The sequence below is a fragment of the Kitasatospora sp. NPDC001261 genome (assembly GCF_042896795.1).
In the GTDB taxonomy this organism is placed as follows: domain Bacteria; phylum Actinomycetota; class Actinomycetes; order Streptomycetales; family Streptomycetaceae; genus Kitasatospora.
In genome coordinates this window covers 115,343-165,387 of the sequence record NZ_JBIAXP010000025.1, presented here as the reverse complement: position 1 = coordinate 165,387, position 50,045 = coordinate 115,343, and the positions used below count along the sequence as shown (strand labels likewise).

General features: G+C 72.9%; 41 protein-coding genes, 3 pseudogenes and 1 riboswitch (1 of these 45 cut by a window edge). Of the genes and pseudogenes, 18 read left to right on the top strand and 26 right to left on the bottom strand.

Features of this window, described 5'->3' with window-relative positions; translation table 11 throughout:
* The 5 genes from ACFY4B_RS30400 to ACFY4B_RS30380 form a co-directional block, all read right to left on the bottom strand.
* On the bottom strand, positions 1 to 533 hold a 533-nt coding region (locus tag ACFY4B_RS30400), incomplete at its 3' end, for a thiopeptide-type bacteriocin biosynthesis protein (protein WP_387973343.1).
* Positions 534 to 548: 15 nt separating this feature from the next.
* Positions 549 to 1,808: a lanthionine synthetase C family protein gene (locus tag ACFY4B_RS30395; RefSeq protein WP_387973340.1), complete on the bottom strand. Its 1,260-nt coding sequence runs from the start codon at positions 1,806 to 1,808 to the stop codon at positions 549 to 551.
* The gene (locus tag ACFY4B_RS30390) at positions 1,805 to 4,669 is read right to left on the bottom strand and encodes a lantibiotic dehydratase (protein ID WP_387973337.1); all 2,865 of its coding nucleotides are present in this window, start codon (positions 4,667 to 4,669) and stop codon (positions 1,805 to 1,807) included. Before ACFY4B_RS30390 ends, ACFY4B_RS30395 begins: the two co-directional genes overlap by 4 nt.
* A 243-nt stretch (positions 4,670 to 4,912) precedes the next feature.
* The gene (locus ACFY4B_RS30385) at positions 4,913 to 5,083 is read right to left on the bottom strand and encodes an FxLD family lanthipeptide (RefSeq protein ID WP_387973335.1); all 171 of its coding nucleotides are present in this window, start codon (positions 5,081 to 5,083) and stop codon (positions 4,913 to 4,915) included.
* Positions 5,084 to 5,147: 64 nt separating this feature from the next.
* Entirely contained in the window at positions 5,148 to 5,984 is an 837-nt protein-coding gene (locus ACFY4B_RS30380) for a TauD/TfdA family dioxygenase (protein WP_387973332.1), read from the bottom strand.
* Between the two features lie 204 nt (positions 5,985 to 6,188).
* Between ACFY4B_RS30380 and ACFY4B_RS30375 the strand changes: the two genes are divergently transcribed.
* Together ACFY4B_RS30375 and ACFY4B_RS30370 are read left to right on the top strand one after the other, a co-directional pair.
* Positions 6,189 to 6,593 carry an NUDIX domain-containing protein gene (locus ACFY4B_RS30375; RefSeq protein ID WP_387973329.1) on the top strand — a complete coding sequence of 135 codons (405 nt, stop codon included), beginning with the start codon at positions 6,189 to 6,191 and terminating at the stop codon, positions 6,591 to 6,593.
* Between the two features lie 3 nt (positions 6,594 to 6,596).
* On the top strand, positions 6,597 to 7,745 hold the full coding sequence (locus ACFY4B_RS30370; RefSeq protein WP_387973326.1) for a helix-turn-helix domain-containing protein: 1,149 nt from the start codon (positions 6,597 to 6,599) through the stop codon (positions 7,743 to 7,745).
* Positions 7,746 to 7,936: 191 nt separating this feature from the next.
* Here the strand turns inward: ACFY4B_RS30370 and ACFY4B_RS30365 are convergent, their stop codons facing one another.
* Genes ACFY4B_RS30365 through ACFY4B_RS30355 form a run of 3 tightly spaced genes read right to left on the bottom strand, consistent with a single transcriptional unit; the run spans position 7,937 to position 11,415 of the window.
* Positions 7,937 to 9,418, bottom strand: a complete 1,482-nt coding sequence (locus ACFY4B_RS30365; RefSeq protein ID WP_387973323.1) for a LuxR C-terminal-related transcriptional regulator — start codon at positions 9,416 to 9,418, stop codon at positions 7,937 to 7,939.
* Positions 9,418 to 9,924: a LuxR C-terminal-related transcriptional regulator gene (locus ACFY4B_RS30360; RefSeq protein ID WP_074003427.1), complete on the bottom strand. Its 507-nt coding sequence runs from the start codon at positions 9,922 to 9,924 to the stop codon at positions 9,418 to 9,420. The genes ACFY4B_RS30365 and ACFY4B_RS30360 overlap by 1 nt, the downstream gene beginning before the upstream one ends.
* A gap of 36 nt (positions 9,925 to 9,960) precedes the next feature.
* Complete coding sequence (locus tag ACFY4B_RS30355) at positions 9,961 to 11,415, bottom strand: hypothetical protein (protein WP_387973321.1); 1,455 nt, start codon at positions 11,413 to 11,415, stop codon at positions 9,961 to 9,963.
* Positions 11,416 to 11,704: 289 nt separating this feature from the next.
* Between ACFY4B_RS30355 and ACFY4B_RS30350 the strand changes: the two genes are divergently transcribed.
* The gene (locus ACFY4B_RS30350; protein WP_387973318.1) at positions 11,705 to 12,454 is read left to right on the top strand and encodes an XRE family transcriptional regulator; all 750 of its coding nucleotides are present in this window, start codon (positions 11,705 to 11,707) and stop codon (positions 12,452 to 12,454) included.
* On the top strand, positions 12,451 to 12,921 hold the full coding sequence (locus ACFY4B_RS30345) for an NUDIX domain-containing protein (RefSeq protein ID WP_387973315.1): 471 nt from the start codon (positions 12,451 to 12,453) through the stop codon (positions 12,919 to 12,921). Before ACFY4B_RS30350 ends, ACFY4B_RS30345 begins: the two co-directional genes overlap by 4 nt.
* 1 nt (position 12,922) lies before the next feature.
* On the opposite strand, the gene ACFY4B_RS30340 is transcribed toward ACFY4B_RS30345, so the two are convergent.
* The 3 genes and pseudogenes from ACFY4B_RS30340 to ACFY4B_RS30330 form a co-directional block, all read right to left on the bottom strand.
* Complete coding sequence (locus tag ACFY4B_RS30340) at positions 12,923 to 13,468, bottom strand: HD domain-containing protein (protein WP_387973312.1); 546 nt, start codon at positions 13,466 to 13,468, stop codon at positions 12,923 to 12,925.
* 130 nt (positions 13,469 to 13,598) lie between these two features.
* Positions 13,599 to 13,871 (bottom strand): transposase, encoded by a 273-nt coding sequence (locus tag ACFY4B_RS30335; RefSeq protein WP_387973310.1) that lies wholly within the window; start codon positions 13,869 to 13,871, stop codon positions 13,599 to 13,601.
* Between the two features lie 119 nt (positions 13,872 to 13,990).
* A pseudogene (locus ACFY4B_RS30330) lies at positions 13,991 to 14,482 on the bottom strand (transposase); the annotation flags it as partial.
* 129 nt (positions 14,483 to 14,611) lie between these two features.
* Here ACFY4B_RS30330 and ACFY4B_RS30325 point away from each other — a divergent pair.
* Complete coding sequence (locus ACFY4B_RS30325; protein ID WP_387973307.1) at positions 14,612 to 15,250, top strand: HAD family hydrolase; 639 nt, start codon at positions 14,612 to 14,614, stop codon at positions 15,248 to 15,250.
* Here ACFY4B_RS30325 and ACFY4B_RS30320 read toward each other — a convergent pair.
* Entirely contained in the window at positions 15,230 to 16,537 is a 1,308-nt protein-coding gene (locus tag ACFY4B_RS30320; RefSeq protein WP_387973304.1) for a helix-turn-helix domain-containing protein, read from the bottom strand. The two genes, ACFY4B_RS30325 and ACFY4B_RS30320, sit on opposite strands and share 21 nt — an antisense overlap.
* 460 nt (positions 16,538 to 16,997) lie before the next feature.
* On the opposite strand from ACFY4B_RS30320, the gene ACFY4B_RS30315 reads away from it, so the two are divergent.
* Positions 16,998 to 18,422 (top strand): esterase/lipase family protein, encoded by a 1,425-nt coding sequence (locus ACFY4B_RS30315; RefSeq protein ID WP_387973302.1) that lies wholly within the window; start codon positions 16,998 to 17,000, stop codon positions 18,420 to 18,422.
* A 16-nt stretch (positions 18,423 to 18,438) separates the two neighbouring features.
* Positions 18,439 to 22,155, top strand: a complete 3,717-nt coding sequence (locus ACFY4B_RS30310) for an AAA family ATPase (RefSeq protein WP_387973299.1) — start codon at positions 18,439 to 18,441, stop codon at positions 22,153 to 22,155.
* Between the two features lie 30 nt (positions 22,156 to 22,185).
* Here ACFY4B_RS30310 and ACFY4B_RS30305 read toward each other — a convergent pair whose 3' ends face one another.
* The 4 genes from ACFY4B_RS30305 to ACFY4B_RS30290 form a co-directional block, all read right to left on the bottom strand.
* Entirely contained in the window at positions 22,186 to 22,506 is a 321-nt protein-coding gene (locus ACFY4B_RS30305; protein ID WP_387973360.1) for a hypothetical protein, read from the bottom strand.
* 121 nt (positions 22,507 to 22,627) lie between these two features.
* Positions 22,628 to 23,167 carry an NAD(P)H-dependent flavin oxidoreductase gene (locus tag ACFY4B_RS30300; RefSeq protein WP_387973297.1) on the bottom strand — a complete coding sequence of 180 codons (540 nt, stop codon included), beginning with the start codon at positions 23,165 to 23,167 and terminating at the stop codon, positions 22,628 to 22,630.
* 193 nt (positions 23,168 to 23,360) lie between these two features.
* Entirely contained in the window at positions 23,361 to 24,608 is a 1,248-nt protein-coding gene (locus ACFY4B_RS30295; protein ID WP_387973295.1) for an ATP-grasp domain-containing protein, read from the bottom strand.
* 11 nt (positions 24,609 to 24,619) lie between these two features.
* Positions 24,620 to 25,795 carry a hypothetical protein gene (locus ACFY4B_RS30290; RefSeq protein ID WP_387973292.1) on the bottom strand — a complete coding sequence of 392 codons (1,176 nt, stop codon included), beginning with the start codon at positions 25,793 to 25,795 and terminating at the stop codon, positions 24,620 to 24,622.
* Positions 25,796 to 26,224: 429 nt separating this feature from the next.
* Between ACFY4B_RS30290 and ACFY4B_RS30285 the strand changes: the two genes are divergently transcribed.
* Complete coding sequence (locus tag ACFY4B_RS30285) at positions 26,225 to 26,584, top strand: hypothetical protein (RefSeq protein ID WP_387973289.1); 360 nt, start codon at positions 26,225 to 26,227, stop codon at positions 26,582 to 26,584.
* A gap of 394 nt (positions 26,585 to 26,978) precedes the next feature.
* Positions 26,979 to 29,702, top strand: a complete 2,724-nt coding sequence (locus ACFY4B_RS30280) for an AAA family ATPase (RefSeq protein WP_387973286.1) — start codon at positions 26,979 to 26,981, stop codon at positions 29,700 to 29,702.
* Between the two features lie 93 nt (positions 29,703 to 29,795).
* Here the strand turns inward: ACFY4B_RS30280 and ACFY4B_RS30275 are convergent, their stop codons facing one another.
* Entirely contained in the window at positions 29,796 to 30,863 is a 1,068-nt protein-coding gene (locus ACFY4B_RS30275) for an alpha/beta fold hydrolase (RefSeq protein WP_387973283.1), read from the bottom strand.
* A gap of 232 nt (positions 30,864 to 31,095) precedes the next feature.
* On the opposite strand from ACFY4B_RS30275, the gene ACFY4B_RS30270 reads away from it, so the two are divergent.
* Positions 31,096 to 31,911, top strand: coding sequence for an alpha/beta hydrolase (locus tag ACFY4B_RS30270; protein ID WP_387973280.1), 816 nt, complete (start codon positions 31,096 to 31,098; stop codon positions 31,909 to 31,911).
* 9 nt (positions 31,912 to 31,920) lie between these two features.
* Here ACFY4B_RS30270 and ACFY4B_RS30265 read toward each other — a convergent pair whose 3' ends face one another.
* Positions 31,921 to 34,686 carry an ATP-binding protein gene (locus ACFY4B_RS30265; protein WP_387973357.1) on the bottom strand — a complete coding sequence of 922 codons (2,766 nt, stop codon included), beginning with the start codon at positions 34,684 to 34,686 and terminating at the stop codon, positions 31,921 to 31,923.
* A 617-nt stretch (positions 34,687 to 35,303) separates the two neighbouring features.
* Between ACFY4B_RS30265 and ACFY4B_RS30260 the strand changes: the two genes are divergently transcribed.
* The 3 genes from ACFY4B_RS30260 to ACFY4B_RS30250 all read left to right on the top strand — a co-directional run bounded on the left by ACFY4B_RS30260 (position 35,304) and on the right by ACFY4B_RS30250 (position 37,374).
* Positions 35,304 to 35,906: a DUF1349 domain-containing protein gene (locus ACFY4B_RS30260; RefSeq protein WP_387973278.1), complete on the top strand. Its 603-nt coding sequence runs from the start codon at positions 35,304 to 35,306 to the stop codon at positions 35,904 to 35,906.
* Positions 35,907 to 36,098: 192 nt separating this feature from the next.
* Positions 36,099 to 36,440: a thioredoxin family protein gene (locus ACFY4B_RS30255; RefSeq protein ID WP_387973275.1), complete on the top strand. Its 342-nt coding sequence runs from the start codon at positions 36,099 to 36,101 to the stop codon at positions 36,438 to 36,440.
* A gap of 40 nt (positions 36,441 to 36,480) precedes the next feature.
* Positions 36,481 to 37,374 carry a class I SAM-dependent methyltransferase gene (locus tag ACFY4B_RS30250; RefSeq protein WP_387973272.1) on the top strand — a complete coding sequence of 298 codons (894 nt, stop codon included), beginning with the start codon at positions 36,481 to 36,483 and terminating at the stop codon, positions 37,372 to 37,374.
* Positions 37,375 to 37,496: 122 nt separating this feature from the next.
* Here the strand turns inward: ACFY4B_RS30250 and ACFY4B_RS30245 are convergent, their stop codons facing one another.
* On the bottom strand, positions 37,497 to 38,708 hold the full coding sequence (locus tag ACFY4B_RS30245) for an MFS transporter (protein ID WP_387973269.1): 1,212 nt from the start codon (positions 38,706 to 38,708) through the stop codon (positions 37,497 to 37,499).
* A gap of 384 nt (positions 38,709 to 39,092) precedes the next feature.
* On the opposite strand from ACFY4B_RS30245, the gene ACFY4B_RS30240 reads away from it, so the two are divergent.
* Entirely contained in the window at positions 39,093 to 40,829 is a 1,737-nt protein-coding gene (locus tag ACFY4B_RS30240; protein WP_387973266.1) for an ABC transporter permease, read from the top strand.
* 84 nt (positions 40,830 to 40,913) lie between these two features.
* A complete protein-coding gene (locus ACFY4B_RS30235; RefSeq protein ID WP_049650703.1) occupies positions 40,914 to 42,239 on the top strand; it encodes a nitrate/sulfonate/bicarbonate ABC transporter ATP-binding protein in 1,326 nt (441 codons plus the stop codon).
* A gap of 19 nt (positions 42,240 to 42,258) precedes the next feature.
* Here the strand turns inward: ACFY4B_RS30235 and ACFY4B_RS30230 are convergent, their stop codons facing one another.
* A complete protein-coding gene (locus ACFY4B_RS30230; protein ID WP_387973263.1) occupies positions 42,259 to 42,630 on the bottom strand; it encodes a VOC family protein in 372 nt (123 codons plus the stop codon).
* 63 nt (positions 42,631 to 42,693) lie between these two features.
* Positions 42,694 to 43,458: an MgtC/SapB family protein gene (locus ACFY4B_RS30225; protein ID WP_387973260.1), complete on the bottom strand. Its 765-nt coding sequence runs from the start codon at positions 43,456 to 43,458 to the stop codon at positions 42,694 to 42,696.
* A 426-nt stretch (positions 43,459 to 43,884) separates the two neighbouring features.
* Positions 43,885 to 44,061, bottom strand: a riboswitch (M-box (ykoK) riboswitch).
* 172 nt (positions 44,062 to 44,233) lie between these two features.
* Here ACFY4B_RS30225 and ACFY4B_RS30220 point away from each other — a divergent pair.
* Complete coding sequence (locus tag ACFY4B_RS30220) at positions 44,234 to 44,596, top strand: alkylmercury lyase (RefSeq protein WP_375875149.1); 363 nt, start codon at positions 44,234 to 44,236, stop codon at positions 44,594 to 44,596.
* Between the two features lie 182 nt (positions 44,597 to 44,778).
* The gene (locus ACFY4B_RS30215; RefSeq protein ID WP_387973257.1) at positions 44,779 to 46,038 is read left to right on the top strand and encodes an APC family permease; all 1,260 of its coding nucleotides are present in this window, start codon (positions 44,779 to 44,781) and stop codon (positions 46,036 to 46,038) included.
* 49 nt (positions 46,039 to 46,087) lie between these two features.
* Here ACFY4B_RS30215 and ACFY4B_RS30210 read toward each other — a convergent pair whose 3' ends face one another.
* The 4 genes and pseudogenes from ACFY4B_RS30210 to ACFY4B_RS30195 form a co-directional block, all read right to left on the bottom strand.
* Positions 46,088 to 46,723, bottom strand: coding sequence for a class I SAM-dependent methyltransferase (locus tag ACFY4B_RS30210; RefSeq protein ID WP_387973254.1), 636 nt, complete (start codon positions 46,721 to 46,723; stop codon positions 46,088 to 46,090).
* Positions 46,724 to 46,863: 140 nt separating this feature from the next.
* Positions 46,864 to 47,064 (bottom strand): ferredoxin, encoded by a 201-nt coding sequence (locus ACFY4B_RS30205; RefSeq protein ID WP_049650699.1) that lies wholly within the window; start codon positions 47,062 to 47,064, stop codon positions 46,864 to 46,866.
* A 3-nt stretch (positions 47,065 to 47,067) separates the two neighbouring features.
* Positions 47,068 to 48,273 carry a cytochrome P450 gene (locus ACFY4B_RS30200; protein WP_387973251.1) on the bottom strand — a complete coding sequence of 402 codons (1,206 nt, stop codon included), beginning with the start codon at positions 48,271 to 48,273 and terminating at the stop codon, positions 47,068 to 47,070.
* A 200-nt stretch (positions 48,274 to 48,473) separates the two neighbouring features.
* A pseudogene (locus ACFY4B_RS30195) lies at positions 48,474 to 48,932 on the bottom strand (transcriptional regulator); the annotation flags it as partial.
* Here ACFY4B_RS30195 and ACFY4B_RS30190 point away from each other — a divergent pair.
* A pseudogene (locus ACFY4B_RS30190) lies at positions 48,922 to 49,305 on the top strand (SDR family oxidoreductase); the annotation flags it as partial. The pseudogenes ACFY4B_RS30195 and ACFY4B_RS30190 sit on opposite strands and share 11 nt — an antisense overlap.
* A 126-nt stretch (positions 49,306 to 49,431) precedes the next feature.
* Here the strand turns inward: ACFY4B_RS30190 and ACFY4B_RS30185 are convergent.
* A protein-coding gene (locus ACFY4B_RS30185; RefSeq protein ID WP_387973248.1) for an amidase crosses the window boundary here: on the bottom strand, positions 49,432 to 50,045 show its 3' end. It continues 1,123 nt past the right edge of the window; the window shows 614 of its 1,737 coding nt (coding positions 1,124-1,737); its start codon lies beyond the right edge, outside the window; it ends in the stop codon at positions 49,432 to 49,434.

The window sequence follows — 50,045 nt, the reverse complement described above, 5'->3', positions numbered from 1 at the left end:
GCCTTGCGCACTGGCTCGGGTCCTACACCTTCGACAATGTCGAACCTCCATGGTGATTTCCACTCTCTGCATGCGACTTCGTGTCGCACGCCCTGTTCGTACCAGTCGAGGCCGGCGGCGCGGAGCATGGCGGAGACGAGGATGACGAGGGTCTCGGTCCGGCCGAGTGCGGGCGGGTCGGGCTCGGCGGTACGGGCCATCAGGTGCCGGCTGTCGGTGTGGAAGAGCCGGTGGGCGATCTCCATGGCGTCGGGGCCGCCGAACGCCTCGGTTTCCGGTTCGTAGATCACGGTGGCCCAGCCCGTCAGGAGTCCCTCCTCGGCGAGTACGTCGAGGAGCGCGGTGATGACGAGGGCGGGGTCGGCGGCGCGGTAGCGCAGTCGCAGCCCCATTTTGCGCATGTACCACCAGCCGTTCAGCGCACCGGAGTTCTGGCCGTAGGTGAGGACGGGGGCCAGGCGGTGGGCGGTGATCTGTTCGACGGTGGCGGGGTCGGCGAAGGTGAGGTCGTGCTGGATCCAGCCGGTGGTCATCGAAACGGTCCTTGGTCAGGCGGTCAGGAGACAGGCGTCCCAGCGGGTCGCAGGCGCGGCGCCGGTGGCGGGGGCGAGCAGGGCGAGGGCCGTGCCGGCCGCGCCTTCGAGGAAGGCGGGGCCCGCCGTCGCCAGGAGCCGGCGTGCCTGCGTGTCGGGGTCGGTACGGGGCGGGTGGGCGGTGTCGAGGAGCAGGGCGGCGGCCGAGCGCAGCCGGACTGCGTTGTGTGGGAGGGCGTCGTCGGCAGCGCGGTGCGCGATGTGGGCGAGCCCGGCGTAGCCGTGGCAGACGGACAGGTCGGTGGTCGCGGCGAGCGCCTTCGGGTCCGCGAGCGCGCTGGCGAGGTCGGTTTCGGCCTGGTGGCGCAGGCGTTGGTCGCCGAGGGCGAGGGCGGCGAGCTGCTGGACGCGGGCGAGGCCGGCGGTGCCGTAGCACCAGCTCGGGCGCTGCGGGGGAAACGGGCCGCGGGCGACGGCGTCCAGCTGGCCGCGGGTGATCCAGTACGGCCAGGCGTGGCCGTCGCGCCAGCGCTCCAGCCAGGCGGTGATCGTGCCGATCGCCTGGCGCTGGCCGTCGACCTGCACACCGCGGCGTAGAGCCAGGGCGAGCAGGGCGAGGGGACCCGCGATGCCGTGTGCGAGGCCGTTGTTGGCGTGCCCTCCAGGGAACCGCTCGTCGGGCCTGCCGGAGGGGCCGTGCGGGGCCCACCAGCCGGGCAGCAACCTGCCGTCGTGCTCGACGTCATCGGTCAGGCGGACCAGGCAGCTGAGGACCCGCCGGACGGTCTCGCCGTCGGGGGTACGGCGTAGGAGGACGGCGCCGATGCCGGCCAGTCCGCGGATCGCGTCGAACTCGGCCAGCGCCGGCAAGTCGCCGCGATCGAGCCGGGTGAGGGCTTCGTCGCAGCGCCTGGTGGCATCGGCCGCCACGGCCTGGTCGAGGTGGGCGAGGGCGCGCTGGTAGGAGTCGGGGCGGGCCTGGGCAGCGCAGGCGAGGGTGTGCGCGAGTGCGGGAGCACCGTAGTACAGGTAGCTGTCAGCTCCGCTCGTGACCGGAGCGTCGGCGGCGACCGCGAGCCAGGCGCGTACCGGTTCCCACGGGCCCCGGCCGGTGGCGGCGCGTTCGATGTGGAGCAGGGCGATACCGGGGGCGCCGTGGGCGAGGGACTGGCGCCACTGCGGGCGGGACGACCAGGCGGACGCTACGGCCTCGGGGTCGGCGAGGAGTTCGGCGATCCGGTCGGACAATCGCAGAGAGGGGTGAGGGATGGTCACCGGTCACCGTCCCGCGACAGGCGGGCGAGGGCGGCGGCGCGGGCCAGGTAGAGGACCTGGGCCTCGTCGTCGAAGTCGATGCGGTGCGCGCGGACGAAGCCGCAGTGCAGCAGGGAGCCGAGCACGTCGTCCGCCTGCACGCCTTCGGTGTGCGAGCCGGGGAAGAAGCAGCGGTAGGAGTCGAGCGCCCGGTGGCGTACGGACCAGGCATCCACGATCGCGGCCCCGCCGGGCGCCGTGCGTAGCGCAGCCCAGTCGTGGGCCGGGTCGGCCAGGCGCACGGCTTCACGGAAGACCGGCCTGGGCACGGGGGCCGGCGCCTGGGCGGGGACGTTGTCGACGAGCCAGCGCAGCCCGGCGGCGGCGGAACCGGTGAACCCGGTGGCCACGGCGACCGCGTGGGCGGCGAGCAGCGCCTGCCGACCGGGCCCTGCGGGCTGGGACAGTTGGGTGAGGACGGCGGCGGAGTCGGCGCGGAACACCTCTTCCGCCGCGGCCCATGCCGGGCCCTCGCCCCAGCGTCCGGTCTCCGTGTACGAGGTCGGGTACACGACCTCGGACAGCAGCCCGGCCTGGTGGAGTTCGGCGGTCCAGGTGCTGATCACGCTGGCGCTGGAGCCGAAGTCGCTTGGGTCGGGCAGGGCGACGCGCAACCGCAGGTGCTGGCGCGGGTCACGGAAGCGCACGAACCACCACTCCGGGTGCCCGAGTCGCTTCAGGAGGTCGGGCAGGTGCCGGGCGAGGACGGTGTTCTGGCGTTCCAGGTCGCCGTAGAGGGAGGCGAGGAGCACGCGGGAGGTGCCGGGGGCGTCGCCGTGGCCCCGCTTCAGGACGCGGGCAGGGGTGGGCTTGGGCAGGCACGGCCAGGCCGGGGCGTGGGTGGCGGTGACGGGGACCACGATCTCGTGAGCCCGTCCGCCGGCCCAGCCGAGGTCGGCCGGGTCGGGTTCCTCGACGAGGACCGCGTGCCGGACGGAGCGCAGGCGGTCACGCAGCAGGACGCGGTGGCCGGGGCGGTCGAGGTCAAGGGGCAGGCCCTGGCTGTCGGCGGCCAGCATCACGTGCCGCGGGACGCGACGCAGCTCCGCCCACGAGGCGAGGGCTCCGTCCCACAGTCGCTGCGGGACGTCGTCGGCGGGGAGTTCGGCGGCGGTGAGCCGCCAGGCAGCGGGGGAGAGGATGACGCGCCGGTGCCGCAATCGGGGCCGGAACGGTAGCGCGTGGAGAGCGCCCCAGTCGAACCGGGTGACCTGCGCCGTCTGGGCGCGGGACAGTTCGGTTATCAGCCGGGCGAGCGGTGGGGTGTGGTGGTGAAGGTTGAGGGCGTGGGTGGGGGCGGCCTCGATTCGCACACCGAGCTCCGGTGCTGTCAGGTACATGCGCCGTCCGTCGCAGCCCACCGCCAGGTCTTCGGGGCAGAGGACGCCGTCGGCGGCGCGGCGGTGCTCGGCGAGACTGATCACCAGCTGGCCGGTCGCCACGCTGCGGGCGACGTGTCCGGTCCCCGCGTCCAGCGGCCGGAACGAGAGCTGCGCGGTGACGGCGTGCTCGTCCATCGTCGGCAGGTTCCTCAGCAGATCGGTGAACACCGCCCGTTGCCCGGGTTCGAGGAAGTGGAGGAAGCGGCCGACCGAGACGCCGGCGGCCCGGGACGCCGAGACCACCTCCAGCCGGAACTCGCCCTTCTCGACCGCTTCCTGGCTGAGGGCGTGGACGCGGGCGACGATCTCCAGGTGCGGAGGCAGGCGGGGTGCGTCCGGGCCCCGGTCGAGAGTGGCCAGCAGTGCCTCGTCGAGGACGGTCTCGCGAGCGTTGTCGAGAGCGGCCCGCTGGGCGAGGGAGGCCAGGGCCTCGTCGCGCTTGTCGAAGCGCGGCTTCTCGGCGGGCCGGGCGCCGGGGTAGCCGTCGGGCCAGCCGATCCCGCTGTCCGCCACCACGTCGAGCAGCGGAACCAGCGTGCCGCGGCCGTAGCGCTCGTAGAACCGCTGGTGGTAGGCCCGCCAGGCCGCGGTGCCGTTGGGAGCGGGGCTGAGTCGGGCGAGCAGGTGGGCTGCGCGTGCGGCCTCGTCGGCCACGGCGTGCGGGAGGACGAGGTCGGCGTCCAGCCGCAAGTCCACGGCCGACGAGAGAATGCCGTGCCCAGGGGCAGCAGCGGCGCGTAGGTCCGCCAGGGGCTCGGTCGCTTCGGCGATCTCGTCGGCGCCTGCGTTCTCCAGGGTGACCAGGAGGCGACAGACCGGGTCGGTGTCGGTCGCCGGCCTGTGAAGGTTCGTGATGAGCGCTTGCTGGGCGACGAGTTCGGACAGGAGGCCGGTGATCTGCTCGACGGTCGTGGTGGGGAACTCGGCCTGGACCTTGTCGGCCAGCTCCTGGAAGCGAATCGGTCGGCGGGCGGCGGCGAGGGCGAAGGAGACGGGACGGGTGTGGCGCAGGGTCGTCTCGGCCGCAGCCGTGCCGCCGTCCGGGCGGTCGAGCGGCCGGTGGGGGACGACGAGACGATCACCGCGTACCTGGACGGTGGAGTTCGCCGTCACGTCCAGACGGGCCAGCAGGGTGGGACAGCGCTCGAGGTGCCCGATCGCCCGGGCGAGCCGGGCGGCCGAGGGGCGGGTGACCACGTGGTGCTCGTGGCCCCAACGCAGTTCGCAGGTCGGGCCGAACGACGCTGCCTGCACGCCGGCGAAGTAGCCGAACGGGGTGGGACGGCCGGTTGCGCGAGCCAGATAGCGGGCGGTGGAGAGAGCGGCACGCCGTACGTCCCGTGGCTCGGGCGACGGGGTGGCGGTCAACTGGGCGACGCGACGGGCGAGGACCGGGCTGGCCACTGCGAGGGCCTGGGCGAGTTGCTGGTCCGCCCACACCGCGCGCAACCATCGCGTGCGGCGGCCCGTTGCCGAGGGGCCGTCGCCGTCAAGGTCCGGCCACGCGGGAACCCGCAGATCGGGGCGGGCGACGGCGCGCACGAGCGCCACGCCGGCGGCGCGGTAGGGAACCGAGGAAGTGGGAGGGCGCATGGCCGCGAACCTCGCAGTCGGAGACAGGATGAGATGGCGGTGGCGGCCGGTGCCCGGGGACGTCGTCGCCCAGGGCACCGGCCGGTCGGGTCAGTGCAGGCCGGTGGTGCAGGCGCCGCAGGTGCTGCCGCAGCCGTCGTCGGTGAGGACCTGCAGGCTGGCCGTGTCGGTGGTCTCGACGGTGCGGACGTCGAGGTCGAACTCGTCGCCGACGGCGTCGGGCGCGGTGGCCGTGGACTCGGCCGTGATCTTCTGAGCCATGATGGCTCCTCCTTGAGGGTTTCCCTTGTGGGTCCTGGAGCCGGGACGCGGGACGCGCCCCGCGTCACCAGGAGGCGGTGGGGTGGCAGTGTCGGGTGTCGAGGGCCGGCTGAGCCGCGCGGCCTGCGATGGACCATGGCGCGGGGAAGCCCGACCGGAGGCCGAGTGCGGGGTGCGGTTCGCCCAGTGCGCGCAGTATCAGCCGCTCGCCCGTGAAGGCGGTGCGGCCGTGCAGCAGGCGGTGGTTGTCCAGCACGACGCCCTGTCCGGGGGCGAGGCGCAGCCGGCGGGTGTTCCGGTCGATGGCCTGGCGCAGGGCGGGCAGGTGCGCCTCGGCGTCGGGTGAGAAGCGGGCGAGGTCGTCCTGCCTCAGCCGCAACCGCCAGCGGCCGCCGGGCAGTTGCTGAAGAACCGGGGCGAACAGACCGTTTGATCCCCCGAAGTAGGCGGATCGTTCCGTGGAGAGCACCTCGATGACGGCCGGGCGGTACGCGGCCAGCTCGGCCAGGACGGCCTGGCCGTCCACCAGCAGGCTCTCGCCGCCGACGGCACCGGCCCGCGCGCACGCCAGGAGAAGCAGTCGGGGCGGATCCGGGTGCTGCGCGCACTCGGTGTGCAGGGCCAGGGCACCACGCCCGAGGCCGGCGAATCCCGGTCGTCCGTCGTGGCGCCCGGTGTCGCGGATGACGGTCAACCCGTCCGGGTCGGCGTCCCGGTGCTTCCACAGCGAGGACATCACCCGGCCGGCGGCGAGGAGCACGTCGTCGCGCCCGCCCAGCCTGGCGAGCCGCAGCATCCCGTGCTCGCGCAGCAGTGCTCCGGCGCGCTCGCGGGCTGCTCCGTCCAGCAGGCGTGCGGTGAACTCCTCGCCGTTGGTGCCGTTGGTGTCGGAAGACGGCATGGTGGATCTCCCTCGTGGGACCGAGTGGGTGGGAGGCGACACACTCTTCACGCCCCATCGCCCGGATGGGAAGTGACAGATTGTCAAAGCGGGATCACCGGGCAGCGGGGCACCGCCCAGCCGCGCGACTGCTACCTTCGACGGGCCCGTGACCACCTGAGCGCCCCGGAAGAAGCGATGCCAGGACAGACCGAACAGCCTTACGTGCCAACGACGTTCCCGATCTCCGTCAAGGGCGTCGTGCTCGACCCGCGGCAACGGGTACTGCTGCTGAAGAACGAGCGCCAGGAGTGGGAGCTGCCAGGCGGGAAGCTGGAGGGGACGGAGACGCCCGAGCGGCGGGTGGTCACGGAGATCCAGGAGGAGAGCGGCTGGACGGCGGCCGCCGGCCCGCTGCTCGACGTGTGGATGTACGAGCCGATTCCCGGTCGCAAGGTCTTCATCGTCACCTACGGGTGCACCGCCACCGACGCACACCGACCCCCGGTCGTGAGTCACGAGCACAAGGAAGCCGGCCTTTTCCACCGAGACGAGGTGTCCGGCCTGGTCATGCCGCAGGGCTACAAGGACTCCATCACCCGCTGGTACGAACTGCACGGCCAGGCCTGACCCGTGGCCGGGATCGACCCCCACGGTGGCATCCGTTGGCACTGGACCACGCCCAGAGCCCAGGACATCCTGCGCCGCCGAGCCCTGCCCGAGATCCTCCAGCTCTACCGCGAACTCCACGGCCTGCCGCAACAGGAACTCGCGGACCTCCTCGGCTACTCCACCAGCTACGTCTCCCGCATCGAGACCGGCTCGCGCACCGTCACCGACATCGCCGCCCTGCGTCACATCGCCGAACGCCTGGGCCTCCCGCCGCACTGCCTCGGCATCACCGACGACACCGACGCGGACCACCAACTCGTGATCCAGCTCGCCGACTCTGTGCTGCGCCTGGCCGAGATCGCCCGCCAGGCCGGCCAGGCCACCACCGCGGTCGCCGAGCTGTGGCCACTGGTCGCCCGACTGGAGGCCCGTACCGCGGACGGCCATGCCGACCTCGACACCCTGCGCCTGCTCGCCAGGGCCCGGGTCGGCCTCGGCGTCGCACTGGGACACGTGCTGCCCGAGGAGCGCCTCGCCACCGCGGCCCGCTGGACCGGCAAGGGACTCAGCGTCGCCCGACGGGTCGGCGATCCGGCGCTGCACGCCCACGCGCTGCGCCACCACGGCAACGAACTGCGCAAGTCCGGCCTGCACCTTCGCGCATTGGACCGGCTCGGCCAGGCCCGTGATACCGCCCGCACCGCCACGGAACGAGCCGAGGCCGTCGTCCTGCTCGCCCGCGCCGCCGGAGCCGCCGGGAACGCCGCCGTCTTCGACGCCGCGATCGACGACGGCTGCCGGCTTCTGCACGACGTGGCACCCACCGCCCTGTTCTCCGAGTTCACCCTCCACGAGGTCCGCCTTCGTGGCCTCATGGGCACCGGCCGGGTCGCCGAAGCGGTCCGGCAGCTGGACCGGGCACCGGCCGCCGGACTCGGAGCGACTGCCCAGTGGCGGATCATCGCGGCGATCACCGCCGGCGAGGTGCTGCTGCGGAAGGGAGACCCGATCGGCGCGGCGCAACAGCTCAGCGCCGCGGTCGACGGGGCGGCCCTCCACCGTCTGCCGCACCAGCTCCAGCGCGCCGTCCGGGCCGGCCGCCGTCTGCCCGAAGTCAAGGAGCGGGCGGGCGGTGCCCTGGAACGGCTGCGAGCCGAGATAGCGGCCTGAGCTCCAGCTCGGCGGTCGGACGGCGATGAACACGGCGGACCACATCCCTTGACTGGTGGGCAGACGCCCGGAGCGAGAGCGTGAGGCAGTGGGGGTGGGGTGCCGTTCAGGGTGCGGAGCGGCACCCCACCGGGATCACTGGCCGGAAGCCGCCCAGATCGGGAGGCTCTCAGCGATGGAGGCGGTCCGGATCAGCCAACCCATAGAGGTGTTGGAGGCAGGGTGACGAGGCCGGTGACGAGGGCGACGGCGGCGGCGTGGGTGCGGCTGCCGCGCCACGAGAGCGCACGGACGACCCTGGCCTCGACGGTGCGGGCCTCGCGCAGGCTCAGTCCGGCGGCGTTCGCCCCGGCCTCGCTCATCGTCCCGGTGCAGATCAGCGTGAGCACGGCTCGCCCCGCCTGATCCAGCTCGGGCACGCGGTCGGGCAGCCCGGCGCGCAGCCGCTCGGTGCCGATCAGCTCCGTCGTGATCAGGCGGACGGCCAGGTGTGCGTCGTCCACGGCGCCGGCGCGTCGGCGCAGGTCGGCCAGGCGGTGTCGGACCAGGTACTCCCCGGTGTGGACCCGGCCGCTGATCTCGGCGATGGTCAGCCCCTCGGCGGCGAGTTCGGCGATCCGCCGCTCCAGCCCGTTCAGCTCGGGCACAGGGGCACGTCGTGGCTCCGTCCTCGGAACGAAGCTCGTGGTCGCCAGGACCCGGCGAAAGCCGGCTTCCCCGGCCACGGGTACTTGATCGGCGGTGCACGCGAGCAGGAGGTCGTCGGCCGGTGCACCGAGGCGGTGGGCGGCGGCCACGTAGGCGGCGGTGCCGTTGTGCGCGCCCTGGCGTACGGCGCAGGACCAGGCCGCTCTCAGACCGACCACTCCGACGGCACGGTCCGGATCGACCGCCACGGCAGGAAGCACCAGAGCGCACGGGACACCGAGGGCCAGCGCCTGGTGCACCAGCCGGACGACGGTCGGCGCGGCCCCGCGAGGCGCGGCCCCGGCCAGAACCTCCGCCAGCGACGGCACTTCCGGAAGGGCGGCCAGCGCGCCGAGGTGTACGACCAGACCGCGCGTGGACCGGAGCATCGCGACGGCGCGCTCCACCGGATCGGAACGGTGGCAGAGCTCTGCCGGGGTCGTCGCTACGGGTCCGGACGCACCGGCAGCTCCCTTCGTCCGGTGGTGCCTGGCGCGGCCCTGGCCCGAATCGGCCGCCGTGGGTGTGGTGAGCCCGGCCAGGGTGTCCCCGGCCGGGGCGATCAGCTGGTGTTCCAGTGCTCGGCGGACGGCGACAACGCGCTTGCGCGTGCCGAAGACGTCCAGCACGGCGTCCTCGTAGAGCTCCGCCGCGCGCTCCCGGACCTCCAGCGCGCGGGCGACGTCGAGGCGGTTCCCGCCCGCCGCCCAGATCCGCAGGATCAGCGTCTGCTCGTCCGTGAGGGCCGGCGGAGCACCCGTCGGGGCCGAACGCGTGAGCAGGCCGGACTGCCACGCCCAGGCGAAGGCCTGGACCCGGTTCGCCGTCCCCAACCGGTCGTACGCCTGGCGCAGGTGGTACTTGACGGTGTCGACACTCAGATCCATGGCCGTGCCGATCGCCGCGTTCGTCATCCCGAGACCGACCCTGTCCAACACCGCGACGAACTGCGCGGCCGGCGCCGTGGACGCCACTTCCGTACGCATCAGCACGCCTTCGCCCGCTGCCGAAGCCTGCTGAGCTTCACGGCCGGCCAACCGACGCCGAGTGCCCGCAGCGGTACCAGGTCGCCGAGAACGGCCGCGGCGCTCGCCTGCTCCCGCGACCGGGCCCCGAGCGTCCTCAGGACGGTCTGGGTGTAGGTCTTCACCGTGTTCACGGCCAGGCCCAGGCGCTCGGCGGTGACGGTCGCGTCCTCGCCGCCCACCAGCCCGGCGAGGACGGCGATGTGCTGTGCCGACAGCGGGTTGCCGATGGGGTTCATCAGGTGCACCTCCTGCACCAGGCCCCATCCCGCGCCCAGGGCGGTGGCGTGGAAGCGCGACTTCGCTCCGATCTTCGGCAGCAGAGTGAGGGCGGCAGTACCGACCCTGGCCCGCTCGATCCCGGTGGCCCGGCTGATCGCCCCGTACAGGGCGCCGCGGGCCAGCTGTTGCAGGAGGAGGACGTCGGCCTCGGACAGGTCGGGCTTGACGGGGCGGGAGGTGGGCATGGCGGATCTCCAGCAGAAGCGGGGGAGGAGGGGAGGCTACGACCGGTCGAGGGCGGCCAGCAGCGAGGGCCCGATCCGTCGGGCGGCGTGGGGGCCGATGGTCAGGACCAGGTCGCCCCGTCGGACGAGGGAGGCGACCAGCGACTCGGGGCCCGGCTGGTCCAGGCCGGGCTCGTAGCGGATCACCGTGCCCGCGGGACTGGCGGTGAGGATGCTCTCGCCGCCGTCGACGCGGTTGTGGTGACGGGGGAACGTCGAGTGGACGGGCAGCAGCACCGTCCGGTCGGCGGCCGTCAGGGCGTCGGCGATCAGGCCGGCGAGCGTGTTCGACCGCAGATGCCCGGAGGGCTCGTACACGGCCACCACCGCACCCTCGGTGAGCATCCGCGCGCCCAGGAGGTCGGCCTCGATCTCCCTCGGGTGCACGGCGATGGATTCCACGACGTCGATTCCACAGCTCGTGCCGAGCCGGGTCAGCGACCTCTCGACGCCGGCGAACGCGCCGAGCCCGTCGACGAGTTCGTGGCCGGGGACACCGAGCGCCCAGCCCGCGGCCCAGGCCGTTGCCACGGCCATGGCGGAGTTCGTCCCCGCGACCGGCACGGTGAAGGTGTGACGCTCGCCGCCGGCCTGGACGGTGACGCGGTGCTCCTCACCGGTCCAGAAGCTCCCGAGGACCTGCACGTCCATGTCGGCGCCGCGGCCGACGGTCACCACGCTCGGGCCCCGGCGTCGGCGCAGCCGGTCCGCGAGCTCCAGGCAGCCGGGCTGGGCGGCCCACAGCACCACCGCCTCGCTCCGTCGGGCGAGGGCCTCCATCTGGTCCAGCGCCTCCTGCTGGTTCCACCAGCTCGGCGGTGCGGTGTCCGCGGCGGTGACCAGCGTCACGGCAGGGGTGAGGCCTTCACCCAGGGAGCGGAAGCGCCAACTGGGCGGCGAGGCGTCGTGGCCGGAGCTGTCCGGGCACAGGTCCACCACCAGGAGCTCTCCGCCGCCGTCGTAGCCGGCGGAGTCCCCTTTGGGTGCCTCGGCGAGGATCCACCCGGGGTCGCGGCTGACGAGCGCGCAGGTGAGCGCGGCGGCGGCCATGGTGGTCGAGTGGCTGCCGGCGACGGCGACCGTGGTCGGCGCCGTGGCGGCCAGCAGCTCGACGGCCCGCCCGTAGCCCAGTATCGGAAGGCCTCGCCCGACGGCGTGGTCCAGGACCTCGTGCACCACGGTGTTGTCCCCGCCCCAGATCAGCGAGGCCGTCCCGGGAGTGGCCGCCCGAAGGCCGACACCGCACCGTTCGAGCCTTTGGAGCAGGTCGGGGCGGGAATCGGGGCGCGGCGGCGAGACCGTCACCCGAGCGTGCCTCCGGGCCAGGTAGGAGGCCAGGCCCGCGATGCCGGGGGTGTGGGGGTCGAGGATGTGGACGGCCGAGAGGAGGCCGGGCAGCGGCAGGGGCCGTCGAGGCGCCTCGGTGCTGTTGGCGTCGGCGGTCGCGTTCACGCCGCCTCCGTCAGAGCGAGCCCCTTGGGGCTGACGTGGATGTCGGCGAGGACGCCGGCGGTGCCGATCAGGTCGCTGACGACGGCGCTGAGGATGCACGGGATCATGGCGAGTCTCCGCAGATGAGCGGGTGGATTCGAGCCGGCCGATTCGATCCGGTCGAACCGGCGGAGACTCAGAATGCCGGTGGGGAGGGGGACATGATCAGGCCTGAGCTGGACGTCTTGGGACGTCCTCGGTATTCTCCTGGAGTCTCAATACGTCCCAAGACGTCCCATCCGGGGGTGCCATGGCGAACGAACGCCTTCGGTCCGCGCTGGTCGTCCGCGGGGTCACCGAGCGGGAACTGGCGGAGCACTGCGGAGTCGATGCCAAGACGGTGGAGCGCTGGATCCTCAAGAGCCGTGAACCGTACAGGCGGCATCGCCAGGCGGCGGCGGCCAAGCTGCAGACCGACGAGGACTACCTCTGGCCGGACGCGAAGTCGGAGACCCGGCGCCTGGACGAGGCCGACGCCGAGATCGTCCATGTATACCCCCACCGCTCCTCCGTGCCACCGGAGTTGTGGTTGCAGTTCGCCCAGCGCTCGGCTGCCGACATCGGCGTGCTCGTCCATGCCGGCGTCCATCTCGCCGAGAACCCGCGCTGGCACCGGGCGCTCGCCGAACGGGCTCGGGCGGGCGTCCGGGTCCGTCTGCTGCTCGGTGACCCGGAGAGTACGGAGGTCGCGCGACGGGGCGAGGAGGAGGAACTCGGCGAGGGCGTCGCGTACAAGGTGCGCGAGGTCATCAAGCTCTACCGGCCGCTCTACGGAACGCCCGGCATCGAGTTCCGGACGCACCGGTCCACGCTGCACAACTCCTTGTACTGGTTCGACGACGAGATGCTGGTGAACACCCAGATCTACGGGGTGAGCGCACCGCTAACCCCGGTACTCCACCTGCGCCGCGTCGTCGGCGCCCAGCTGGTCTCGACCTACCGGCAGAGCTTCGAGAAGGTCTGGGCCGGTGCTGTTCCGCTACCGAGGCAGGAATCGTGAGCCGGACCGACTACTTCGACGATCCGAAGGCCCCGAAAGCCCAGCGAATCGTGCCCGCCGTCACCGCGTTCGTGGTGAACGAGCGCGGCGATCTCCTGTTGGAGCGGCGCTCCGACAACGGCCGCTGGGGCATGCCCGGCGGGGTCCTGGAGATCGGCGAGAACCTTCCAGGGGCCGTCGCGCGCGAGGTACGGGAGGAGACCGGTATCGAGGTCGAGATCACCGGCCTCGTCGGCACGTACAGCGACCCCGGGCACGTGATCGAGTTCTCCGACGGGGAAGTGCGCCAGGAGTTCTCCCTGTGCTTCCGGGCGCGGCCGGTCGGCGGCCGCCTCACGGCCAGCTCCGAGTCCTTCGAGGTCCGCTGGGTTCCGCGAGCGGAACTCGAAGGGATGGACATCGCCCCGACGACCAGGCTCCGCCTCGACCACGGCTTCCGGAACGAGCCGGCCCCACACCTCGGCTGACTCAGGCGCTGGCGGACTCGGCCAGCCGCTTCGCGACCCGGTCGACCATGGCCAGCAGCGCCGGGCGAGCCGCGGAGACGGCACGGTGGACGACGTGGCCGGTGCCGTACCGGTGAAGGACCTCGTCGAGCCGGGACACCGGGTCGACCACGGTGCCGTCGGGTCCGCTCGTGAGATCGCAGTACGTGATCGCGTCCAGCAGGTCCGACGGCGGCCGGCGAAACTCCGCGAGCGCGGCCGACAGTCCCAGTTCGGCCGCTTCCCACTCCGAGGACGAGTGGTAGGCGACGAGCGAGCAGACCTCGGCATCGACACCGATCCGACGCAGGTACCGGGCGCCGTCGATCATGTGCTGGCCGGTGTTGACCGCCGAGGGCGCGTACCCGACATCGTGAAGAACCGCGGCGACACGCACCAGCTCCTCGTCGCCCCCGAGCGTCGGGCCGAGGAGCCGGGCCTGCTCGAATACCTGACGGGAGTGCGCCCACCGCAGGGGGATGTCCGCGAGCAGCGATTCGGCGGTCCGGTACGCAAGGCTCAGGTTCATCGCTCAAGGCTAGTAGTGCTTTGTCAGGTCGGGGCTGGCATTGGCCTGGATATCGTTTGGTGGCAGGTCGGGCATATGCCGTTCCAGGTCGCCAGGAGCTGTTGGAGGGCTCTGACGGCCTGGTAGGGGGTCATGCCCGAGCAGGCACTTTTGGGCGAATCCGGACCAGGGTCACGAAGAGGTGGGTGGCGGTGACGAGGGTGACGTGGCGGTGCCGGCCGGCCCACGAGCGTCCGTCGAAGTGGTCCAGGCCCAGGGGAGTCTTCAGCTCGCGGTAGTCGTGCTCGATCCGCCAGCGGATCTTGGCCAGGCGGACGACATCCTCGACCGGTGTCGGCGGGAAGGTCGGACACCCAGTAGTGGGAAGGCTCGGCCAGGTGGGCGGGCCATTGGCAGCCAGCACGTGGGCAGGGTGCCGTCTTCCTTAAGCTGGGGCCGCCGCCCGGCTGGCGGCCCGTATGATCTGGCAGTTCCCGACCTGGCCGAGTGTCCCGGAGTACCGGCGGGCCACCCCGGGCGAGCTCGTGCCGTCCTTCGGGACCCGGTCTCGTGGATCACCCAGGCAGCCGGTTTCAGCGTCTGCACGGCCCGGCAGGCGATACGGGCGCGGACCTCGTCCAGGGGCCAGGTCGAGGTGGTGATGAACTGCTGCAGGCGCTGGTGGTCGATGCCGAGGCGCTCAGCCATCGGCTGCATCGACTTGTGCCGTCCGTCCAGCAACAGACCACGCGGATGGCTCAAGTCCTTGTCCTGCTGGTCCGAGCGCTGCAGCGGAGCGAGTATCTCCGCCGCGAACTCCTCCAACTCATCGTGTAACGCTGTTAGTTCGTCCGGATTCACACCGGCAACGCCGAACACCCGACCTGCCCAAGCCCTGCGCAGCGCGTGACAAGGCACTACTAGCTGTTCCGCACCTTCGGCGGCGGCCCGCGCGCCGGGCGCCCGTGGCCGAAGTTCACCGTGGACAATGAGCGCGACCAGGTCGAGTCCCGCGCGCGCAACCCTCGAGGGCATCGACTGGAGGTTTCGCAGTCACCCGGCCAAGGCGTCAGCAACACTTACTGGCCGCAGAGTTGGCGAGTCGTTGCGTGGGTTTGACGGGGGCTTGTTCCCGGAGCCTGGCGGGCGGCCTAGGCTGCCGGGATGACGACATCTCCGGCGACCAGGTTCGGCGCGGTGGTATTCGACTTCTTCGGTGTCCTGACTTTCAACATGGTCGAGGTGATCCAGGCGTTCGAGGATCGGGAGAAGATCGTCCGCGGGACGTTCCTTCGCGGGTGGGCTTCCCCGGAGGGACAGGAGCTGTTCCGTCGGCTCGAGCTCGGCCAGATCACCCAGGAGGAGTGGAACTCGAGGTTCGGCGGCCTGATCGGCGTCGAGCCTGCCGGCTTGATGGCGCGGTACCTCCACGACGCCTTCCCCGCCTACCCGGTGCTCCGCGTTGCTCGTCAGGCGCGTGCAGCCGGGATCAGGACGGCGGTACTGTCGAACTCGCTCGGCCGCCAGCCGTTCGACCCGTACTCCGGATTCGACCTCGCCGGTACGTTCGATGCGGTGGTGCTCTCCGCCGACGTCGGCGTACGCAAGCCGGATCCGGCGATCTTCCGGATCGTGTTGGACCGGCTCGGTGTGGGCGCGGATGAGTGCCTGTTCGTTGACGACAGTGAGTCGAACCTTGAGGCCGCCGCCGGGCTCGGGTTCACGCCGTTGCTCGGGTTGGACGAGGACGTGGTGGCCCGGCGTCTGCGCGAGCTGCTGCACCTACCCGGCAGCGGCCTGTAGGAAGTCCGCGATGGGCCGGTAGGCGGCGTGCGGGGCGAGTTTGACCCGCAGTCCCTTGAGCTGGGAGGAGGAGCGGGCGGAGTCGACGGAACCGAGGCAAGCGGTGGCCTGCCAGGCGGCGGCGACGGCCGCATCGAGGTCGTTCAGGACGAGGTGGGCCTCGGCGGCGCGGGCCAGGTAGATGGCATGGCTGCGGGGAAACTCCTCGTCGACGCTGGGGTGGGCCCGCATGCCGGCCTCGAAGCGGCGCAACGCCTCGGCCGGGTCGCCGAGGTCGAGTGCGCACGAGCCGGCGATCATCTCCACCTCCGACCTGGTCACCCAGTAGAGGAACTCGGGTTCGTCGTCCTTTGGGCCTCTGTCCAGCATGTCGTGTGCCAGGCGGAGTTGGCGGCCGGTTGCCGCCTTGGCAGTGGTCTTCGACATCGCACGGGCGGTGCGGGCGGCCAGCATCGCCTCCATGCGGGGGGTGCCGTGTTGCCGCAGCTGCGAGCGGGCGGTCTCCAGGAGGGCCACCGCGCGGTCGGCCTGGCCGGTGGAGTAGAGCTGGACGGCTGCGAACGAGATGGTGTAGACGCCCCCGGTTGCGTCGCCTGCTTCGGCGGAGGCGCGGAGGGACGCGTCGAAGTACCGCTGGGCAACACCGGGGCGGCCTTGGTCGAAGGTGCACCAGGCGACCTGCCGTGCGGCTTCACCCGCGAGCCGGAGGAGACGGTTCGCGGCGGTGCCCCGGTAGCGGCCGGCTTTGAGGAGGGTCACCGCGAGCGACAGTTCCCCGGAGGCCTGCCTGCGGACCTCCCCGCTGCCGAGCTCGTCGTCCAACCTGCGCAGGAGCTCGAGTCGGCCGGCCATGTTGACCAACAGAGCCGTGCCCCCGGCGCTCTGCGCGCTCTCGACGGGTGCGCTGGGGTGGGCGATGCCCAGAGCGCCGGCCCATCCTCCCGCTGATGCCGACAGTGCGGCACCGGCCTTGACGAACCCCCGGCGATCCACTCGGCCTGCTCTCCCGTCCACGAGGTCGGCGAGGACCGTCAGTGCCGCTCCGTCCTGACCCCACGGAACGGCGGACGGCGCAGCCTTGGCGTTGGCCAGCTCCTTCTCGAACTTGCCGTCGGTTCGCAGCGCGCGGTCGTAGGCCGCGGCCACGTCGATGGTCAACGATCTGTTCCCGTTCTCCACGTTACGCAGATACGCCGGTGTGAAGCTCGTTGCCTGGGAGAACTGCGCCCAGGACATCCCGGAGTCCCGGCGCGCCTGCCGTAGGTCGTTCCGTAGTCGCTCGGACATCGCGACGCTCCTCGGGATTTGGGATCGCTCGTGGATCGGCCCCAGCCATTGTTCCCGGGACGCTGGCGGTGTGTGCTCGGTTCAGCACAGATTGCCACTTCCGCCTGGTCGGAGCTGGGCCCCGGCCCGTTCAGGAATGACGTGTGGGATACCGCCTGCAGCACCCGTTCACCACCCGCCGGAGATCCCGTACCGGCCGCTGCTCACCGGCAGCAGCGACTCGAACCGCGCCCACTGGGCAGCGGCCAGAACCTCCTGCATTCCACAGCACTGCCAACGGCCGACGCCGGACAGCGCGATTCTTCGGTGAAGCCCGCACCCGGGCGGGTGCGCTGCTCTATCGTCGGACGGCATGGGGATGGCAGGGGCTGACGGGTTGGGGCGCGGGGTCCCGTTCACGGGGGCACCGCCTGTGTTCGGCGACCGGACCCGGGACGCGTGCGTGGTGGTGCCCGGCATCATGGGCAGCGTCCTTGAGGACGACAGGACGGGCCGCCCGCTCTGGGGTGTCAACCTGGCGACGCTCACCGACGCGCTGAGCGGCGATGCCCTGTTCGCTGCCCTGCGGGCGGACGCCCAGGAGCGGGAAGCCGATGCCGACACCGCCCGGAGGGCACCGCTGACCCGCGTCCGTGCGACCGGCCTGCTCGCCAAACCGTGGTGGCTGCCCGTCTTCCAGGGGCTTGACCCCTACGGCAGGGCGGTCGAGGCCCTGCGGAAGGTCACGCTGGCGCCGGAGGCGGTGGAGCCGTTCCCCTACGACTGGCGGCTGGCGGTCGCCTACAACGGCGCGCTGCTGGCCCGGAGGGCCCGTGCGCACCTGGAGTCGTGGCGGGAGCGGGTGGCGGCGGTGCCCGGGTGGCGGGCGGCCGGCGCGGCGCGGCCGCGGCTGGTGTTCGTGGCGCACTCGATGGGCGGGCTGGTGGTGCGGGCCGCGCTGGAGCAGGACGTGGAACTCGCGGCCGACACCCGGGCGGTGGTCACCGTCGGGACGCCGTTCCTGGGCTCGGCGAAGTCCGTCCTGGCGCTCAACGCTCTGCACGCCGAGGCCGAACCGGGCCGGCTGGTGCGGCGAGTGCAGGCGATGGCGGCGACCCTGCCCGGTGTCCACGACCTGCTGCCCGGCTACCGCTGCCTGGACCGGGGTCTGGAGGTGGAGCGCCTCACCGCGGGTGATGTCGCCCGGTTCGGCGGCGACCGGGACCTGGCCGCCCGTTCCCTGGCCGAGCGCGCACGCCACCGTGGGAGCGGGTTCGTGCTGCCGGGGCACCGGGCGGTCGTCGGCGAGGCCCAGCCGACCGTGCAGACCCTGGAGGAACAGCACGCCGGCCTCTCGGTCGTCGCGGGCCGCCACCACGCCTTCGACGTCGGCGACGACGGCGAACTCGTCCGCGATCCGGCCACCGGCATCCCCGCCCGCCGCGACGCCTCCGGTGACGGCACCGTCCACATGCCCTCCGCCCGGGCCGGCACCGAGGCCGTCCACTACGTGTTCGGCCAGCACGGCACGCTGATGTCCCATGACGAGGTCCTGCGGCAGATCCGCCGCATCGCGCTGGAGCGCCCGCAGGGCACCGACCTCGGCGACGGCACCGGCGACGGGCCGGGCCTGGAGACCCCCCACCTCGGCGGGACGCTCGGACAGCCGCTCACCCTCACCGTCACCGGCCTCGACACCCCGGCCGGGTCGAGCCTGAGCGTGCGCTCGGCGACCACCGGCCGCCCCGGCCACCCCCTGACCCTGCGCCGCGACCCGGACCGCACGGACGGGGCCCTGTCGGCGCGGTTCACCGCGGACGCCCCGGACCTGTACCGGGTCACCCTGGACACCGGCCGGCACGCGCCCCTGACCCAGCTCGTCCTGGTCGCCCCGCCCGACGCCTGACCCCAGAGATCCGCCCATGACCACTCCCCACGCGGACACCCCGCCCCCTCCGCCTCCCGCCGACCCAGGCCACACGACGGCCGGACCGGTCCCCGAGGACGGGGGCGTCGAGCTGTTCCCGGTCAACTTCACCGCCTACCGGAACCACGTGGAACTCGACACCGAGCAGCACGTGCGGGCGATCGCCGACCTGCTCGCCCCCTACGGGCTGCACGTCAACCACTGGGCGGCCCCGGAGAAGGAACGGGACCGGCAGGCGGTCGAGGACCGGCTCGGCGACTGGAAACGCCTCACCGCCTCCCACCGCGGCAACACGGTGCTCTACTGGGTCGGCCACGGCAGCGCCGAACACCTCGCCCACCACCGCACCCCGGCCCCCATCGACGACGGCGTCCACCCGGAGGACGTCGCCCGTGCCATCGGCCGCCGGCGACTGCACCCCGACGCGGAGGACAGCTGGGCCGTCGTCGTCCTGGACGCCTGCTTCTCCAAGGACTTCGCCCGCAAAGTGCACGGCACCCTCATCAACGAGTATGGCGACGCCGACCGGTTCCTGCTGCTGTCCACCGCCGCCGAGGGCCACGCCGAACTCGGCGACTTCACCCGGGCCCTGGAACATGCCCTGACCATCACCTTCCTCGGACAGAAGACCATCGGCCTCGCCGAACTCGGCAGCCAGCTCGCCCGCGAACTCCGCGGCTACCGCGCCATCAACGTCGACGACCACCGCGACCGACTGGTCCGCACACTCCCCGACGTCGCCTCCGCCGTCTCCGCGCCCCTGGACCAGATCGCCGAACTCCAGGCCGTCATCGACCGCCTGTCCGCCGACGAACAGCGCCACTTCCTCCCCAAGGCATCCGGTGCCGAACTCGGCGAACTCGCCTGGTACTTCCACGGCCGCACCGAGGAACGCGACACGATCCTCCGCTGGCTCACCACCACCGCAAGCGGCTCCCTCGTCGTCACCGGCCCCGCCGGCTCCGGCAAATCAGCCCTCCTCGGCCACATCCTCCACCACACCAACCCCCAGCTGCGAGACGTCCTGATCCGGCACGGCCACCTGACGCCCCTGCCACCCGAAGTCCCCTGCCCGGACGACCCGTTCGACCTCACCGTCCACCTCTCCGGCCTCACCCTCACCCACACCGTCCAACTCGTCGCCCAGGCAGCCGGCCTGCCCGACCTCGCCCGGCAAGCGGCCGACGGCCAGCCACCCTCCGACCTCGTCGCCCGGCTCCTCGGACGCCTCCGCGACCGGCACGCACCACTGACGCTGCTCTTCGACGCCCTCGACGAGGCCGAACAGCCCCTCGCCCTCGCCGACACCCTCCTGCGCCACCTCGCCGACCTCCCCCGGGTCCGGATCGTCATCGGCACCCGTAGCTCCACCAAGGAAGGCCTCGACCGGCCAGCCCCCGACGACACCGATATCCTCGACGCCCTCCGACCCCGCTCTCACGGGACCGGTCTGAAGTACGTCGAAGTGACGCAGAACCAGGACGCCCTCGCCGGGTACCTGCGCGCCAAACTCCACGCCGCACGGCAACAGCGCACCCTGGACACCGACGAGGCGACCATCGAGGCCGCCGTCCGCCGACTCGTCACCGACCAGCAGCAGGACGGCACCGAGCCGCAGCAGTTCCTCTACGTCCGCCTCGCCGCCCACGAACTCCTGGCCGACCCCGCCCTCCTGGCCGACCCCACCCCGCTGACCGGCCGCACCCACCGCCAGCTCTTCACCCACGCCCTGGAACGCCTCCACCGCGCTGCCCCCCACTACACCCCCCTGCTACGCGCCCTCGGCCTCGCCCAGGGCCGAGGCCTGCCCGACCAGGACGGCATCTGGGCCCGCACCGCCGACGCCCTCACACCCGGCGGCGCGGGCCACACCGGCACCGGCATCCCCGGGCTGGTCCGCGATGCCGCGCCCTACCTCGCCCTCGACCAGGAACACGGCCAGAGCGTCTACCGCCTCGCTCACCGCACCTTCACCGAGCACTTCACCGCGGCCCCCGACGGCCCTGCCGCCCATGCCGCCATCACCACCGCCCTGGTCCAGCAGGCCCGCCACGGCCTCGCCACCCGGGCTTCCAGCGGCACCGCCGTCCCGCGGCCCGAGGACGTCAGCCCCTACATCCGCCACCACCTCATTACCCATGCACGGCTGGGCCACACCGCCGGAGCCCTCCAGGCGCTCGCCGACCACCCCGACGTCCTCGACACCCTCGACATCACCGGCATCACCGCCACCGCCCTCCACCGCGGTCTGCCCCCGAACGAGGTGCCGCCCGCCATCGCCGGAACCGTCCTCTTCCAGAACCACATCCACGAGTCCGACTCCGCCCGGCACGACCAGGACACGATCGGGTGGCGCCGGTGGTGGCGCCGACTCGGCACCACCTACATCCAAGGCACCCCACCCCCTGCCGAAACCCACGCCCACAGCCCCACGACATGGCCCCCCACACTGGTCGGCGGTGCCGTCCTTCAACGGCAGCTTCACCTCCAACTCGCCAGCCACAAACACTGGGTGACGGCGTTGGCGGTGTTCTCCGCCCCGGACGGCACCCCCCGCCTCGCCACCGGCAGCAACGACCGGATGGTGCGGATCTGGAATCCGGCCACCGACACCCAGGACCGCCCACCCCTCACCGGCCACCGCGGTTGGGTAATGGCGTTGGCGGTGTTCGCCGCCCCGGACGGCACCCCCCGCCTCGCCACCGCCGGCAACGACCAGACGGTGCGGATCTGGAACCCCGCCATCGACACCCAGGACCGCCCACCCCTCACCGGCCACACCAGCAGGGTGAGGGCGTTGGCGGTGTTCGCCGCCCCGGACGGCACCCCCCGCCTCGCCACCGCCGGCAACGACCAGACGGTGCGGATCTGGAACCCCGCCATCGACACCCAGGACCGCCCACCCCTCACCGGCCACACCAGCAGGGTGAGGGCGTTGGCGGTGTTCGCCGCCCCGGACGGCACCCCCCGCCTCGCCACCGCCGGCAACGACCAGACGGTGCGGATCTGGAACCCCGCCACCGACACCCAGGACGGCGAGTCCCTTACCGGCCACCGTGGCGGGGTGATGGCGTTGGCGGTGTTCGCCGCCCCGGATGGCACCCCCCGCCTCGCCAGCGGCGCCGAGGGCGACCGGATGGTGCGGATCTGGAATCCGGCCACCGGCGCCCAGGACGGCGAGCTCCTCGCCGGCCACCGTGGCGGGGTGATGGCGTTGGCGGTGTTCGCCGCCCCGGATCGCACCCCCCGCCTCGCCACCGTCGCCGAGAGCGACCGGCTGGTGCGGATCTGGAATCCGGCCACCGGCGCCCAGGACGGCGAGCCCCTCGCCGGCCACCGTGGCGGGGTGATGGCGTTGGCGGTGTTCGCCGCCCCGGACGGCACCCCCCGCCTCGCCACCGTCGGCGGCGACCGGATGGTGCGGATCTGGAACCCCGCCTCGGGCGCCCAGGACGGCGAGCCCCTCGCCGGCCACCGTGGCTGGGCGACGGCGTTGGCGGTGTTCACCGCCCCGGACGGCACCCCCCGCCTCGCCATCGGCAGTGATGACCAGATGGTGCGGATCTGGAACCTGCACGCCAGGACCGCACACACGCTGCTCCTGGCAGACCCGGTTCACACGCTGACGGAGCACCGCGGGCTGCTCATCGCAGGAACTGACTCGGGCTACCTCGCGATCGATATCTCATCCGTGCCGACCAGCACAGCATGATCGGCAGGACACTAGGCACTGCCCTGCCGATCAGGTGAGTCGTTGAGCGAGCGAAGGGCGACTGCTCTCTGCGAGGCTTGACTCTCGTCCACGCTCGGGCCGTGCTGACCCGTCTCCTGCCCCCGGAAAGCATCTTGGCCCGTCGGGCGCCGTGAAGGTGGCCATGTCGTCGGACACGGTCGTGTCCGGCGGGCCGCTTTCCGTCAGGGAGAGGAGACGCGCGCACCCTGCTGGTGTGATGCCGCTGCCTGTATGGAAGTACAGATAGGCCGTGTCGTGCTGGTGGTCCACCGTGACGTGCCGGGCCGAGAGCAGCCCCAACTCTCGGAAATGGCCCTCGTGTCGTCGGATGGAACCAGGGGAGGGGTGCTTCGGTCGGCGCGGAGGCTGCCCGTTCGTAGGGGAAGCCGGTGAACGGTGGGGAAGGGCAGGAGGGCGTCACACCCGGCCCGTCGCCGGGCAGCCGTCCGCCTCAGCGCTGCCACCGGGTCAGGACACGTTCGGCCTGGTCCATGACGTCACGGACAATGTCCCCGGCGGGCCGGATGTCGTGCACGAGGCCGATGCCCTGCCCCATCAGCCAGGGCATCTCCTCCCAGTCGGCCTCGGTGGCGGGTACGGGCGGTGGCACGTTGAGCTTGCGCAGCACGGTTTCTTGTCCCTGGAAGACTGTGGTACCGACCTGTTCGAGTCCGCCACGGACGGTCGGCACCTCGGCCAGCCGGTCGTTCCATTCGGACACCACACGGTCGCGCTGCACCCGCGTCGGATTGAACTCCGGCCACTCAGGGCCGAAGATCCCGGTGCGTACGGTGTCCTCGCCCAGCGCCGCGACCAGGCGGCGGTGGTGCTCGGGATGGACCTGCGCTTCGCGCGAGGCGACCAGGAGGGTACCCACCCACACACCGTCGGCGCCCAGGCACAGGGCCGCGGCGACCTGACGCCCGTCGGTGATTCCGCCCGCGGCGAGGACCAGGGCGCGATCTCCCACGGCGTCCACGACGGCGGGCACACCGACCATGGTGGGCAGACCGCGTAGTTGTGCCCGCCAGCCTCCCAGCCCTGGGCGACCACGACCTCCACGCCGTCGTCGACGGCACGTTCAGCCGCGTCGGCGGAGCCGACCTGGGGTGTGGAGTTGCGCCAGTTGCGGTACTTCGTCGCGGTGGTCGGCGGGGGTGTCCGGCTGCCGGCCGGCGAACCTGTCAATCGGCCGCCGGGGTGATCTCGTACATCCCGGGGCCGTCCAGGTAGCGCACCGTGTTGAGGTCGCGCTGCAGAACGGCGTCCACCGGGTGGCTGAGCGTCAGAGTGACCGGATACTCGCGGTCGTAGGTGGTTGAGGTGATGGCGTCACCGGGCCTCACCAGCTCGGTGAGGGAGTGGAAGCTCGCCAGTTGCTCGAGCTGGTCGAGCGCGCGGTAGCCCCGCAGTCGGCCCGTAGTCGGAGCGACCAGTGCCGCCCAGGCGAACGCGTGCTGCCGTTGGTAGGGCCGGCCCGCCCGGGCCCGGAACCGCTCGGGCCGGACGTAGGCGTCGACGGTCCACTCCAGCTGGCCCTCGCCCAGGACCTCGGCCGTGTAGTAGGGCAGCCCCGAGACACGGGCACCCACCTCGACCAGTCGCGGGCCGTCCGGGGTCAGCTTGATCTCCAGGTGTGCCGCGCCGTACCGGATGCCGAGGGCGTCCAGCACCCGGCGGCCGTAGCCGAAGAGCTCGCCGACCGGGTGTTCGTCGCAGCGCAGCAGCACCTGCGCGGTCACCAGGTCCCGCACCCCGTTGGCCTGGATCCGCTCGGTGCGCCAGGCGTCGGTCAGCTGGTGCACACCCGCGCAACTGACCGTGTTCACGATGTACTCGGCGCCCACCAGGTACTCTTGGGCGACGACCTCGGTGATCGGCTCGCCCAGCACCACGCGGCGGTCGCGGAGCGCGCGCAGCGCGGCGACCGAGTCCTGCGGAGCGTCGCAGAACGACACGCCGTCGCCCCAGTAGCCGCGCAGGGGTTTGACGACCACGGTCCCGCCCAGTTCCTCGTGCCAGGCCAGCAGTTCGGCCTCGTCACCGGTTCGCAGCTGCCGCATGCCGGGGACGCCCTGAGCCTTGATCGTTTCGATCTGCACGTACTTGTCGCGCCGCGCGCTGCTCAGGGCGGTGCCGTTGGAGGCCAGCCCCAGCCGCTCGGAGAGGGCGTCGGCGAGCTCCACCCCGGTCTCGCGGCCGGCCAGGACCGCGACCGGCCCCAGCGCGGCGAGTTGTGCGGTCAGGACGTCCGACTCGCCGTCGTGGACGAGCACATGACCGAAGGCCCGGTCGTCCGCCGGATCGAGTCCGACCGGAGGGGCGGGAGTGCTCCGGACCTGGATCACCTCGCCGCCCAGTGCGCCGAAGGCGCCGGTGAACCCGGAGGACGTGCCGAACGCGTCGACGACGGCGACACGGAATGCTGACATCGGTTGCCTGCCTACTGGTTGGCCGGAGCGGAGCCGGGGTGGATGAGATCGGCGCGAAGCGCGAGGAGCCGGTACACCGCGTTGGTGAGCACGTGTCGGACGTTGAACCCCGACGTGCCGGGGTCCCGGCCGTCCAGGATGTCGTGTTCGCCGCCCTGCTCGCGGATACCGCGACGGGTCAGCCCGGTCCGCTCCCGGAACGCCTCGGGGAGCGCGTGCCGGGTGACGCCCAGGTGCGCCATCCGGAAGTCCACGAACTTGTCGATCACCCTGACCAGCCGGGCGCGCCCCGCGCGGTCGAGCACCAGCCGTCCCTCCCGCAGCCGTTGGGACACGTTCGCCCCGCGGATGGAATCGCCGCGCCACCGCGCGATGGCGGGCCGCGACCACGAGGGGAAGTAGGACATCGACTGGTCCAGGAAGACGCCGTACTCCTTCGACGGCGGCAGCAGGGCCAGTTCGAGGAGGTGGACACTGGGCATGAACGCACCGCTCGCGCCGCGCGGGCCGCCGGGATGCCCCATGTGGTAGGGGCGGAACCGGTTGAACGCCTGCTGGGACAGCTTGCGGTACCTGGCCATGTACCGGGTGAACTCCGCGAGGTACTCGACGACGTCGTCCAGGACCGCGGCCGGTCGGGCGGCGGCCGTCGGCAGGACCAGCGAGCGCAGCCCGTAGGCGGCCGACTTGGCCCATGGTTCGGAGAGGTGGTGGCCGAGGTAGAAGTCCCGTTCGAGAGGGGCGTCCCGGCCCGCGGAGAACACCCGGATGTCCCCGCTGCGCCGGTGTTCCTCGCAGTTGACGTCGATCAGGAGCTCATAGCTCAGATGGGGATCCAGGGCGGGGAACCTGCCGCACTGGGCGGATATCAGCTCGGCCAGGGCGCGGGGTGCGGCCTGCGGCCCCGCGGGCGCGTAGCCGCTGAGCAGGAAGAGCAGATCGAGCTGGAGGAGACGCGCGGTCCGCTCGTCGTCCTCGGATAGGCACTGCGGAGTGATGTTCCGGAGCATCTGCGCCTGGGAGTCCGCAAGTTGATGGTACGTCAGGTGCCCTGCCGAAAGGTCGTCGAGGGCGGCGGGAAGGCTTCGCAGGACGTAGTCGCGCAGCGGTGAGCCCGAGCGACCGGGGGCGGGAGAGGTGTGCTGCCGGGGGTGTGCGACACCGTCGAAGAGCTGGCTGCTGTTCACGTCTTCTCCTTGCCGGCCGCCGCGACGGGCCGTGACGGCGCTGGGGTTGGTGTTGCCCGCGGGTCCAAGCGTGCTTCACCGCCACGCGTCGGCGCATCGGTCATCTGACGGCGGGAGCCGACCGGTTGACCGCGTCGGCCACGTCGGGCGGTGAGCCGTGACCGGGGTGAGCGGTCCTGGTTCGGGCTGGACGAGGAGTCCAGGGCAGAGCGGACGCACCGTCAAATGACCGATGTGGAACAGAAGTACCGAGCCGATGATGGAGAGCACACGCCCGCCCCGAAGGCGGCGCCCCGTCTGCGCCTCCCGTCATCAGCAGCCCGCTGTCCGACAGCGCCGGAGCGGTCGCCGGCAGTGGCCGGGTGTTCCGGGCGCAGAACCGGGCCCGGTCCTTCCGGCGGCACCATCACACACGGAGAGGTGATTCACATGCTCACACCCAGGGCCATGCTCCGCGGCTCGGCCGCCACGGCGATGGTCGTCGCCGCCCTGACCGGCCTCGGCGCCGGAACGGCGCACGCCGCCGGCTGGCCTCCGTTGCAGCCGGGCGCCCGCCTCTACTCGGGCACCGGCGGGAGCGGCGCGGTGACCGCGGTCGACCTCGACGACTTCGGCACGTGCCACACGCTGGCGGCACCCGCCCGATCGGTCCAGGTCGCCTCCGGCTCCGCGTCCGTGGTGCTGTACTCCGGCGCGGGCTGCTCCGGCGCCACCCCGTGGGCCACCGGCTCGCTGGCCCAGTTCAACCTGCCGTGGCCGGTGCTGAGCTACCGGGTGGTCCCGGCCTGACGCCACCCGGACCAAGGCGGTACGGCCCTCGGCGACCTCTTCGCACGGAGGCCTCGAACCCCCTGTCACGAGGGGCGCCGGGGTAGGCCGGTGACGCCCGACGGCGGGCGGAACACCTCACATCCCGTTCGGACACAAGGAGTCCACTGGAACGAGGTCGACAGGGGCGGCCACTTCGCCGCCCGGGAGCAGCCGCGGCTCCTGGCCGAAGAACTCCGCGCCGCCTTCAGGACGCTGAGGTGACACGGCGCGGTGGTGCTGGGCCCCGCACCACCGCGCGTGCCGCCGGCTGACCGCCGCGCGCCGGTCGTGACGGAACCCGTGCGACTCGGCCGGCCCCGCCCTTCGTAGGATGGGTGCAGCTCCTCCGGGAGGAACTCTCCCCGGAGGTGCCATGCCGCAGTCCGCGAACCACCAGCTCATCGGGCGTACCCGGGAGGTGGAGGTGCTGGACCGTCTGCTGCGCGAGGTGGGCGACGGGCGCAGCCGGGTGCTGGTGCTGCGGGGTGAGGCGGGTGTCGGCAAGTCGGCGCTGCTCGACCATCTGGGCGGGCAGGCGGGGCAGTGGCAGGTGGTACGCGCGGCCGGTGTCGAGGCCGAGGCCGAGTTCGCCTATGCGGCCCTGCAACGGCTGTGCGCCCCGCTGTTGTCGCACCTCGGCCGGCTGCCGGAGGTGCAGCAGGACGCGCTGCGGGTCGCGTTCGGCCTGAGCACGGGAAACCCGCCCGAGATGCTGCTGGTGGGGCTCGCGGTCCTCGGTCTCCTCGCCGAGGCGGCGGCCCGGTCCGCGCTGGTGTGCCTGGTCGACGACGCGCAGTGGCTGGACCTGATGTCCCGGCGAATCCTGGCGTTCGTCGGGCGCCGGCTGGACGCGGAATCGGTGGCGCTGGTGTTCGCCGAGCGGATCGCCGACGGGAAGGCGGACGACGAGGGCCTTTCCGGTCTGCCGGACCTTCCGCTGGGCGGGCTGGCCGATGCCGACGCCCGGGCGCTGCTGGACGGCGTGCTGCCGGGGCCGGTCGACGCCCGGGTACGGGACCGGATCGTGGCCGAGACCGGCGGGAATCCGCTCGCCCTGCTGGAGCTGCCCCGGGGCCTGTCGCCGGCGGAGTTGGCGTTCGGCTTCGGCGGGCCCGGCGCCGGCCCGCTGGCGACCCGGCTCGAGGACGGCTTCCGCCGGCGCGTCGACGCCCTGCCGGCCGACACCCGAGCCCTGCTGCTGGTCGCGGCGGTCGAACCGGTCGGCGACGGGCCGCTGTTGTGGCACGCCCTGCGTCTGCTGGGCATCGGGCCGGAGGCCGTGGCGCCGGCCGAGGCCGCGGACCTGATCACCCTGGGAGCCGCCGTGCGGTTCCGGCACCCGCTGGTGCGTTCGGCGGTGTGGCGCGGCGCGGATGCCGCGGCGCTGCATGCGGCGCACGCGGCCCTGGCCGAGGCCACCGACGCCGAGCGCGACCCCGACCGGCGGGCCTGGCACCGGGCCCACGCCGCGGTCGGGCCGGACGAACAGGTGGCGGCCGCACTGGAGAGCTCCGCCGACCGGGCCCTGGCACGCGGCGGCCGGGCGGCCGCCGCCTCCTTCCTGGAGCGTGCCGCCGCGCTCACCCCTTGCCCGGAGGCGCGGGCGCGGCGCGCACTGGCGGCCGCGGCGGCCCATGTCGCCGCGGGCGTGCCGGCCCGGGTGCCCGACCTGCTCGCCGCCGCGGAGCTGGGGCCGCTGGACCGGCTGCAGCAGGCCCATGCCGACCGGCTGCGGGCCAAGGCGTCGTCCATGACCGACTCGGGGAGGGGCGCGGTGCAGCCGCTGCTCGACGCGGCGGGTCGGCTCAGGGACCTCGACCCGGCCCTCGCGCGGGAGACCTGCCTCGCGGCGTACGACGCGGCCATCTGGGTCGGCCGGTACGACGAAGGCGCACTGCGCCGGGTCGCCGAGGCCGCTCGAGACCTGCCGCCCGGCGACGAGCCGGCGGGAGTCTTCCTCAGGGCCCTGGTCGCCCGGAGCGTGGACGGGCCGGCTGCCGTCTTCCCGCAGCTGGCACGGGCGCTGCGCTCCCTCACCGACGAGGAGGACCCGTCCGTCCTGTGGGCGGCCGCGAACGCCGCCGCGGAGCTGGGCGATCTCCAGGGCTGGCTGGACATCGGCGGCCGGGCGGTCCGCTTCGCACGCCGGACGGGAACCCTGTCGCTCCTCTCGACGGCGCTGCCCTACCAGGCGTCCGCGCTGGGCTTCGCGGGGCGTTTCTCCCCGGCGGGCGACCTGCTGGCCGAGGCCGCGGCCCTGGACAAGGTCACCGGCTCGGTGGCGCGCACGGCCTCGGCGGCCTTGATCAGCGCGTACCAGGGGCGGGAACGACCGGCCCTGGAAGCGATCGAGGCGATGGAACACGAGGGCGAGCAGCGCGGCCTGGGCCGACTCGTCGGCGTAGCCGCGTGCGCGAGGGCGGTGCTCCACAACGGCCTGGGCAACTATCCGCTCGCCATGGAAGCGGCGCTTCGGGGCGGGGAGTACCAGGACCTCGTGGTGCACGTCTGGACGTGCGGCGAGCTGGTCGAGGCCGCGACCAGGGCCGGCGAGCCGGCTGTGGCGGCCGGGGCGCGCGAGCGGCTCGCCGACTGGAGCCGGGCCGGCACGCCCTGGGCCCTGGGCGCGCACGCGGTCGCCGAAGCCCTGACCGGAGCACCCGAGCAGGCCGAGGACCGCTACCGCGAGGCCGTTGACCACTTCGGCCGCGGTGGGCTCGGCGTGTTCGAGACCCGGGCCCGACTGCTGTACGGGGAGTGGCTGCGCCGCCGGAACCGGCGCGCGCAGGCCCGTACCGAGCTGCGGGCGGCGTACGAGGCGGCCGGGCGCACGGGTATGGAGGGGTTCGCCGAGCGGGCCCGGCGTGAGCTGCTCGCCACCGGTGAGACGGTTCGCAAGAGGACCGTCGGCGCGCCGGTCCTGACCCCGCAGGAGGCGCGGATCGCCCGCCTCGCGGCCGCCGGGCACCCGAACGCGGAGATCGGCGAGCACCTGTTCCTCAGCCCCCGTACGGTCGAGTGGCACCTGCGCAAGGTCTTCGCCAAGCTGGGGATCTCCTCCCGTCGAGAGATCGACGGCGCCCTGTCCGTACGGTGACGGCCGTGCGGTGACGGCGATGCGGTGACGGCCGTGCGGTGACGGCGATGCGGTGACGGCCGTCCGGTGACGGCCGTGCGGGATCAGCAGGGGTCACAGATGGTCGGCGTCCACCACGGCCTGGGCGAACGCCGTCGGCGCCTCCTGCGGCGCGTTGTGGCCGATGCCGGTGAGGACGCGGTGCTCGTAGGGGCCGGTGAAGAACTTCCGGTACCCACTGCCGTCGGTGGTGGGCAGGAACGGGTCGAGGGCGGGGTCCACGGCGATGGCCGGCACCGTGACGGGCGGTCGGGCCGCGAGTAGCCGCTCGTAGTGCTCGTAGCGGCGCTCGCCGTCGGCCAGGCCCAGACGCCAGCGGTAGTTGTGGATCACGATGGCGGCGTAGTCGGGATTCTCGAACGCCGCCGCGGTGCGTTCGAAGGTGGCGTCGTCGAACCTCCAGGTGGGGGAGGTCTCCTCCCACACCAGTCGGCACAGGTCGTGCCGGTTCTGCCTGGTCTCCATGGCGACGCGGCCGCGGTCGGTGGCGAAGTAGTACTGGTACCACCAGGTGCGCTCGGCCTTCGGCGGCAGCGGGTTCTTCTGCGAGGGGAGGTTGACGATCAGGTAACCGCTCACCGCCACCAGGGCCTTGACCCGCTCCGGCCACAGCGCCGCGACGGTGCCGGCGGCCCGCGAGCCCCAGTCGAAGCCGGCCAGCACCGCCTCGGGGATCCTCAGGGCGTCCATCAGGGCGATGACGTCGAGGGCGATCGCGGACTGCTGCCCGGTACGGACGGTCGTCGGGGACAGGAAGGTGGTGGTGCCGTGGCCCCGCAGGTACGGCACGATCACCCGGTAGCCGGCGTCCGCCAGCAGCGGCGCCACGTCGACATAGCTGTGGATGTCGTAGGGCCAGCCGTGCAGGCAGATGACCACGGGCCCGTGCTTCGGCCCGGCCTCGGCGTAGCCGATGTCGAGCACGCCGGCCTGGACCCGCTTCAGGTCGGTGAACGTGGTGTGGGAGCCCGCGGTGACGGCCGGGATGACCGGGGCCGGGCGGCCGGGCCGGTCGGAACCGGCCGCGAAGGCGGCAGGCGCGTTCGAGACCGCGCCGATCGACACGGCCGTGGCGCCCACGCCGAGACCGACCGCTTTGGTGAAGGCACGCCTGTCGATCATGTCTGATCCTTCCTGGAGACCCGCTGGTGCCTCCACTGTTCTCCGGCCGCCGGCCGGACGCATCGGTCACATGACGTCGAGACGCGGGAAGACGCCCGCGGACCCGCGAAGGGTCTGCCGGGCCGCCGGATTCAGTCATTCGACTGTGTCCGCCGGCCTGCCGCTCGGTGATCCTCGATGGAGCGCCGTGATGCCGGCGGATCGTCGTGCGTGCAATTCGGAAGGTCTGGCCGTGAAACAAACCCCCGTCGTCCTCATCCACGGTGCGTGGTTCCACATGTCCTCCTGGGAGGGCTGGGCCGAGCGGTTCACCGCGTACGGTTACGCGGTGTGCGTCCCGGGCTGGCCCGGCGAAGCCCACACCGCCGACCAGGCCCGCCGCGATCCCGGCCCGCCGCGCGACCTCGGGCTCGCCGCGCTCGCGGCCCACTACGAGCAGGTCGTGCGCGGCTTCGACGACCCGCCGGTCCTCATCGGGCACTCGACCGGCGGCCTCATCGCCCAGCACCTCCTCGGGGCCGACCTCGGCCGCGCCGCCGTCGCCCTCGCGCCGCTGCCGGCCGGCGGTGTGCCGCCGGCCGACGGCCGGTCCCGGCCATGGCCGCTGATGTCGGCCGGCCCGACCCGGCACCCGGGCTTCGGGCAGCTGCCGCGCGCCCGGTTCCGACACCTCGTCGTCAACACGGTCGGAGAGGGGGAGGCCGAGCGGCTCTTCGACCGGTACGCCGTCCCGGCCCCGCTCCGGCTGCTCGCGGACCTCGGACTCGACGGCACCGCCACCGGGCCGGCCGGCACCGTCGTGGACACGGCCAATACGGCGCGCGGACCGCTGCTGCTGGTCTCCGGCCAGGAGGACCGGATGGTCCCGGACGCCGTGACCCGCTCGGTCTACAAGCTCTACGGCGACTCCTCCGCCGTGACGAACCTGAAGCAGTTCGCCGATCGGGGGCACTCCCTGGTGTTCGACAGCGGCTGGCGTTCGGTCGCCGACCACGTCCTCGGCTGGCTGGCCGCCAACGGCGTCGAGGCCGTGGCCCCACAGGGGTGAGCGCGGGCATCAGACCTGCGCCGCGTCGGTCCGGCTCAACGCGTCGCGCAGTGCCGCCCGGGCCGTGATGCCCAGCTTGGGGAAGACGCGGTACAGGTGCGAGCTGACGGTACGCGGCGACAGGTGCATCCGCGCGCCGATCTCCTTGTTCGTCAGGCCGCCGGCGGCCAGGTCGGCGATGCGGCGTTCCTGCCAGGTCAGCGGGGCCACGGTCAGCGTCGGGACGCGGGGCGGGGCCCCGGTGGCGCGCAGTTCGGCCCGGGCCCGTTCGGTCCAGCCGGCCGCGCCCAGCCGCTCGAACACCTCGGCCGCCGGGACCAGGTACTGCCGCGCCGGGGCCGGGCCCTGGACGTGGCGCACCCGGATGCCGTGCGCCAGCCGGATCCGGGCCAGCTCGAACGGGAAGCGGGTGGCCTCCGGCTGGGATTCGGCCCGCGTGAACATCTCGGCGGCCTCCCGCTCGTCCTCGGCGGTCATCGCCAGTGCGCCGTAGGTGATCAGCCCCAGGCGGGGCGACACCTCCGGCAGACCGGCGTCGCGGGCGGCGAGGGCGTGCGCCCGGGCCTGGTCGACGCGTCCGGTGTGCCGGGCGGCCTCGACGAGATCGAGCAGGGTGCGCGAGGCCTGGTAGGCGTAGGGCCGGAACTTGCCCGGCTGGGTGATGCCGATGGCGTAGAGGTACGCGGTCTCGTAGTCGCCGGAGCTCAGCGCGGCGGTCGCGCCGGCGGCGTCGGCGACCTGGGTCAGGAATCCCAGTCCGCGCGGGCGGGCCCAGGCGTCCACCTCGGCCTGCAGGTCCCGGGCCCGCCCGACCTGTCCGCGCAGCGCCGCGAGCTGGGCCAGGTACGCGCGGCTCTGGGCGGCGAACAGCTGGTGGCCGTGCTCGGTCGCCAGGTCCAGGCCGCGTTGTCCGGTGTCCTCGGCCTCGGCCCATTCTCCGACCGTCAACTGGTCGAGCATGATCTGGTGCAGCATGACCATGCCGGTTGCCACGGCCCCGGTCTCCAGCTCGCGGTCGACGACACGCTGCAGGTGGGGGCGGTAGTGGCTCAGGAGGTCGAGGTGGTACGCGGCCGCGCCGAACTGCGTGACGTCCCAGGGTTCCAGATCCGGCAGGGTCGCGGCGGCCTGTCGCACCGGCCCGGCGAAGCCGGCTCCGTGCCTGGTCACGTCGCTCCAGGTGCCGCTGTAGAGACGCGAGCGCCGGGTGAGGAGGCTGCCCAGGGAGGCGAGGAGTTCGTGCGTGCTCTCCCAGGCCGCGCGGTCCCCGCTGTACTGACTGATCGTCAGGAGCAGGACCACCAGCCGGGTGAGGACCTCGTCAGGTTCGGCTTCGCCGACGGTCGACGCGACGGCCGACCCGCCGTCCCGGAGCTTCTCGATCGCGGCCGAGACCTGGCGGTGCGTGGAGCGGACGTCCCCGTCCTGGTGGAGCGCCCGGTAGGCGGCCGCCAGCACCGAGGCCGGCGACCCCGTCGAGCCGGGCGTGAGGTCTGCCTGGACCAGCCGGTGCGCCTGGCCGAGGCGGGCGGCGTGAGCGGCGACGAAGGCCGCGTCGGCCAGGCGCCGGGACCGGCCGGTGTGGGTCTCGCTGAGCTCGGCGGCCCGGGTCAGCCAGGCCACGGCCGCCAGCGCGCCGCCGCGCCGGGTCGCCGACTCGGCCGCCGCCTCCAGGATGTCGGCGACGTCCTCGTCCGGATCGACCGTTGCCGCCGCCAGGTGCGTCGCCCGGCGTTCGAGGTTCTCCCGGTGAACCTGTGCCAGCGCCAGGTGGGCGGCGCGGCGCTGGTTGGGAGTGGCCATCCGCACGACGGCGGACCGTACGAGCGGGTGCCGGAAGACGAGATCACCGGTGACCACCTCGATGTCCAGCAGCCCCGCGGCCACCGCCGTGTCGGCGTCACGCATGCCGTAACGGGTGCCGGGGACGGTGTCGGTGCCGCTCGGGGCCCCGGCGCCGTCGAGCGCGCCCATCAGCAGCTCGGTCCGCACCCGCTCGTCGAGGGCGGCGATGCGGGTGCCGAACAGCCGTTGCAGCCGTCGGGGCAACGGCACGCCGTGCTGACCGACCAGGTCTTCGACCGGGAGATCGCTCGACCGGCCGGCGAAGTGGGCGGGCAGCTCCAGCAGGGCCAGCGGGTTGCCCCGGGCCCGCTCCAGGACGATCCGACGGACCTGTCGGCTCAGCTCCGGGTACCGGTGGTCCAGCAGGCGGGCCGCGTCCTCGTCGGTGAGGGCGGTGACCGGTAGTTCGGGCAGTGCGGCGGTGTCGAAGCGGGACGTGATGTCGCTGCAGACCGCGACCAGCATCTTCGCCGGGCCGCCGGCCAGGCGTCGGCCCACGAAGCCGCAGACGTCGGCGCTGGAGTCGTCCAGCCACTGCGCGTCGTCGAGGACCAGCAGCAGCGGCCGCTGCGCGGCGGAGAGCGACAGCAGGCTGAGCACGGCGATGCCGAGCGCCATGACCGACGGCGGATCGCCCCGCACTCCGCTGAACACGGCGTCGAACACCGCCCGGGTCCCGTCGTCCAGCCGCGCGACGTCGGTGAGCAGCGGATGGAGGACCTGGTGCAGCCCGGCATAGGGCAGCTCGGACTCCGCCTCGACACCGGCGGCCCGGATGACGACCTGGCTCTCCCGCTCCGCCAGCGCGGCGGCGTGGCTCAACAGCGAACTCTTGCCGACCCCCGTCTCCCCCCGCAGGACCAGCGCCTGGCCCGTCGCGGCCGTCACGAACGCCGCGAGCTCCGCCTGCTCGTCCTCGCGGCCCACCATCGCCGTGGTGACGCCCCATCGCTGGAACCCGGTCATGTCCCCTTGCCCCTTCCTGATTTCGTTCTCACCGCGCGGCAGCTCCCGCAGCGCCGGCGGGTTGACGCGTGCTTCGACGACGATCGCGTCCCGCACGCGGGGGTGCACCGGACCGGGCGGCATCGAGTCGAGCAACGTCCGGGCGTCGTCGTCGCGGAGCCCGTCCACCCGTGGTTCCGGTAGGCCGGCAAGGCGTCCGGCGCTGGTCGGCGTGCGGGCCCCAGGGCGGTCGTGCCGACGCCGGAAGCCCCTGCCAACAGGCCCCACCCCCGTCAGCTCCTTCGCGGCCGTGGAAGCCGTGCGGCGTCCACCGACCACGATCCCGGCACCACGGGCCCGTCGAGCCAGTGTCGAACCCTGGCCAGTACCCTGGCCGGGGGCGGCCGGTGTCCGGCACGGGCGCGGTGGGGCCGGCATCCTCCTGGCCCCCGGGGGCCTGCCGACGGGACGCCACGCCGACGCCCTCCACCACCCGTAGACGCCCGCCGCGCGACGGGTTCCCCTCGCGTCGACGGGCGCGGAGGAGTCCGGTGCGGACGAACACCGACCGAGCGCCCCACCCGCACAACGGAAGCAGAGACATGAGCGATCAGCACACCATCGGCTGGGACGACGCGACCTGGCTCAATCCTCCGCTGGACGCCGTCCACGACGGCTCCGGGCTTCTGGTCACCACCCGGGACCGCAGCGACTTCTGGCGCACCACCAGTTACGGCTTCGTCCGGGACGACGGGCACGCGCTGCTGACCCCCTTGCCGGACGCCAGCGCCGTCGAAGTGACCTTCGTCGCCGACTTCGACGCCCTCTACGACCAGGCCGGACTCATGGTCCGGGTGGACGAGCGGACGTGGATCAAGGCCGGCGTGGAGATGACGGACGGCGTCCCGCACCTGGGCGCCGTCGTCACCCGCGGGCAGTCCGACTGGTCCCTGGCCCCCGTGCCCGACTGGAGCGGGCGCCGCATCACCGTCCGGGCCAGCCGCGTCGGCGATGCCCTGACCATCCGGGCCCGTCGCGACGACGACCCGTGGCGCATGGTCCGGCTCGCCCCGCTGGCACCGGAGGCGGTGGCATCAGCCGGCCCGTTCTGCTGCTCCCCGCAGCGCGAGGGCCTGCAGGTACGGTTCACCGGCTTCCGTCAGGGGCCCGCCGACGCGTCGCTCCACGACCCGGCCGCATCGTAGACCGAGCGTGCCCCGGCCCCCGCACCTTCCCTGAACCAGGAACCATATTTGCGAAAACGGCAAGTCTGTTTGCCGCCTCCGCGATTGCGGGCGCACCCTCGGAGCTGAGGTTCGAGCGCCGCCCCGGTCCCGGTCCGGTCCCGCCGGGAGCGGCGCTCGTGCGCGAACGCACCGGAAGAGGAGAGCCCCGCCATGGCCGCAAAGTCCACCCGCTTCGTGGAGATTGTCACCGAACAGACCTTCCCCGCCCGCGTGTTGAAGGCGGAGCACCCCGTCCTGGTCCAGTTCTGGGCCGCGTGGTGCGGGCCGTGCATCAGGGTCACTCCCATCGTCGAGGCGTTGGCCGCCGAGCACGCGGGCGTCCTGGACGTCGTCAAGATCAACGTCGATGAGGAGCCCGGACTGGCGGAGCGGCACGGGGTCACGTCGATCCCCGCCTTCGTGGTCTACACCGACGGCGCCGTCGCCATGGCGTGGACGGGTGCCGCGCCGAAGCCGGTCCTGGAGCGCCAACTCGCTCCCTTCCTCCGCTGAGCGTGGACCCGGACCGACCCACGAAGGAAGGCATGGACTCATGAACCCGCAGCACGACCAGGACCTCGGGTGGGACGCCTCCGGCGCGCTCCGGGAACGCGAAGCCGGCGTGCACGCCCCCGCTCTCCTACGGGCCGTGGAGTGGTTGCGGGGTCTGCTGCGGATCGGCGGCGGCGGACACGCCCCCGTCCACCGGGTGCTGGACGTCGGCAGCGGGCCTGGCGTGGTGACCTGCCTGTTGGCGCAGACCTTCCCGGACGCCGAGGTCGTAGCCGTCGACCGGTCGCCCGGCCTCCTGGAGCAGGTCCGTTCGCGTGCGGCGGCTCAGGGGGTGGCGGACCGCGTCGTCACTCAACTGACGGACGTCAGCGGCGAGTTCGACGCGCTGGGTGCCGCCGACCTGATCTGGAGCCGTCACGGCGTCCAGCAGGTGGGTGACCAGCAGGCGGCACTGCGCTCCCTGGTCGCCTGCCTGCGGCCGGGCGGACTCCTCGCCGTCGCCGAGAGCGGGCTTCCCCCGCGTTTCCTGCCCCGCGACATCGGCACGGGGCGTCCGGGCTTGCAGGCCCGCCTGGACGCGGCCGCCGAGGACGCCTTCGGCGCGATGCGCGACCAACTGCCGGGCGCGGCCGCGACAGTGGAGGACTGGCCGGCCATGCTCGCCCGTGCCGGGCTCGTCCCCAGTGGGACGCGCAGCTTCTTCACCGATCTCACGTCCCCCCTCGGGATGTCGGCGCGGGAGTACCTGCACCTGCGTCTGACCCGGCTGCGCGACCGGATCGGTGACCGGCTGGATCCGGAGGACCGTGCAACGTTGGAGCAGCTCCTGGACAGCGACACGTCCGCGGGCATCCTCGGACGTCCCGACGCCTTCTACCTCACGGCCGACACCGTCCACACCGCCCGGCTGTGCCACGGCGGCGTTCGGCACTGAAACGCTCCTCACCGTGACGAGGCCGCAGCCCAGCAGCTGCGGCCTCGTCGCTCGTCGTGGCCGGTCCGGGCCCGGGTCCGGGTCCGGGCCCGGTGTCGGCGTCGGTGACGCCAACGGGATCGTCAGCCGTTCTGGCAGCGATCGGGAGCCGGGGCCGCGGGCCGCTCCATCTCGCGCAGTCGTGCGAACGGCGCGGCCGTGGCGAGAGCGAGAGCGATCGCTCCCATGAGCAGGAGGGCGAGCCAGCCGCCGGACTCGTCGATGACGACTCCGGCCGCGGCGGACGCCAGCGAGGCGCCGAGGTTCACGGAGGTGTTGATCCAGGTCGACGCCTCCGTCCGGCCGGACTCCGGGACGACGGTGTCGGCGATGAGGTACCCGGTGATGAGGGAGGGGGCGAGGAAGAGGCCGACGAGGGCGAGGCCCGCGGCGAAGAGACCGAGCGGGTGCAGCTGGGACACGAGCACCGCGGCGAGCCCCATGCCGGTGCACAGGGTGAACAGCCTCGTGCCGATTCCCGACGTGAGCTTCAGCTGCCCGTAGAGGAACCCGCCGAGGGCGCTTCCGCCGGCGAAGGCCGCCAGGAGCCAGCCCGAGGCCGCGACGGCGTCACGCTGCGTGGCGACGGCCGGCGCCGCGATCTCCGCGACGCCGAGCACGCCGCCGACGCCCACGAGGACGGTCAACACCCGTGCGAATCCCGGCTGCTGGAGCGGGCGGTCACCCCGCGCGACACCCCCTCCGGTTCCGCGCAGCGCCCCCGACGACGCGCTGGACGTCATCGCCGCGGTGCCGAGGAAGACCGTGGCGGCGGTCACCCAGAGTCCGGTGGCGGGAGACGTGGCCACGATGACCGCGGTGATGACGACGGGACCGCCGACGAAGAGGAGTTCCTCGCACACCGCGTCGATGCTGAACGCCTTCGTCCGCTGGTCACCGGCGGTCGTGAGCGACGCCCAGATCATTCGCATCGCGGCCCCCAGGGGCGGCGCGGTCAGGCCGACCACCGCGCCGAGGACGAGGAACCAGGCATCCGCGACGCCCTCGGCTCCCGCGATGAGCGCGAGGGCGACGAACCCGGAGGCCTGGCCTGCCGCCATGGCGGTGAGTGCGATCCGCTGCCCGAGCCGGTCGACGGCCCGGGCGCGCCAGGGGGCGGCGACGACGTTGGCGATCCCGAACGTCGCTGTGGCGAAGCCGGCCTGGGAGTACGAACCCGTACTGGCCTGGACGGCGAGGAGGAGGGCCAGGCCGCCCATCGCCAGGGCGGACCGGGCGACCAGGGCGGGGAGGAAGGCGCGAAGCGCGCCGGGAAGGAGAAGTACTGCGAGCATGAGGAGGCTCCAATGATGCGCGGCCGGGGTCGTGTGCGCGGCCGCCGACGTCTGACGGTGATCGAAGTCCGGAGGGCATGGGGAACCGCACCCTCGACGGATCAGAACCTGGGCGGGAGGGACCCAGGACCGTCAGATGAACATCACGATGAACACCCGCGGAGCCTAACAGGCGGGTCGCGGAGACCGGCCGGAATTATCGCCCCGCCGGTGCCGCCCAGGTCCTCGACGTCGGCCTCGCGGCCTGAGACACCACAGGGCCCGGGGCATTGGTCCGTGCCGGTGAGCGGTCCCGTCGCGTGCCCGGGGATGGGCGGTCCGGCGGGCCGGGCGTGGTTCAGTGGCGCGGACGGCGGTGACCAGGGGCTTCGGAGGGTGGTGCGGATGTCGGGCGAGGGCGGGTTCCCTTCCCGCGGCGTGTGGCGGCGCCCGGCACTGCGCTGGGTGGACGTGCTGGTGACGGCGGCGCTGGTGGGGCTGCTGTACGGCCTGCTGCGGCTGGCTCCGTCGCTGGACGCGCCGTTCCTGCCGGAGCAGGCGCCGTCCACGGTGTCGACCGATCCGTCGGACCTGCCGTACTACGCGGTGCGGTCCCTGCTGCGGATGTTCGTGGGGCTCGTCGTCTCCGTGCTGTTCACCTTCGTCTACGCCACGGCCGCGGCCCGGATGCGGCGGGCGGAGAAGGTGCTGCTGCCGGTGCTGGACGTCCTCCAGTCGGTGCCCGTGCTGGGGTTCCTGTCGGTGACTGTGACCGCGTTCATCAACCTCTTCCCCGGTTCCACGCTGGGGCTGGAGTGCGCGTCGATCTTCGCGATCTTCACGTCGATGGCGTGGAACATGACGTTCGCCTTCTACGCCTCGCTGACCAGCCAGCCCGGGGAACTGGACGAGGCGTCCCGGGTGATGCGGCTGACCAAGTGGCAGCGGTTCTGGCAGCTGGACGTGCCGGGCGGAATGATCCCGCTGGTGTGGAACGGGATGATGAGCTTCGGCGGGGCGTGGTTCTTCCTCGCCGCGTCCGAGTCGATCAGGGTCCTGGGGCACCAGTACGCCCTGCCGGGCATCGGGTCCTACGCCGCCGCCGCGATCCAGGAGGGGGACCTGGGGAAGGTGGGCATCGCGATCGCGGTGATGGTCGTGATGGTGGTCGGGGTGAACGTGCTGTTCTGGCGGCCGGTGGTGGCCTGGTCGGAGCGCTTCCGGGTGGAGGAGTCGGAGGCCGCCGAGCGGCCCCGCAGCGCCGTGCTGGACCTCCTGCGCCGCTCCAGCGTGCCGGAGCTGCTCGGACGGCCGCTGCGGCCGGTCGGCACGGCGCTCGACCGCGGCACCCGGGCCTTCGGCCTGGCCGAGCACCCGCTGGCCCCTCCGGCGGCGCGCGAGCGGACCGGGGACGTGTTCTTCGCGGGCGCGGTGACGGCCGTGGTGCTGCTCGGCACCTGGCGGGCCCTGGACTACGTCGACGCCACGGTCGGGCTGGGCGAGTTCGTCCACGCCCTGTGGCTGGGCGCGGTCACCTTCGGCCGGGTCGTGGTCCTGCTCGTCGCGGCGACCGTGGTGTGGGTGCCGATCGGTGTGTGGATCGGCATGAACCCCAAGGTCACCCGCTTCGCCCAGCCGGTGGTGCAGGTGCTGGCGAGCTTCCCCGCGAACTTCCTCTTCCCCTTCGCCACGGTGCTCTTCGTGGCGGTGGGCATCTCGCTGAACGTCGGCGCGGTGCTGCTGATGGCCCTGGGCGCGCAGTGGTACATCCTGTTCAACGTCATCGCCGGCGCCTACGCGATCCCCTCCGACCTGCGCGAGGCGATGACCGGCTTCGGGGTGAGCGGGACGCTGCGCTGGCGCGCTTTCATCCTGCCGGCGGTCTTCCCGTACTACGTCACCGGCGGGATCACCGCGGCGGGCGGCGCGTGGAACGCCTCGATCGTCGCCGAGGTCGTCGACTACGGATCCCACCACCTGACCGCGACCGGGCTCGGCGCCTACATCACCGCCGCCACCGCCACCGGCGACTTCCCGAGGATCCTGGTCGGGATCAGCGTCATGAGCATCTACGTCGTCGCCCTCAACCGCCTGCTGTGGCGCAGGCTCTACCGGATCGCCGACACCCGCTACGCACTCTGACCGAGGGACCGAGAGACCGAGGGACGGCGAGACAGCGGGACGGCGAGACAGAGGGACCGAGAGGCCGAGGACCGAGGGAGCGCGATGACCACCAGCACCGTCCACACCCCGATCGTCGAGGCGGTCGGCGTGACCAAGACCTTCACCACCCCCGACGGGCGGGCCCTGCCGGTGCTGGAGGACATCGGCCTGCGCCTGGTCGAGGGCGAGATCGTCGCCCTGCTCGGCAAGTCCGGCTCCGGCAAGTCCACCCTGCTGCGCTGCCTGGCCGGCCTGATCGCCCCGTCGTCCGGCACCGTCTCCTACCGGGGCGATCCGCTCACCGCCGCCAACCCCGGGGTGGCGATGGTCTTCCAGTCGTTCGCGCTGCTGCCGTGGCTGACGGTCCAGCAGAACGTCGAACTCAGCCTGCGGGCCCGCGGGGTGGGGGAGGAGGAGCGGCGCCGACGGGCGCTGGACGCGATCGACCTGATCGGTCTGGACGGCTTCGAGGGCGCCTACCCCAAGGAGCTGTCCGGAGGCATGCGGCAGCGGGTCGGGTTCGCCCGGGCCCTGGTGGTCGAGCCGGACGCGCTGTTCATGGACGAACCGTTCTCCGCGCTGGACGTGCTGACCGCCGAGAACCTGCGCTCCGAGCTGGTGGGCCTATGGGAAGGGCACGAGGCGCCGGTCAAGGCGATCCTGATCGTCACCCACAACATCGAGGAGGCGGTGCTGCTCGCCGACCGGATCCTGGTGCTCTCCTCCAACCCCGGGCGGATCCGCGCCGAACTCACGGTGGACCTGACCCGGCCCCGCGACCGCCGCACCCCGCAGTTCGAGGCGCTGGTCGACACGGTCTACGGCATCCTCACCGGGCGGGAGGAGGGCGCGGCCGCCGGCGCCGGACCGGCCGCCCGTCCGGTCGAGACCCCGATCACCGTCCCGCTGCCGCAGGCGAGCGTGGGCGGCCTCGCCGGCCTGCTGGAGATCCTGCTCGCGATGGGCGGGGAGGAGAGCCTCGCGGAGATCGCCGACGAGCTCAACTTCGAGGTGGACGACCTCCTGCCGATCGTGGACGCCGCCGTCCTGCTGGGCCTGGCCACCACCATGGCCGGCCGGATCGCGGTCACCGGCGTCGGCCGGGAGTTCGCGGCCGCCGACATCCTCGCCAGCAAGCAGCTCTTCGCCCGGCTGGCCGCCCGCCGTGCCCCGCTGGTGCGCGCCATCGTCCAGTCCCTGGCGGCCACCGAGGACCACACCCTGCGCGAGGGCCTCTTCCTCGACCTGCTGCGGCGCGGCTTCGACCCGGTCGGCGCGCGCCGGCAGCTGGAGACCGCCATCGACTGGGGTCGGTACGCGGAGCTGTACGACTACGACGCCGACGACGCCGAGTTCGAGCTCGAACCCGGGGCGGAAGCCGCGCTGTGACGCGCCCGGCCCCGTCCGGTCAGGGGGCCGCGGCTTCGACGAACTCCAGGAGGTTGCCCACGGGGTCGGTGGTGTAGAAGCGGCGCTGGGGCGGCAGGCTGTCGTCCCAGACCACCTGCGCGCCGAGTTCGGCGAGCCGGTGGGCGAAGTCGTCGATCTCGCAGACCGCGAGGCCGGGGTGGGCCTTGGTACTGGGGCGGAAGCGCTCCTCGACGCCGAGGTAGAGCCGGACCCGGCCGCCGTCGGCGGCGAACCAGCAGCCGCCGCGGCCGGTCAGCGGCCCGGGCTTGGGGAGCTCCGCCATCTGGAGGACGTCGCCGTAGAAGGCGCGCAGCACTGCCTCGCTGCCGGGTGGTGCGGAGAGCTGGACGTGGTCGAGGGCCGTGATCACTGCGGTGTCCTCTCGGTCGGGGTGGTCGGGTGGTTTCGACGGGCGGCTGGGAGTGGGCCGCTTTCAGGCGAGTGCCGGCTCCGCCGCTGTCGGATGCCCGGCTGTCGACTGCTCGGCGGCGTCGCGGCCGTCGTCGAGATGCCAGTGCAGGTCGCGTACGCCGGGCTCCAACGACAGGCGGGTGACGACCTGTTCGAGCGCCGGGGCGATCTGTCGGGCGATCGCGACGGTGGCCCGCAGGCTGGTGGCGTCGCCGTTGTCGGTGCGGCGGGCGCGCAGGCCGGTCGGGGCGAGTCCGGAGGCGGCGAGGGCCTGGAGCAGCAGGGCCCGGATGTGGGTCTCGGACTTGCGGTCGCATTCCAGGTGGACGGTGGCGCGGGTGGTGGAGTCGGGGTCGCTGCCGGCCTGCGGGGCCCGGTCGAGGAGTCGGCCGGCGGGGCGCAGGACCAGGTGGACGACGAGGACGGCGAGTGTGCCGAGGACGGCGAACCGCAGTTTGCCGGAGGCGGCGAGGACTCCGACGGCGGCCGAACACCAGAGTGTGGCGGCGGTGTTGAGGCCGCGTACGCCGGCGCCGTCGCGCAGGATGACGCCGCCGCCGAGGAAGCCGATGCCGGAGACGACGTAGGAGGCGACCCGGGTGGGGCTGGCGGCGTCGCCGACGGCCTCGCTGTAGAGCACGAACAGGGTGGCGCCGGCGGCGACCAGGGCGTTGGTGCGCAGGCCGGCCATCCGGGCCCGCCACTGGCGTTCGACGCCGATCAGCGCGCCGCAGGCGACGCCGGTGGCGAGCCGTACCAGGAAGTCGCCGGTGGTCAGGGTGTGCACGACGGCACCTCCTTCACGGGAGGAGGGGGACGGACGGTGGCACGCGGTCGGTGCCCCCGGCGCGGTGGGTCAGCTGCCCGGGGCGGTCCGGATGATCGTGATGACGACCAGGACCGTCTCGATCGGGGGGTAGGTGCGCGGGGCACCCGTGCCGATATCGCAACCGGTGGAGACCGCGCTGCGCGCTGCGAGGACGCGACGCCGCAGGGCACGGCGAAGCCGTCGGGCGGGCGTGACGCAGCGGCGCGTGTGCGCGCGGGGAAGGTGGCTACCGCGTGCCGGAGGTGTACGAGGGCAGGCGCGGGAAGGGGCGACTGTGGCCCGGACTACTGCAATCCATGTCTCTCGCCTCCTCCCGGTCGACGCACCCCGTGGTGCGTGTGATCGACACGGCAAGGAGTTCGCCGGCGCGCGGAAACAGCGGCCGACTCACCCCAACTCGTCAGAGCTTTGGCACTCCACGGCGTGTCCGGCCGCATAGGCCGGAAGCCACTTCGGATCAACCCTTAGGTCGGGAGGATCTGTCCTAACCCTGGGCGTCTCTCGACGTCGTCGGATCAGTGGCCTGTGTCCGTGAAGAAGCCTCACCGAACGAGGTGCCTTCTTCAAACCTCGAGAAGCATAGTCCTCCGCCCCGGGCATACTTGCGCATTTGGTAGAATCTTTACCTTTCGGCTCATGCGGAGAGTGGGGGCACGTGACGGCCGCCTGACCCCTCACCTCGCCAATCCCGGGCACCCACCGCGCCGGGCGGTGATCCGGTCTAGCGTGAACGGTGCTGACGACGAGGACGAAGGAGGTGGCGGCCGTGCGGCTGGAGATGCTGACGGTTCCGCGGTGCCCGAACGAGTCGGTGCTGGCGGAGCGGCTCGCCGTGGTGCTGGCCGACCTGCCGGGCGTCGGGCTGGTGCGGCACGTGGTCGAGGACCAGGAGGACGCCGAACGCCTGGGCATGCACGGCTCGCCCACCCTGCTGGTCGACGGGAACGACCCGTTCGCCGCCCCCGGAACACCGCCGAGCGTGTCCTGCCGGCTCTACCGGAGCGCGGACGGCCGGGTGGACGGGGCGCCGAGTGTCGAGGAGCTGCGACGGGTGCTCGGTGTCCCGGCCCGGTCCGCCACCCGCGAGGTCGGATGACGTGCTCCGCGGGGACCGACCCGCGGGCTCGTGCCGACTCACGGTGAGGCGTCCTGGCTCGCGGGCGGTGGCCAGGCCCTCGCCTCGGTCCGGTCCGCGAGGCCGGCTCGACACCTTGCTCCTATAACGTGCGCCGGAACCGAAGTCCGGAACGGCCGTGGGCCGTGGTCGAGGAGCGAGCGATGGGGACACCGGCAGCGGCTCGGGCCGGGGAGCTGGGGCGCCACCTGGGCGTGTTCGACGCCGTGGTGATCGGGCTCGGGTCGATGATCGGCGCGGGGATCTTCGCCGCGCTCGCGCCGGCCGCCGGCGCGGCCGGGTCCGGTCTGCTGCCGGGCCTCGCGCTGGCCGCGGTGGTGGCGTACTGCAATGCCACCTCCTCGGCCCGGCTGGCCGCCCGCTACCCGGAGTCCGGCGGCACCTACGTCTACGGCCGTGAGCGGCTCGGCGAGTTCTGGGGCTACCTGGCGGGCTGGGGCTTCGTGGTCGGCAAGACCGCCTCCTGCGCGGCGATGGCCCTCACGGTGGGCTCCTACGTGTGGCCCGGACAGGCGCACGCGGTCGCGGTCGCCGCAGTGGTGGTGCTCACCGCGGTGAACTACGTCGGCGTGCGGAAGTCCGCGTGGCTGACCCGGGGGATCGTCGCCGCCGTCCTGGCGGTGCTCGCCGCCGTGGTCACCGCCTGCCTGACCGGCCCCGCCGCCGAGGGCGCGCGGCTCGCCGTCGGTGCGGACGCGACCTTCGGCGGGGTGCTCCGGGCCGCTGGCCTGCTGTTCTTCGCGTTCGCCGGCTACGCGCGCATCGCCACCCTCGGCGAGGAGGTCCGCGACCCGAAGCGGACCATCCCCCGGGCGATCCCCACCGCGCTCGCCATCACGCTCGTCGTCTACGCCGCCGTCGCCGTGGCCGTGCTCGCCGTGCTCGGGCCCGACCGGCTCGCCCACACCGCCGCACCGCTCACCGAGGCCGTGCGTGCCGCCGGCGTCCCCGCGCTCGCCCCGGTCGTGCGCACCGGGGCGGCGGTCGCGGCGCTCGGCTCGCTGCTCGCGCTGATCCTCGGGGTCTCGCGCACCACCCTGGCGATGGCCCGCGACCGGCACCTGCCCCACGTCCTGGCCGCCGTCCACCCGCGCTTCCGGGTGCCGCACCGCGCCGAGCTCGCGGTCGGCGCGGTGGTCGCGGTCCTGGCCGCCACCACGGACGTCCGCGGCGCGATCGGCTTCTCCTCCTTCGGTGTGCTGGCCTACTACGCCATCGCGAACGCGTCCGCCTGGACCCTCACCCCCGTGAAGGGCCCCGTGCGGATCGTGCCCGCCGTCGGCGCCGTCGGCTGCGTGCTCCTGGCCTTCGCCCTGCCGGCCTCCTCGGTTCTGTGGGGCGCCGCGGTGATCGCGGCCGGTGCCGCCGCCTACCGCCTGCGCAGGGCCGCCGCCAGCGCCTGACGGACGGGAGCACCGTCCCGGCGGCTAGGCAGGGCCCCGGGAGGTGGCGCTACGCCTGGGCCCGGCTCAGGACCCAGACGCCGTAGGCGTCGTTCGCGCGGTGCAGCTGGTAGGTGCCTGCCCGCAGGTCGACGCGCAGTCCGGCGGCGGCCAGGTCCGCCTCGAACTCCGCCGCCGGGTAGGTGCGGGCGTGCGGCGGCGGGTCCTGGAGGTGGAATCCGACCAGGATCCGGCCGTTCTCGCCGAGCACGTCGCGCATCGCGCCCAGTGCCCTGCGCTCCGTGTCCTCGGCGAGGAAGACGATGACGTTGCCCACGCAGACGACCAGGTCGAACGGGCCGTCGTCGGGGCCGAGGTCGAGGATGTCGCGCTCCTCGATCGCCAGCCCGGGGTAGGTCTCCCGGGCCTGCCGGACCAGGGCCGGGTCGGGCTCGATCGCGACCACGTCGTGCCCCCGCCGCAGCAGCGCCGCGGCCACCCGGCCCATGCCGGCGCCGGCGTCGAGCACCCGGGCGCCGCGCGGCAGGAGGGTGTCGGCGAGCCGGGCCTCACCGTCGACGTCCTCGCCGGCGGAGATGAGGTCGGCGAACCGCTTGCCGTAGTTCCCGCTCTGCCGCGCCTCCTGCCAGCGGGTTCGCCGCGTCGTCGGTATGGGCTCTCCGTGCGGCGGCGTGGTGCTGTTCATGTCCCGCATCCTAAGGCGAGACCGTCGGCGCTGGTCACGGCCACCGAACGCCCGGCCGCGGGCCCTGGCGCCGCAGGCCCTCCCGGGGCCTCGGGCTCCGCGAGACGACCGGACGATCATGTGTCGGACCGGCCCGGCCGTCACAGGTCGGCCGACAGGCTGATCGCCGAGGCGGGGCACAGGGCGACCGCCTCGCGCACCGCGTCCAACGCCTCGGCGGGAGGCTCGGGCTGCCGTACGACCGAGGTGCCGTCGTCCTCGCGCTGGTCGAAGACCTCGCCGGCCGTCAGGGCGCACATTCCGGAGCCGATGCAGCGGTCGACGTCCACGGTGATCCTCATCGGTCACGCGTCCCAGGTGACGGGGAGGCTCTTCACCCCGTAGATGTCCGCGAGCTCCGGGCGCAGGGCGACCTCCTCGGGCGGTACGGCCAGCCGCAGCGTGGGGAAGCGGCCGAGCAGCGCGGGGAAGGCGACCCGCATCTCGATGCGGGCCAGCTGCTGGCCCAGGCACTGGTGGATGCCGTGGCCGAAGGCCAGGTGTCCGCCGTCCTGCCTGCTCAGGTCGAGCACGTGGGGATCGGGGAAGCGCTCGGGGTCGCGGTTGGCGGTGTTGAAGGAGAGGATCAGCCGCTCGCCGGCCTTGACGGTCCGGCCGCCGAGTTCGACGTCCTCCAGGGCCGTCCGCATGAAGGTCTTGGCGACGCTCAGGTAGCGCAGCAGCTCCTCCACGGCCCGGTCGGCGAGCGCGGGATCGGCGCGCAGCGCGGCCAGTTGGTCCGGGGTGCGCAGCAGCGCGAAGGTGCCGAGGGCCAGCATGTTCGCGGTGGTGTCGAGACCGGCGGCGAGCAGGATCAGGCTGATCCCCTTCAGTTCCTCGTCGGTCAGGTCGCTGTCGGTGAGGTCGCTGAGCACGTCGTCGGTGGGGTTGGCGCGTTTGGCGGCCACCAGTTCCGCCAGGTACTCCTGGGTCGCGGCGTAGGCCGCCATGAGGTCCTCGTCGCTGGTCTCCCCGTTCATGAACGAGTCGACCTGCTCCTGGAAGGAGCCCCGGTCCTCGTACGGCACCCCGAGCAGTTCGCAGATCACGATGGCGGGGATGGGCTTGGCGAACGCGGTCACCAGGTCGGTCGGAGGCCCGGCGGCCTCCATGGCGTCCAGGCGGGCGGCGGTGACCTGCTCGATGCGCTCGGTGAGCAGCCGCATGCGCCGGACGGTGAACTTGCCCGTCAGGGGCTTGCGGTAGCGGCTGTGCTGGGGCTCGTCCATGAGGACGAACTCCCCGGGCGGCGCCGGCGGGATCTGGAAGTCGCCGTAGTCGATGGTCGGGTGGAGCATCAGGTCCTTGCGCGAGCTGAACCGGGTGTCGGCCAGCACCGCCCGGACCAGGTCGTAGCCGGTGACCAGCCAGCCGGGCTTCCCGCCGGGGAAGGTGTAGCGGCTCATCGGCCCGTGCCGATGGGCGTCGATCAGCTCGGCGGGCGGGTCGAAGGGACAGCCGGGGCGGCGCGCCGCCGGCATGGTGGTGACGGTGTGCGGGGATTCCCCCATGGCCGTGCCTCGTTTCGCGTTGCCGCACGTTCGGATAACTGGAAAGCTACGGCTTTTCCTGACGTGGCGTCAATCGCATGAAAGGCATTATGCCAGCTCAACAGCGGTAAACTGATGCAATGACGCTGGGGTCGAACGCAACGGAACGTTGCAATGGATGAAGGTTAAGGCAAATCCGCCGGGCGTTGCGGAGCAGGCTGTCACCCGGCGGACCGGTGGGCGCGGTTCGCTGTGGCGTGCACGGAGCCGAGCAGGCCGAGTGCCTCGGCGCTGGGACTGCCGGGTTCGGCATGGTAGATGATCAACTGCTGGCCGGGGGCGTCCCGCACGTCGAACGCGTGGTGGGTGAGGGTCATGCCGCCGACGTCCGGGTGGTGGACGTGCTTGTGTTCGCGGGTCTTGCCGCGCACGGTGTGGGTGTTCCACAGCCGGGCGAAGTCCGTGCTGCGCGTGCTGAGTTCGCCTACGAGAGCCCGTAGGCGCGGACTGCCCGGGTCGACGCCGGACGCCTGGCGCAGGTGCCCCACCACTGTCTCCGCCGTCCGGTCCCATCGGAGGTGGAACGGTCGACCTGCCGGGTCGAGGAAGACCATGCGGGCCAGGTTGTCCATCGCCTCGAAGGGGGAGTACAGGGCCTCGGCCAGGGCGTTGGCGGCCATCTCCGCCGCCTTGCCCGTGCTGCGCACCCAGGGTGGCGGGCACATCGTGAACATCGCCTCCGTCGGTGCGCACGAGGTCTCTCCCACCGCCGCCGTGTACTGCGCCACCAAGTTCGCAGTCCGTGCGATCTCCGAGGGCCTGCGTCAGGAGTCCGCCGGTGACGTCCGGGTCACGCTGGTCTCGCCGGGCGTCACGGAGTCCGAACTCGCCGACGGCATCGCGGACCCGGCCGCCCGGGCGGCCATGCGGACCTACCGCGCCGTGGCCCTGCCGGCCTCCGCGATCGCGGACGCCGTCGCCTACGCGATCTCCCAGCCGCCGTACGTCGACGTGAACGAGATCGTCGTACGACCCGCGGCGAGCGCCCAGTGACGGAAGGAAAGGGCCGGAGAGGCCGCCTCCACCTTCTGGTGGAAACGGCCTCTCCGGTCTGTGGAATCGTGGTCGGGAAGGTGTAAACCCGCCAATTCCTCGGTGTCTTGACGGTCCGTCAGGCCATCAGACGGCCGGAAGGCGCGGGGTGCGCGGCGGCTCCGTGCGGCGGTGCCCGGTCGACTCGAAGGCGGCGGCGAGTCGGAGCAGGCTGTTGTCGTCGTAGGCGCGGCCCGCGAAGGTCAGTCCGACGGGCATGCCGGTGTCCGCCATGGTGCCCATGGGGACGGTGACCGTCGGGATGCCGAGGTGGCGGGGGGCGAGGTTGCCGTTGGCGACCCAGACGCCGTTGCGCCAGCCGAGGTCGGCGGAGGCCTCGTTCACGTCCATGTCCGCGGGGCCGACGTCGGCGACGGTGGGGAAGACCACGGCGTGCAGGCCGAGTTCGTCCATCCACGTCTCCAGGTCGATCCGGCGGGTCTCCTCCAGGCCGCGCAGGCCTTCCTCGAGGTGCGGCATGTCGGTGATCGACGCGTAGGGGTGGTCGCGCACCAGCCGCGGGTAGTCGGCGATCCCGTCGTCGAAGCCGGCGTAGCGGTCCGGCAGTTCGCCGGGGTGCTTGGGCCAGATGAGCGCGCCGTCGACGTCGGCGAGGGTCGCCAGCGCGGGGTCCCCGTTGGCGCGCAGGAAGTCGTCCCAGGCCCAGGCGGAGAGGTCGAGGATCTCGTGGGTGAGGAAGT

Bases quoted from the DNA above. Each gene is read 5' to 3' on its own strand.
- ACFY4B_RS30315 (WP_387973302.1), top strand. From the start codon at position 16,998: ATGGGCAGCGTCCTTGAGGACGACAGGACGGGCCGCCCGCTCTGGGGT.
- ACFY4B_RS30245 (WP_387973269.1), bottom strand. From the start codon at position 38,708: ATGCTCGCAGTACTTCTCCTTCCCGGCGCGCTTCGCGCCTTCCTCCCC.
- ACFY4B_RS30365 (WP_387973323.1), bottom strand. From the start codon at position 9,418: ATGCGTACGGAAGTGGCGTCCACGGCGCCGGCCGCGCAGTTCGTCGCG.
- ACFY4B_RS30255 (WP_387973275.1), top strand. From the start codon at position 36,099: ATGGCCGCAAAGTCCACCCGCTTCGTGGAGATTGTCACCGAACAGACC.
- ACFY4B_RS30250 (WP_387973272.1), top strand. From the start codon at position 36,481: ATGAACCCGCAGCACGACCAGGACCTCGGGTGGGACGCCTCCGGCGCG.
- ACFY4B_RS30360 (WP_074003427.1), bottom strand. From the start codon at position 9,924: ATGCCCACCTCCCGCCCCGTCAAGCCCGACCTGTCCGAGGCCGACGTC.
- ACFY4B_RS30285 (WP_387973289.1), top strand. From the start codon at position 26,225: ATGCTCACACCCAGGGCCATGCTCCGCGGCTCGGCCGCCACGGCGATG.
- ACFY4B_RS30265 (WP_387973357.1), bottom strand. From the start codon at position 34,686: ATGGTGGGCCGCGAGGACGAGCAGGCGGAGCTCGCGGCGTTCGTGACG.
- ACFY4B_RS30280 (WP_387973286.1), top strand. From the start codon at position 26,979: ATGCCGCAGTCCGCGAACCACCAGCTCATCGGGCGTACCCGGGAGGTG.
- ACFY4B_RS30325 (WP_387973307.1), top strand. From the start codon at position 14,612: ATGACGACATCTCCGGCGACCAGGTTCGGCGCGGTGGTATTCGACTTC.
- ACFY4B_RS30380 (WP_387973332.1), bottom strand. From the start codon at position 5,984: ATGCCGTCTTCCGACACCAACGGCACCAACGGCGAGGAGTTCACCGCA.
- ACFY4B_RS30275 (WP_387973283.1), bottom strand. From the start codon at position 30,863: ATGATCGACAGGCGTGCCTTCACCAAAGCGGTCGGTCTCGGCGTGGGC.
- ACFY4B_RS30200 (WP_387973251.1), bottom strand. From the start codon at position 48,273: ATGGGGGAATCCCCGCACACCGTCACCACCATGCCGGCGGCGCGCCGC.
- ACFY4B_RS30385 (WP_387973335.1), bottom strand. From the start codon at position 5,083: ATGGCTCAGAAGATCACGGCCGAGTCCACGGCCACCGCGCCCGACGCC.
- ACFY4B_RS30235 (WP_049650703.1), top strand. From the start codon at position 40,914: ATGACCACCAGCACCGTCCACACCCCGATCGTCGAGGCGGTCGGCGTG.
- ACFY4B_RS30320 (WP_387973304.1), bottom strand. From the start codon at position 16,537: ATGTCCGAGCGACTACGGAACGACCTACGGCAGGCGCGCCGGGACTCC.
- ACFY4B_RS30210 (WP_387973254.1), bottom strand. From the start codon at position 46,723: ATGAACAGCACCACGCCGCCGCACGGAGAGCCCATACCGACGACGCGG.
- ACFY4B_RS30240 (WP_387973266.1), top strand. From the start codon at position 39,093: ATGTCGGGCGAGGGCGGGTTCCCTTCCCGCGGCGTGTGGCGGCGCCCG.
- ACFY4B_RS30340 (WP_387973312.1), bottom strand. From the start codon at position 13,468: ATGAACCTGAGCCTTGCGTACCGGACCGCCGAATCGCTGCTCGCGGAC.
- ACFY4B_RS30260 (WP_387973278.1), top strand. From the start codon at position 35,304: ATGAGCGATCAGCACACCATCGGCTGGGACGACGCGACCTGGCTCAAT.
- ACFY4B_RS30205 (WP_049650699.1), bottom strand. From the start codon at position 47,064: ATGAGGATCACCGTGGACGTCGACCGCTGCATCGGCTCCGGAATGTGC.
- ACFY4B_RS30310 (WP_387973299.1), top strand. From the start codon at position 18,439: ATGACCACTCCCCACGCGGACACCCCGCCCCCTCCGCCTCCCGCCGAC.
- ACFY4B_RS30295 (WP_387973295.1), bottom strand. From the start codon at position 24,608: ATGTCAGCATTCCGTGTCGCCGTCGTCGACGCGTTCGGCACGTCCTCC.
- ACFY4B_RS30215 (WP_387973257.1), top strand. From the start codon at position 44,779: ATGGGGACACCGGCAGCGGCTCGGGCCGGGGAGCTGGGGCGCCACCTG.
- ACFY4B_RS30350 (WP_387973318.1), top strand. From the start codon at position 11,705: ATGGCGAACGAACGCCTTCGGTCCGCGCTGGTCGTCCGCGGGGTCACC.